Annotated in this window: 52 protein-coding genes, 1 tRNA gene and 1 riboswitch (2 of these 54 cut by a window edge); of the genes, 28 read left to right on the top strand and 25 right to left on the bottom strand. The window is 73.0% G+C overall.

Annotated elements, in window-relative coordinates; genetic code table 11:
- Nucleotides 1-175: the 5' portion of a hypothetical protein gene (locus tag GSY65_RS15195; protein ID WP_159768527.1), read on the bottom strand. The gene continues 2 nt to the left of window position 1, outside the view; 175 of the gene's 177 nt are visible here — the first part of the coding sequence; it begins with the start codon at nucleotides 173-175; only part of the stop codon is in view: it crosses the left edge, with 1 base visible at nucleotide 1.
- A gap of 211 nt (nucleotides 176-386) precedes the next feature.
- Between GSY65_RS15195 and GSY65_RS15190 the strand changes: the two genes are divergently transcribed.
- From GSY65_RS15190 to GSY65_RS15125, 14 genes are all read left to right on the top strand, one after another.
- The gene (locus GSY65_RS15190) at nucleotides 387-2,414 is read left to right on the top strand and encodes an N-6 DNA methylase (protein ID WP_159768524.1); all 2,028 of its coding nucleotides are present in this window, start codon (nucleotides 387-389) and stop codon (nucleotides 2,412-2,414) included.
- Nucleotides 2,415-2,640: 226 nt separating this feature from the next.
- Nucleotides 2,641-3,252 carry a hypothetical protein gene (locus GSY65_RS15185; protein WP_159768521.1) on the top strand — a complete coding sequence of 204 codons (612 nt, stop codon included), beginning with the start codon at nucleotides 2,641-2,643 and terminating at the stop codon, nucleotides 3,250-3,252.
- A gap of 38 nt (nucleotides 3,253-3,290) precedes the next feature.
- Nucleotides 3,291-4,784, top strand: coding sequence for a serine/threonine-protein kinase (locus GSY65_RS15180; RefSeq protein WP_268978256.1), 1,494 nt, complete (start codon nucleotides 3,291-3,293; stop codon nucleotides 4,782-4,784).
- A 132-nt stretch (nucleotides 4,785-4,916) separates the two neighbouring features.
- Nucleotides 4,917-5,783, top strand: coding sequence for a glycoside hydrolase domain-containing protein (locus GSY65_RS15175; protein ID WP_159768515.1), 867 nt, complete (start codon nucleotides 4,917-4,919; stop codon nucleotides 5,781-5,783).
- Between the two features lie 213 nt (nucleotides 5,784-5,996).
- Entirely contained in the window at nucleotides 5,997-6,662 is a 666-nt protein-coding gene (locus GSY65_RS15170; protein WP_159768512.1) for a SurA N-terminal domain-containing protein, read from the top strand.
- A 182-nt stretch (nucleotides 6,663-6,844) separates the two neighbouring features.
- Complete coding sequence (locus tag GSY65_RS15165) at nucleotides 6,845-7,843, top strand: nucleoside triphosphate pyrophosphohydrolase (RefSeq protein WP_159768509.1); 999 nt, start codon at nucleotides 6,845-6,847, stop codon at nucleotides 7,841-7,843.
- Between the two features lie 42 nt (nucleotides 7,844-7,885).
- A complete protein-coding gene (locus tag GSY65_RS15160) occupies nucleotides 7,886-9,997 on the top strand; it encodes a tetratricopeptide repeat protein (RefSeq protein ID WP_159768506.1) in 2,112 nt (703 codons plus the stop codon).
- A gap of 101 nt (nucleotides 9,998-10,098) precedes the next feature.
- On the top strand, nucleotides 10,099-11,334 hold the full coding sequence (locus GSY65_RS15155) for a cytochrome P450 family protein (protein WP_201452796.1): 1,236 nt from the start codon (nucleotides 10,099-10,101) through the stop codon (nucleotides 11,332-11,334).
- Between the two features lie 186 nt (nucleotides 11,335-11,520).
- Nucleotides 11,521-12,540: a LysM peptidoglycan-binding domain-containing protein gene (locus GSY65_RS15150; protein WP_159768500.1), complete on the top strand. Its 1,020-nt coding sequence runs from the start codon at nucleotides 11,521-11,523 to the stop codon at nucleotides 12,538-12,540.
- A 182-nt stretch (nucleotides 12,541-12,722) separates the two neighbouring features.
- A riboswitch (cyclic di-AMP (ydaO/yuaA leader) is annotated at nucleotides 12,723-12,922 on the top strand.
- A gap of 4 nt (nucleotides 12,923-12,926) precedes the next feature.
- A complete protein-coding gene (locus tag GSY65_RS15145) occupies nucleotides 12,927-13,658 on the top strand; it encodes a LysM peptidoglycan-binding domain-containing protein (protein ID WP_159768497.1) in 732 nt (243 codons plus the stop codon).
- A gap of 451 nt (nucleotides 13,659-14,109) precedes the next feature.
- On the top strand, nucleotides 14,110-15,390 hold the full coding sequence (gene eno / locus GSY65_RS15140; protein ID WP_159768494.1) for a phosphopyruvate hydratase: 1,281 nt from the start codon (nucleotides 14,110-14,112) through the stop codon (nucleotides 15,388-15,390).
- Nucleotides 15,391-15,590: 200 nt separating this feature from the next.
- Nucleotides 15,591-16,067 (top strand): FtsB family cell division protein, encoded by a 477-nt coding sequence (locus GSY65_RS15135; protein WP_159768491.1) that lies wholly within the window; start codon nucleotides 15,591-15,593, stop codon nucleotides 16,065-16,067.
- A 33-nt stretch (nucleotides 16,068-16,100) separates the two neighbouring features.
- The gene (locus GSY65_RS15130) at nucleotides 16,101-16,706 is read left to right on the top strand and encodes a DUF501 domain-containing protein (RefSeq protein WP_159768488.1); all 606 of its coding nucleotides are present in this window, start codon (nucleotides 16,101-16,103) and stop codon (nucleotides 16,704-16,706) included.
- The gene (locus GSY65_RS15125; RefSeq protein WP_159768485.1) at nucleotides 16,703-17,644 is read left to right on the top strand and encodes a Ppx/GppA phosphatase family protein; all 942 of its coding nucleotides are present in this window, start codon (nucleotides 16,703-16,705) and stop codon (nucleotides 17,642-17,644) included. Before GSY65_RS15130 ends, GSY65_RS15125 begins: the two co-directional genes overlap by 4 nt.
- A 4-nt stretch (nucleotides 17,645-17,648) precedes the next feature.
- Here the strand turns inward: GSY65_RS15125 and GSY65_RS15120 are convergent, their stop codons facing one another.
- Together GSY65_RS15120 and GSY65_RS15115 are read right to left on the bottom strand one after the other, a co-directional pair.
- The gene (locus GSY65_RS15120; RefSeq protein ID WP_159768482.1) at nucleotides 17,649-17,918 is read right to left on the bottom strand and encodes a type II toxin-antitoxin system RelE family toxin; all 270 of its coding nucleotides are present in this window, start codon (nucleotides 17,916-17,918) and stop codon (nucleotides 17,649-17,651) included.
- Nucleotides 17,915-18,187: a type II toxin-antitoxin system Phd/YefM family antitoxin gene (locus tag GSY65_RS15115; RefSeq protein ID WP_159768479.1), complete on the bottom strand. Its 273-nt coding sequence runs from the start codon at nucleotides 18,185-18,187 to the stop codon at nucleotides 17,915-17,917. The genes GSY65_RS15120 and GSY65_RS15115 overlap by 4 nt, the downstream gene beginning before the upstream one ends.
- Before the next feature lie 597 nt (nucleotides 18,188-18,784).
- Between GSY65_RS15115 and GSY65_RS15110 the strand changes: the two genes are divergently transcribed.
- Nucleotides 18,785-20,176: an NAD(P)/FAD-dependent oxidoreductase gene (locus tag GSY65_RS15110; protein ID WP_159768476.1), complete on the top strand. Its 1,392-nt coding sequence runs from the start codon at nucleotides 18,785-18,787 to the stop codon at nucleotides 20,174-20,176.
- 393 nt (nucleotides 20,177-20,569) lie between these two features.
- A complete protein-coding gene (locus GSY65_RS15105) occupies nucleotides 20,570-21,874 on the top strand; it encodes an SAM-dependent methyltransferase (RefSeq protein WP_159768473.1) in 1,305 nt (434 codons plus the stop codon).
- A 72-nt stretch (nucleotides 21,875-21,946) separates the two neighbouring features.
- Here the strand turns inward: GSY65_RS15105 and GSY65_RS15100 are convergent, their stop codons facing one another.
- Both GSY65_RS15100 and GSY65_RS15095 read right to left on the bottom strand, forming a co-directional pair.
- The gene (locus GSY65_RS15100; protein ID WP_159768470.1) at nucleotides 21,947-24,484 is read right to left on the bottom strand and encodes an ABC transporter permease; all 2,538 of its coding nucleotides are present in this window, start codon (nucleotides 24,482-24,484) and stop codon (nucleotides 21,947-21,949) included.
- 131 nt (nucleotides 24,485-24,615) lie between these two features.
- Nucleotides 24,616-25,386, bottom strand: coding sequence for an ABC transporter ATP-binding protein (locus GSY65_RS15095; RefSeq protein ID WP_159768467.1), 771 nt, complete (start codon nucleotides 25,384-25,386; stop codon nucleotides 24,616-24,618).
- Nucleotides 25,387-25,964: 578 nt separating this feature from the next.
- On the opposite strand from GSY65_RS15095, the gene GSY65_RS15090 reads away from it, so the two are divergent.
- A tRNA-Leu gene (locus GSY65_RS15090) sits at nucleotides 25,965-26,047 on the top strand.
- A gap of 161 nt (nucleotides 26,048-26,208) precedes the next feature.
- On the opposite strand, the gene GSY65_RS15085 is transcribed toward GSY65_RS15090, so the two are convergent.
- The 15 genes from GSY65_RS15085 to GSY65_RS15015 form a co-directional block, all read right to left on the bottom strand.
- Nucleotides 26,209-26,904 (bottom strand): DsbA family oxidoreductase, encoded by a 696-nt coding sequence (locus GSY65_RS15085; protein ID WP_159768464.1) that lies wholly within the window; start codon nucleotides 26,902-26,904, stop codon nucleotides 26,209-26,211.
- 16 nt (nucleotides 26,905-26,920) lie between these two features.
- Nucleotides 26,921-27,391, bottom strand: coding sequence for a flavin reductase family protein (locus tag GSY65_RS15080; RefSeq protein ID WP_268978203.1), 471 nt, complete (start codon nucleotides 27,389-27,391; stop codon nucleotides 26,921-26,923).
- Nucleotides 27,392-27,504: 113 nt separating this feature from the next.
- Entirely contained in the window at nucleotides 27,505-28,923 is a 1,419-nt protein-coding gene (locus tag GSY65_RS15075) for a dihydroorotase (protein ID WP_159768458.1), read from the bottom strand.
- A 92-nt stretch (nucleotides 28,924-29,015) separates the two neighbouring features.
- Entirely contained in the window at nucleotides 29,016-30,182 is a 1,167-nt protein-coding gene (locus GSY65_RS15070) for an acyl-CoA dehydrogenase family protein (RefSeq protein ID WP_159768455.1), read from the bottom strand.
- On the bottom strand, nucleotides 30,161-31,210 hold the full coding sequence (locus GSY65_RS15065; RefSeq protein WP_159768452.1) for a PrpF domain-containing protein: 1,050 nt from the start codon (nucleotides 31,208-31,210) through the stop codon (nucleotides 30,161-30,163). Before GSY65_RS15065 ends, GSY65_RS15070 begins: the two co-directional genes overlap by 22 nt.
- On the bottom strand, nucleotides 31,207-33,021 hold the full coding sequence (asnB, locus tag GSY65_RS15060) for an asparagine synthase (glutamine-hydrolyzing) (RefSeq protein WP_159768449.1): 1,815 nt from the start codon (nucleotides 33,019-33,021) through the stop codon (nucleotides 31,207-31,209). Before asnB ends, GSY65_RS15065 begins: the two co-directional genes overlap by 4 nt.
- A gap of 9 nt (nucleotides 33,022-33,030) precedes the next feature.
- Nucleotides 33,031-33,825: a cupin domain-containing protein gene (locus GSY65_RS15055; RefSeq protein ID WP_159768446.1), complete on the bottom strand. Its 795-nt coding sequence runs from the start codon at nucleotides 33,823-33,825 to the stop codon at nucleotides 33,031-33,033.
- Nucleotides 33,761-34,063, bottom strand: a complete 303-nt coding sequence (locus GSY65_RS34710; RefSeq protein WP_443043292.1) for an EamA family transporter — start codon at nucleotides 34,061-34,063, stop codon at nucleotides 33,761-33,763. Before GSY65_RS34710 ends, GSY65_RS15055 begins: the two co-directional genes overlap by 65 nt.
- A gap of 20 nt (nucleotides 34,064-34,083) precedes the next feature.
- Nucleotides 34,084-34,260, bottom strand: a complete 177-nt coding sequence (locus GSY65_RS15045) for a hypothetical protein (RefSeq protein ID WP_159768443.1) — start codon at nucleotides 34,258-34,260, stop codon at nucleotides 34,084-34,086.
- 256 nt (nucleotides 34,261-34,516) lie between these two features.
- Nucleotides 34,517-34,780 carry an acyl carrier protein gene (locus tag GSY65_RS15040; RefSeq protein ID WP_159768440.1) on the bottom strand — a complete coding sequence of 88 codons (264 nt, stop codon included), beginning with the start codon at nucleotides 34,778-34,780 and terminating at the stop codon, nucleotides 34,517-34,519.
- Between the two features lie 78 nt (nucleotides 34,781-34,858).
- On the bottom strand, nucleotides 34,859-36,127 hold the full coding sequence (locus GSY65_RS15035; protein ID WP_159768437.1) for a ketosynthase chain-length factor: 1,269 nt from the start codon (nucleotides 36,125-36,127) through the stop codon (nucleotides 34,859-34,861).
- Complete coding sequence (locus GSY65_RS15030) at nucleotides 36,124-37,395, bottom strand: beta-ketoacyl-[acyl-carrier-protein] synthase family protein (RefSeq protein ID WP_159768434.1); 1,272 nt, start codon at nucleotides 37,393-37,395, stop codon at nucleotides 36,124-36,126. Before GSY65_RS15030 ends, GSY65_RS15035 begins: the two co-directional genes overlap by 4 nt.
- 40 nt (nucleotides 37,396-37,435) lie before the next feature.
- Nucleotides 37,436-38,179: a thioesterase II family protein gene (locus GSY65_RS15025; RefSeq protein ID WP_159768431.1), complete on the bottom strand. Its 744-nt coding sequence runs from the start codon at nucleotides 38,177-38,179 to the stop codon at nucleotides 37,436-37,438.
- Nucleotides 38,176-39,165, bottom strand: coding sequence for a dTDP-glucose 4,6-dehydratase (rfbB, locus tag GSY65_RS15020; protein ID WP_159768428.1), 990 nt, complete (start codon nucleotides 39,163-39,165; stop codon nucleotides 38,176-38,178). Before rfbB ends, GSY65_RS15025 begins: the two co-directional genes overlap by 4 nt.
- Entirely contained in the window at nucleotides 39,162-40,319 is a 1,158-nt protein-coding gene (locus GSY65_RS15015) for a DegT/DnrJ/EryC1/StrS family aminotransferase (protein WP_159768425.1), read from the bottom strand. Before GSY65_RS15015 ends, rfbB begins: the two co-directional genes overlap by 4 nt.
- 184 nt (nucleotides 40,320-40,503) lie before the next feature.
- On the opposite strand from GSY65_RS15015, the gene fabG reads away from it, so the two are divergent.
- The 6 genes from fabG to GSY65_RS14985 all read left to right on the top strand — a co-directional run bounded on the left by fabG (nucleotide 40,504) and on the right by GSY65_RS14985 (nucleotide 47,147).
- Nucleotides 40,504-41,289, top strand: a complete 786-nt coding sequence (fabG, locus tag GSY65_RS15010) for a 3-oxoacyl-ACP reductase FabG (protein WP_159768422.1) — start codon at nucleotides 40,504-40,506, stop codon at nucleotides 41,287-41,289.
- A gap of 25 nt (nucleotides 41,290-41,314) precedes the next feature.
- Nucleotides 41,315-42,265, top strand: a complete 951-nt coding sequence (locus GSY65_RS15005) for an aromatase/cyclase (protein ID WP_159768419.1) — start codon at nucleotides 41,315-41,317, stop codon at nucleotides 42,263-42,265.
- Complete coding sequence (locus GSY65_RS15000; RefSeq protein ID WP_159768416.1) at nucleotides 42,262-43,122, top strand: oxidoreductase; 861 nt, start codon at nucleotides 42,262-42,264, stop codon at nucleotides 43,120-43,122. Before GSY65_RS15005 ends, GSY65_RS15000 begins: the two co-directional genes overlap by 4 nt.
- Nucleotides 43,119-44,126: a hypothetical protein gene (locus GSY65_RS14995; RefSeq protein ID WP_159768413.1), complete on the top strand. Its 1,008-nt coding sequence runs from the start codon at nucleotides 43,119-43,121 to the stop codon at nucleotides 44,124-44,126. The genes GSY65_RS15000 and GSY65_RS14995 overlap by 4 nt, the downstream gene beginning before the upstream one ends.
- Nucleotides 44,120-45,559 (top strand): multicopper oxidase family protein, encoded by a 1,440-nt coding sequence (locus GSY65_RS14990; RefSeq protein ID WP_159768410.1) that lies wholly within the window; start codon nucleotides 44,120-44,122, stop codon nucleotides 45,557-45,559. The genes GSY65_RS14995 and GSY65_RS14990 overlap by 7 nt, the downstream gene beginning before the upstream one ends.
- 133 nt (nucleotides 45,560-45,692) lie before the next feature.
- The gene (locus GSY65_RS14985; protein ID WP_159768407.1) at nucleotides 45,693-47,147 is read left to right on the top strand and encodes an MDR family MFS transporter; all 1,455 of its coding nucleotides are present in this window, start codon (nucleotides 45,693-45,695) and stop codon (nucleotides 47,145-47,147) included.
- Between the two features lie 84 nt (nucleotides 47,148-47,231).
- Here GSY65_RS14985 and rfbA read toward each other — a convergent pair whose 3' ends face one another.
- The 5 genes from rfbA to GSY65_RS14960 all read right to left on the bottom strand — a co-directional run bounded on the left by rfbA (nucleotide 47,232) and on the right by GSY65_RS14960 (nucleotide 52,629).
- Nucleotides 47,232-48,155, bottom strand: coding sequence for a glucose-1-phosphate thymidylyltransferase RfbA (gene rfbA, locus GSY65_RS14980; RefSeq protein ID WP_159768404.1), 924 nt, complete (start codon nucleotides 48,153-48,155; stop codon nucleotides 47,232-47,234).
- A 183-nt stretch (nucleotides 48,156-48,338) separates the two neighbouring features.
- Nucleotides 48,339-49,256, bottom strand: coding sequence for an NADP-dependent oxidoreductase (locus GSY65_RS14975; protein WP_201452546.1), 918 nt, complete (start codon nucleotides 49,254-49,256; stop codon nucleotides 48,339-48,341).
- The gene (locus GSY65_RS14970; protein WP_159768401.1) at nucleotides 49,253-50,254 is read right to left on the bottom strand and encodes an aromatase/cyclase; all 1,002 of its coding nucleotides are present in this window, start codon (nucleotides 50,252-50,254) and stop codon (nucleotides 49,253-49,255) included. Before GSY65_RS14970 ends, GSY65_RS14975 begins: the two co-directional genes overlap by 4 nt.
- Nucleotides 50,255-50,280: 26 nt before the next feature.
- Nucleotides 50,281-51,336, bottom strand: coding sequence for a hypothetical protein (locus GSY65_RS14965; RefSeq protein WP_159768398.1), 1,056 nt, complete (start codon nucleotides 51,334-51,336; stop codon nucleotides 50,281-50,283).
- 135 nt (nucleotides 51,337-51,471) lie between these two features.
- A complete protein-coding gene (locus GSY65_RS14960) occupies nucleotides 51,472-52,629 on the bottom strand; it encodes a nucleotide disphospho-sugar-binding domain-containing protein (protein ID WP_159768395.1) in 1,158 nt (385 codons plus the stop codon).
- A 141-nt stretch (nucleotides 52,630-52,770) separates the two neighbouring features.
- On the opposite strand from GSY65_RS14960, the gene GSY65_RS14955 reads away from it, so the two are divergent.
- The 5 genes from GSY65_RS14955 to GSY65_RS14935 all read left to right on the top strand — a co-directional run.
- The gene (locus tag GSY65_RS14955; protein WP_159768392.1) at nucleotides 52,771-53,232 is read left to right on the top strand and encodes a nuclear transport factor 2 family protein; all 462 of its coding nucleotides are present in this window, start codon (nucleotides 52,771-52,773) and stop codon (nucleotides 53,230-53,232) included.
- Nucleotides 53,233-53,728: 496 nt separating this feature from the next.
- A complete protein-coding gene (locus tag GSY65_RS14950; protein ID WP_159768389.1) occupies nucleotides 53,729-54,850 on the top strand; it encodes an acyl-CoA dehydrogenase family protein in 1,122 nt (373 codons plus the stop codon).
- 60 nt (nucleotides 54,851-54,910) lie between these two features.
- On the top strand, nucleotides 54,911-55,375 hold the full coding sequence (locus GSY65_RS14945; protein WP_159768386.1) for a nuclear transport factor 2 family protein: 465 nt from the start codon (nucleotides 54,911-54,913) through the stop codon (nucleotides 55,373-55,375).
- 10 nt (nucleotides 55,376-55,385) lie between these two features.
- The gene (locus tag GSY65_RS14940; protein ID WP_159768383.1) at nucleotides 55,386-56,453 is read left to right on the top strand and encodes an LLM class flavin-dependent oxidoreductase; all 1,068 of its coding nucleotides are present in this window, start codon (nucleotides 55,386-55,388) and stop codon (nucleotides 56,451-56,453) included.
- A gap of 37 nt (nucleotides 56,454-56,490) precedes the next feature.
- Nucleotides 56,491-56,748: the start of a 3-hydroxyacyl-CoA dehydrogenase NAD-binding domain-containing protein gene (locus tag GSY65_RS14935; protein ID WP_159768380.1), read on the top strand. 693 nt of this gene lie beyond the right edge of the window; only the first 258 of its 951 coding nucleotides appear in the window; it begins with the start codon at nucleotides 56,491-56,493; its stop codon lies beyond the right edge, outside the window.

Here is a 56,748-nt window from a genome sequence, read left to right as displayed (position 1 = left end):
AGCGGGCGCGGGTGGCGAGGTGCCGGCCCGCCGGGTCGTCGACCGTGGCCCGGCCCCGCTCGTCGTGCGGTAAGCCGTGGCGGGCACTGTCGGCGCTGTCGGCGTTCGCCGGGACCACACCGACGGCGAGGAGACCGACCGTCGCATGCGGTGCGATCCGGGGCGTGGTGCCCATGGTCGTGCCTCCTCCCCTGGTGGATGACCGCACGACGAGGTGTGACCACCCGAGGCGGGCGGCCCGTCGTTCGATGGGTCAATCACAGCAGAGCTTGTGAACCGAGTCAACACGGTTCACGGTAACGAGTTCGTACACGGCGTGAAGGGGTAGATCTTGCGCACGTCGGTATGCTCGACGCCACACACCACGGTCGAGGGGAGCTGGGCGCGTGCAGGACAACGGGACAGAGGTCACCGCCGCGGAGATCGCGCGGCTCGCCGGCGTCGGCCGCGCCGCCGTCAGCAACTGGCGCCGCCGCCATGCCGACTTCCCCAGGCCGGTCGGCGGCACGGAGACCAGCCCGTCCTTCGCGCTGACCGACGTGGAGGACTGGCTGCGCAAGCAGGGCAAACTCGCCGAGGTCCCGCTCAAGGAGCGGGTCTGGCAGCAGGTCACCGGCCACCCGGACGGCCCCGTCACCGCCCTGGTCCATGCCGGCTGCGCCCTGCTGCACCTCCACGACCGGCCCCTGGCCTGGCTGGAGTTGAGCGCCGTCCCCGACGACGCGCACCTGGCCGCCGGCCTGGCCGACCAGCTCGCGCAGCTTCTCGCCGGGCGCTTCGGCCCCGACGGCGAGCCCGCCGTGCACACCCCCACGGCCGCCGCGCTGCTGCCCTCGATCCCGCTGCTGCGGGGCGCCACCGAACTCGCCGCGGACCTGGGCGCGCGGCAGACCTTCGAGTTCCTGCTGGCCCGCCATCTCGACGCCAACCCCCGGCAGTACACGCTCACTCCGGGAGAGCTGGCCGAGCTGATGGCCGAACTCGCCGGCCCCGCCCGCTCGGTGCTCGACCCGGCCTGCGGCACCGGCGCCCTCCTGCGCGCCGTCGCCCCCCACACCGGGCGGCAGCTCCACGGCCAGGACAGCGCCCCCGAACTGGCCGCGCTCACCGCCCTGCGACTCGCCCTGCGCACCGAGAGCGCCATCCGCACCGCCGCCGGGGACAGCCTCCGCGCGGACGCCCACGAACACCTCAGGGCCGAGGCGGTGCTCTGCCACCCGCCGTTCAACGAGCGCAACTGGGGCCACGACGAACTCGCCTACGACCCGCGCTGGGAGTACGGCTTCCCGGCCCGCACCGAATCCGAACTCGCGTGGGTGCAGCACGCGCTGGCCCGGCTGGAGGACGGCGGCACCGCCGTCCTGCTGATGCCGCCGGCCGTCGCGAGCCGCCGCTCCGGGCGCCGCATCCGCGCCGACCTGCTGCGCCGCGGCGCCCTGCGCGCCGTGATCGCCCTGCCGGTCGGCGCGGCGCCCCCGTACAACATCCCGCTGCACCTGTGGGTGCTGCGGCGCCCCGGCAGGACCCCGGCGCCGCCGCAACTGCTGCTCGTGGACACCGGGCGGCTCGGCGCCGAGGGGCGGGGCGGCGTCGACTGGGCGGCCGTGCGGGCCGCCGTGCTGGAGGCGTGGAAGCCGTTCGACCGCACCGGCGAGACCGTGGACCGCCCCGGGCAGAGCCGCTCCATGCCGGTCATCGAACTGCTCGACGACGACGTGGACCTGGCCCCGGCCCGGCATCTGCCGCCACCGGCCGCGGGCGGCGGAGCCGCGGAACTCGGCGCCGTCCGCGAACGCCTCGGCGCGACCCTGCGGCTGACCGCCGACCTCACCCCCCCGCTCGCCGACGAGACACGGCCCCCGCGCTGGCCCCTCACCACCGTCGGGGAACTCGCGCGGGGCGGAGCGCTGTTGCTGCGCACCGGCGGCAACGGCCCGCACACGCGCGTGCTCACCGACCACGACGTCCTCGCGGGCACGGCGCCGTCGGGGACCCTCACCGAGACCGGGGAGGAGCCGGTCCTGCTGGAGCGGGGCGACATCGTCGTCCCCGTCCTCGGCGGCGGCGGGATCGCCCGCGTCGTCGACGAGGACACCGCCGGAGCCGCCCTCGGCCGCAACCTCACCCTGCTGCGCCCCGACCCGGTGGCGCTCGACACGTGGTTCGTCGCCGGGTTCCTGCGCGGCACCGCCAACAGCCGCCAGGCCAGCAGTTACGCCTCCACCGCCAGCCGCCTCGACGTGCGCCGCCTCCAGCTGCCCCGGCTCCCCCTGGACCAGCAGCGCCGCTACGGCGAGCGGTTCCGGGCCCTCGCCGCCTTCGAGGACGCGCTCCGCGAGGCGGGCCGTCTGGGCACCCGGCTCGTGCGCGGCATGTACGACGGACTGACGGACGGAACGGTCTCCCCGGACTGAAGACGACGAACTGCCCTTACGATCAGGTGGGTCGGCCGAACGCACGCGTGGACCCGCCGGAACGGCCGACACGGCCCCACCGGACGGAACCACTCCGCACCGGACGGCGTGACCAGGAGTGCAACGGTTGTCCACAACCCTGGACCGCTTGTCCTGGTCGACCTATACGCTCGGAACGACATCGCAGTCCACCGCTTCCACTTCCACCAGGCCCTCAGGAGCAGCCATGCACGGCCACGGCTACGCGCCGCAACAGCCCCCCGGCCCCTCGCAAGGGGCGCCGGTCACGCTGCGTGTGATCTTCGTGGTGGTCACCGTCATGAGCTGCGGCCTCCTCGGCTGGGCCAGCCTGCTGCGACTGGCGTCCGTCACCCGCAAACCCCGCGACTGGTTCCTGTTCGTCCTGGCGGTCGTGCACATCGTCGCGACCCTGTACATCCTCGGCACCGACCCGGGCAAGGACGAGTTCACCACCTGGCGCGGCGACGTCGGCATGTCGATGCTGCTCGGCGGACTCGTGGCCACCGTCGCGTACTACCTGTACGCGGACATACGCCACTTCAACCCGCCCCGCACGGCCCCGCCCGCGGCGTTCGCCCAGACCACGGGCTACTCCCGGCAGACGGGTTACAGCTACCCGCCGGTCCAGGCCCCGCAGCCCTACCCCCCGGCCCCGCAGCCCCACGTCCAGGCGCAGTCGACGCCGGTCCCCGGGCCGCCCGTCCAGCCGCAGCCCGCGCCGGAGCCGCAGCGGCCCGGCCCGGCCCGCATCGACCAGGTGCGCGCCGAACTCGACGAACTCAGTGACTATCTCCGCAGAAACGAAGGAGACCGGTGACCCAGGGGACCGGACGCCTGATCACCGGCCGTTACGAACTGTCCACCCTCATCGGGCAGGGCGGCATGGGCCAGGTGTGGACGGCGTACGACCAGCGCCTCGACCGGCGGGTGGCGGTCAAGCTGCTGCGCCCGGACAAGGTCGCCGGCCAGGAGGCCGACGAACTGCGCCGCCGCTTCGTGCGCGAGTGCCGGGTCACGGCCCAGGTCGACCACCCCGGGCTGGTCACCGTGCACGACGCGGGCAGCGAGGGCGAGGAACTGTTCCTCGTCATGCAGTACGTCGACGGGGCCGACCTCTCCGACCACCTCGCGGAGCACGACCCCTACCCGTGGCAGTGGACGGTCGCGGTCGCCGCCCAGCTGTGCGCGGTGCTGTCCGCCGTGCACGCGGTGCCGATCATCCACCGCGACCTCAAGCCGCGGAACGTGATGGTCAAGCAGGACGGCACGGTCACCGTCCTCGACCTCGGCGTCGCGTCCGTGATGGACACCGACACCACCCGCCTCACCCACACCGGCTCACCCATCGGCAGCCCCGCCTACATGGCCCCCGAACAGGCCATGGGCGGCGCGGTCGGCCCGTACACCGACCTGTACGCCCTCGGTGTGCTCATGCACGAACTGCTCAGCGGGAACGTGCCGTTCACGGGCTCCACGGCCCTCGGCGTGCTCCACCGCCACCTGTACGAGCCGCCCGTCCCGGTCCGCCGGATCCGCCCCGAGGTCCCCGAGGCGCTGGAGACGCTGGTGCTGCGGCTGCTCTCCAAGGACCCGCAGCACCGCCCGTCCTCCGCGCAGGAGACCTACGAGCAGCTCCTGCCGCTGCTCCCGGCGCGCGGCATGCCCACGGGCTCCCCGCTCGACCCCACCCGCCCCTTCCTGCGCCCGCACGCCCCCTGGCCGGACCGCGCCCGGATCCCCGCGCCGCAGCCCTCCGCCGCCCCGGCGGAGAACCCTCCGGTCGACAAGCCCGACGTCGCGGGCGCCGTCGACGAGGTCAAGCGGCTCCTCGGCGAGGGCCGCATCACCCAGGCCGTCGACATCCTCGGCGCGATCCTCCCGGCCGCCGCCGCCCAGCACGGAGAGCACTCACCCGTCGTGCGCACCCTGCGCAAGCAGTACGCGGCCACGCTCATGGACGACGGCCAGTACCGCCGCGCCCTGCCCGAACTGCGCCGCCTCGCCGACGAGCGCGCCGCCGAGGCGGGCCAGGCCGACCCGCAGTCCCTGCGCTTCCGCTACGACTCCGCCCAGTGCCTCGAACAGCTCGGCGAGCCCGCCGCGGCCCTCGCCGAGTACCGCTCGCTGCTGCCGTACTTCGAGAACCAGTACGTGGGCGGCGACCCCGAGCTGGCCCTCGACATCCGCCGCCGCATAGGCCACCTGCTCCTCGCCCTCGGCGACCGGGGCGCCGCCCACGAGACCCTGGGCCGCCTCCTGCTGGACGTGGAGCGCCTGCGCGGTCCCGGCCACCCGCTGGCGGGCGAGGTCCGGCGGACCCTGCAGTGGCTGGGGCAGGTACGCGGCTGACCGCACCGCTGAGCGCATGCTTTGCGCCACCTTGGCCGAGATTTGCCGCACCGTAGGGGCGGCGTTTCCCGAACACGGAACCGACACCGCTTAGCTGTGCACACACAGATCGACCAAGGGGTGGGGCCAACCATGTCCGACGAGACGACCAGCCGCAGACGGTCCGGAAAGCCGGGCCACCGGCAGTCCCGGAAACGCTGCTACACCGCCTGGGCCGCGGCCGGCGCCGCCGTGCTCGCCGGGGCCGGCGTCGCCGCCCAGGACTCCCTCGCCACGACCACCTCCTGGCCGTCCGCGAAGGTCTACACGGGCCGCGCCTTCGACACCTGCACGGCACCGTCGCTGTCCGCGATGAAGGCATGGCGGACCGGCTTCTACGGCGCGGCGGCCGTCTACGTCGGCGGCAGGAACCGCGGCTGCGCCCAGCCCAACCTCACCGCGTCCTGGGTGAAGTCCGTCACCACCCTCGGCTGGAAGCTCGTCCCCCTCTACGTGGGCGCCCAGCCGCCCTGCCAGAGCGGCTCCAGCCCCGAGGTGATCACCGCGTCGACGGCCGCCTCCCAGGGCGCCGCCGACGGCGCCGACGCCGTCGCCAGGGCCGCCGCCCTCGGCATGAAGCCCGGCAGCGCGCTCTACCTCGACATGGAGGCGTACGACATCACGAACACGGCGTGCAACGACGCCGTCCTCACCTACGTCCGGGCCTGGCACAAGGCGCTCGGCGCCAAGCAGTACCGCTCCGGCTTCTACGGCTTCAGCAGCTCCAGCGCCAAGGCGGTCGCCACCGCCACCGACCGCACGAACCTGCCGGGCAACCTCTGGTACGCCAAGTGGGACAAGGTCAACACGACGACCAGCGACTGGCCGTACGCCTCGACGCTGTACGCCGGGCACCACCGCGCCCATCAGTACATGGTCAACAGCAAGGAGAGCCGCGGCGGCTACACGATCACCGTGGACCGTGACGCGTGGGACGCACCGGTGGCGATCGTCGGATAATCGGACGGCGTCCGGCGTCCGGCGTCCGGCGTCCGGCGTACGACGCGGCGTCCGGCGGGAGGCGCGGGCCGGTAGCGGCGGCCTCGCGGTGCGGCGGTGCCGGAAGTCGGTGTGAATCGTTGGTCGAATGGCTGGCCGAGAGCCGGGCCACTGCCTACCATCGATCACCGCAAGACCTTGTGCACCGTCGCACAATCTCCTCGGGAGGCCAACTTGCACCGCCGTCGTCGCACCGCGCTCGTCCTCTCCGCCGCGATCGCCGCGGCGGCTCCCCTTCTGACCGCCTGCGGGAGCGACGCGCATCCCGGCGCCGCGGCCGTCGTGGGCAGCGAGCGGATCACGGTCGCGCAACTGGAGAACCGGGTGAACGACGTGCGCACCGCCCAGCGCGCCGCGAGCGGGGACGACGCCCAGTACCAGCGCCTCGTCGCCCAGACCGGCACCCTCACCCGCAACACGCTGAACGGCATGGTCCTGGAGAAGGTCCTCGACCGGGCCCTTCAGGACGCCGGCGTGACGGTCACCCGCAAGGAGGTCCAGAAGTACCGTTCGGACCTGGAGCGCCAGGCGGGCGGCTCCCAGGCGCTGGAGGCTGCCTGGCTCCAGCAGTACAGCGTCGCCCCCGAGCACCTGGAGGAGAGCCTCCGCAGCGACGTCGAGGTCCAGAAGCTCGCCACCGCGCTCGGCGCCGACATGAACAGCCCCGAGGGCGGCACCGTCTTCTGGAAGGCCATGGCCGCCGCGTCCGACGAACTCGGCGTCGACCTCAACCCGCGCTACGGCTCCTGGGGCGTCGCCCAGGACGGCCGGCTCGGCCTGGCGGACATCAAGACGCCGTGGGTCAGGGAGGTCACGAAGGCGGCCCAGCAGCCGGCCTGAGCCGGGCCCGGCGAGGGCCCGGCCCACCGGCCGTCACCACACCGCGGCCCGCGGCCTCCCGCCCGTCGGTGTCCCGCTCGTCGGGGTGCCATTCGTCGGGGTGCCTGCCGTCGGGGTGCCGCGCCCGCCCGTGCCTGTGGACAACTTCGGGGGGTGTCGGTGGCGTGGGTTACGTTCGTGGGGTGAACGCACACCGCTCCGACGACGCCCCCGCCACCACGGCCCCCGGCCCCGGCCGGGTCGTCCTGCTCACCACCAGCCACCGCGTCGCACCCGGTCTGCTCTCCTGGCCCGCCTGGCAGGCCCTGCGCGACGCCGACCGCGTCCTCTGCGCCGACGAGGCCCACCCGCAGCTGCCCTATCTGCGCGAGGCCGGCATCACGGTCGAGCAGGCCGCCCCGACCGCCGAGGACCTGGTCGACGCCTGCGCCGGGGACCGCACCGTGGTCGTCGTGGCGACCGCCGAGGGGGAACCCCGCCTCACCGACGGCCTCGCCCGCCTCGCCGGCTCCGGCCGCCCGAGCATGCCGTCACTGGAGCTCCTCCCCGCCTCCTACGACCTCCCCGGCGCCCGCCTCCTCGACCTGATCCAGGTCATGGACCGTATCCGCGAGGAATGCCCCTGGTCCTCCCGCCAGACCCACCAGGGCCTCGCCAAGTACGGCATCGAGGAGGCCTACGAACTGGTGGAGGCGATCGAGGACGGCGACCGGGACGAACTCCGCGAGGAACTGGGCGACGTCCTCCTCCAGGTCGTCTTCCACTCCCGGATCGCCGAGGAGGACCCCGAGGCGCCCTTCTCCATCGACGACGTGGCCGCCACCATCGTCACCAAGCTCATCCACCGCCACCCCCATGTCTTCGGCGACGCCACCGCCACCACCCCGGAGGAGGTCAAGGAGCACTGGCTGCGCACCAAGGCCGTCGAGAAGCGGCGTGAGTCGGTGACCGACGGCATACCCCTCGGCCAGCCCGGCCTGGCGCTCGCCTCGAAGCTCGCCTCCCGCGTCCGCACGGCGGGCCTGGACGTCCCGCTCCCCGCGGGCGACGGCATCGGGTACGACCTGCTGGCCATGGCCGCACGGGCCGAGGCCGAGGGCGTCGACCCGGAGGCGGCGCTCCGGGCGGCCGCCCGCTCGTACCGTGACGCCGTAAGGGCCGCCGAAGGGCTGAACGCTTAGTACCGTTGTCCACACGGGTGGTCGCGGCGCATGGGGGCTTGAGTGGGTCGGGAGTCGGACGACGAGACCGGGGGCGAGCGGTCGGTGCGGGCCACCGGCAGCAACTCCATCGCCGCCGGGGGCGACATCGGCAACGCCTTCACCGGCACCGTCAGCAACGGCTTCGTCATCCAGGGCCGCCACATCGGCCACGCCCCGTACGGGCCCTCGGCCGACGAGCACCGCGCCGCGGCCCCCGGGGACCGCGCCGCCGCCGAGCACGACCGCCACGGCAGCGCGCTCGACCCGGCCGCGTGGCGGCCGGTCGGCGAGGTGCAGCCCCTGGAGTTCGGCGTCGGCCCGACCCGGCACATACCGGGCCAGGCCGACGTGCCGCCGTACGTGCCGCGCGACTGCGACGATGACCTGCGCGCCAAACTCGCCCACAGCGGGCTGGTGCTGGTCCTCGGCGAGCGGTTCGTGGGCAAGTCGTACACCGCCTGGCACGGGGTGCGCTCGCTGGAGGGGTACCGGCTGTACGCCCCCGACCCGGGGGAGGACCTGCGGGAGGTGCTCGCCGCGCTGAAGGGCGAGCCCGGCAAGTACGTCGTCTGGCTGGACGAGTTGACCGACCACCTCGGCGAGGACGGCCTGGACCGGCGGCTGTTGGGGCGGCTCGCCGGCCTCGGCGCGGTCCTGCTCGGCACCATGCGCTCCGAGGAGTACTACCAGCGCCGGATGAAGAGCGACCCCATCGGCTTCGCCCTGGCCAAGGCCCGCACGGTCGAGGTGCCGCGGGAGTGGAGCGACGCCGAGCTGGACCGCCTCAAGGACCTCGACGACCCGCGTGCGTACCCGGCGTACATGTGGAGCGGCAAGGAGGGCGCCGCGTCCTACTTCGCGATCGGGCACACCATGTACGACGAGTGGCGGCGGCCGGGGACCAAGGTGGAGCACCCGCGCGGACAGCTGCTGGTCCGGGCCGCCGTCGACCTGGCGCGCTGCGGAGTGAAGGACGCCGTACCGACGGATCTGCTCCGCCAGGTGCAGGAGCAGTACGGCACGGAGGAGCGCGAGTCCTTCGAGGACGCCCTCGCCTGGGCCACCACCCGCATGTTCGGGGTCTCGGGCCTGCTCGTGGCCGGTGAGGAGTACCGCACCTGGCGGGCGTACGGGGCGCTGGTCGCGGAGGCGGAGGCCCTGCGTGCGGAGGATCTGCGCGCGGAGGACCTGGAGCCGGTGCCGGACACGGTGTGGTGGCTGCTGCTGGACGCGGCGGAGAGCGGCGTGCGGATCGACCGCGAGGCCGTGCTCGACGCCGCCCGCGCGGCGCTGCGCCCGCGGATCGAGGCCGGCGACACGGACCTGATGGTCGCGCTCGCCGCGCGGGTGGACGGCGAGGAACGCGAGGGCCTGATCCGCAGGGCCGCCGAGGCCGGGCACCGGGAGGCCGCCGAGGAGTGGGCGGCGCACCTGGTGGACGCCGGGGACGAGGTGGCCGCGATCCGGTACCTGGAGATCGCCGCGCGGGGCGGAAGCGTCCAGGCGGCGCGCGAGGCGGGGCGGTTGCACCGCGAACGGGCGGAGGCGCTGCTGCGGACCGCGGCCGAGGCGGGGGACGGGGCGGCGGCGCACGAGCTGGGCGATCTGCTGCTGGGGTCCGGACAGGCCGACGCGTTGCGCTGGCTGGTCAGGGCGGTCCAGGCCGGCCACGAGGAGGCGTCCACGAGCCTGGGGCGGGCCCTGTACTACCGGAGGAGCAGCGACGCGGAGGACTGGCTCCGCCGCGCTGCCGCGCGTGGCGACGCCCACGCCGTGCACGTGCTCGCCGCGTACCTGCACAGCCTCGGTGACCACGACGAGGAGGCGGAGCGGCTCTTCCGCGAGGCCAAGGAGGCGGGCCACCCTGCCGCGTCCCGCCATCTCGGCGCCCTTCTCCTCCGCAGGGGCCACACCCCCTCCGACGAGGTGAGGGACCTGCTCCACGAGGACGCCGCACAGGGCAGCGGTGACGCCGCCTACTGGCTGTCGCTTTACCACCGCCGGCGCAGGGACACCGAGGGAGCCGACAAGTGGCTCCACAAGGCCGCCGAACTGGACCAGTACCACGCCCTGCGCGACCTGGGCCTGCTGCCCGTACCCCCCGCCGACCGGCCCGATACCGTCGACGAGTGACCAACGAGCCCCACCCGCCCCACTCCCAGCCGCAGCCCCACTCCCAGCCGCAGCCGGCCCCCGCCTCGGCCCCCGATCGGGACCCGGCCCCGGCGCCCGACCTGTTCACCTGGGAGTTCGCCACCGACCCCTACCCCGCCTACGCGTGGCTGCGCGAGCACGCCCCCGTGCACCGTACGAAGCTGCCCAGCGGTGTGGAGGCGTGGCTGGTCACCCGGTACGCCGACGCCAAGCAGGCCCTCGCCGACCAGCGCCTGTCCAAGAACCCGGCGCACCACGCCGAACCCGCGCACGCCAAGGGCAAGACCGGTATCCCCGGTGAGCGCAAGGCCGAGTTGATGACGCATCTGCTGAACATCGACCCGCCGGACCACACCCGGCTGCGCCGCCTCGTCTCCAAGGCGTTCACGCCGCGCCGGGTCGCCGAGTTCGCCCCCAGGGTCCAGGAGCTGACGGACGATTTCATCGACCGGTTCGCGCAGAAGGGAGAAGCCGACCTCATCCACGAGTTCGCCTTCCCGTTGCCCATCCACGCGATCTGCGACCTGCTCGGCGTCCCCCGTGAGGACCAGGACGACTTCCGGGACTGGGCGGGCATGATGATCCGGCACGGCGGCGGACCGCGCGGCGGGGTCGCGAGGTCGGTGAAGAAGATGCGCGGCTACCTCGCGGACCTCATCCACCGCAAGCGGGAGGCGCTGCCCGCCGAACCGACCCCCGGCGAGGACCTCATCTCCGGTCTGATCCGCGCCTCGGACCACGGTGAGCACCTCACCGAGAACGAGGCCGCCGCCATGGCGTTCATCCTCCTGTTCGCGGGGTTCGAGACCACCGTCAACCTCATCGGCAACGGCACCTACGCCCTCCTCACCCACCCCGAACAGCGCGCCCGCCTCCAGACCTCCCTCGCCGCGGGCGAGACCGCCCTGCTGGAGACCGGCGTCGAGGAACTCCTGCGCTACGACGGTCCCGTGGAGCTGGCCACCTGGCGGTTCGCCACGCAGCCGCTCACCGTCGGCGGACAGGACATCGCGCCCGGAGACCCGGTGCTGGTCGTCCTCGCCGCGGCCGACCGCGACCCGGCCCGTTTCGCCGACCCCGACACCCTCGACCTGTCCCGCCGCGACAACCAGCACCTGGGCTACGGCCACGGCATCCACTACTGCCTGGGCGCGCCCCTCGCCCGACTGGAGGGGCAGACCGCGCTCGCGACGCTCCTCACCCGCCTGCCCGACCTGCGGCTCGCGGCGGACCCCGCCGACCTGCGCTGGCGCGGCGGGCTCATCATGCGCGGACTGCGCACCCTGCCCGTCGAGTTCACACCGCGTCAGGGCTGATCAACGGCCCGTACCCCTATCAGGAACAGCGGCAGAAGGTGACACACCCTCAAGTTCGTGATCTTCACGTGATCTCCGCTGCATTAACTTGTGACACCTGATCGTCTACGGATACGTTCACACGTCAGTGCGAGAGGTCGTCACATCCTCCGCACAGGTCTCTGCTGTCGTGTGAAAGGCAACCGCATGCTCTCCGGGAACGGTCGTCACCGTCGCCCCCGTCAGGCTCCGGCGCTCCTGGTCGCGGCCGGAGTGACCGGCTCCGCCATCGCCATCCCGTTCCTCGGCGCCGCAGGCGCCAGCGCGGCCAGTGGAACCACCTGGGACCAGGTGGCGGAGTGCGAGAGCGGCGGCTCCTGGAGCGCGGACACCGGGAACGGGCGCTACGGCGGCCTCCAGATCTCCCAGGCCGACTGGGAGAACCACGGTGGCCTCGCCTACGCGACCAGCCCCGACCAGGCCAGCCGTTCGCAGCAAATCGCGGTCGCCGAGAGAATCCTCGACGACCAGGGAGTCGGCGCCTGGTCGACCTGCGGACTCCTGCACAACCTCGACGGCGACTCGGCCCCGGCCGACGTGAACACCGGCGTGGCGGGCGATTCATCCAGTTCGGGTGATGTGACCGACTCCTCCGTTTCATCCGGCAACTCGACCAAGTCCAGCGGCTCGTCCATTTCCTCCGACTCGGGCGATTCGTCCGGTTCTTCGGACTCGTCCTCCCGTGTCGCCGAGGGCTCCAACCGGGCCGACGCGGGCACGGGCGGCTCCTCCGCGTCCTCGGACTCCGACCGCGCCGGCGGTTCGCGGGAGTCCGGCGGCTCGGCCGATGCCGATACCCAGGGCGACGGCTCGGACAGCTCCGCGTCGGACGACACCGCTTCCAGCAGTGGCGATGCCGACGCCGGCACCGGTCGCCACCGTGGCGCCAGCGCCGAGGAGGGCGTCCACACCGACGCGGCAGACTCCCGCGACGACGCCTCCAGCGGCCGTCACGCCTCCCGTGGCGGCGACGGCTCCCGTGAGGCCGTCGACGGCTCGTACACGGTCCGCCCCGGCGACAGTCTGACGGCCATCGCCGACTCCCTTGAGGTGGGCGGCGGGTGGCGGGAGCTGTACGCCGAGAACGAGGGCACGGTCGGAACCGACCCGGACCTCATCCTTCCCGGTCAGACCCTGGAAGTCGATGCCGAAACGGGCGAAAAGTAGCGGCAGTTCGGGTCATGGTTCGACCCTGAATGCCCGTTTTGATCTCGGTGGGAGATGAATCACAGACCCCCTGATCGTCTTTGAAATTCGGCGATTCACGTGTTTACGGTCGTGACCGCTCGCCACAGCGGGCCCCTGCGGTCGTCACGCCGAATCCTGCCGACGGCCGCTCGGAACAGTCGTCGCGTCAAGCGCCGTAGGCAGGAGCGGGGGACCCAAGGTTTGCGCCGGGTCCGGCGGTTGACGCCCTTCGGGGCCACACCGCCGGTACCGGCTCGGGGTGAAGCCGCGTCACGTGAGCCGGAAGGCGAGCGGACGCGGCCGGGCAACTCAACCGGCCCGAACCCGACAGCTCACCTCGTAGGCGTCGGTGAGGGGATCACTCCATGCTGTTTTCCAGCAAGGCCAAGCACCGCCGTCCGTCCGCTTTCCACCGGTCTGCCCGTGCCATCGCCGTCGCCGGTGTCACCGGTGCCGCCGCGATAGCCGCCCCGCTCGTGGCCGCCGGCAGCGCCTCCGCCGCCACCGAGTCCGAGTGGGACGCCGTCGCCCAGTGCGAGTCCGGCGGCAACTGGTCCATCAACACCGGCAACGGCTACTACGGCGGTCTGCAGTTCTCCGCCTCCACCTGGGCCGCGTACGGCGGCACGCAGTACGCCTCCACCGCCGACCAGGCCAGCAAGGCCCAGCAGATCGCCGTCGCCGAGAAGGTCCTCGCGGGCCAGGGCAAGGGTGCCTGGCCGGTCTGCGGCACGGGCCTGTCCAGCGCCTCGTACGACGGTGCCGCCGCCTCCTCCGGCGACTCCGGCTCGGACTCCTCGTCCTCGTCCTCGTCCTCGTCGTCCTCCTCTTCCTCCTCCGCGCCCTCCTCCGCGCCGCAGGACACCCAGGAGACCCGCGCCTCGCGTTCCTCCGAGCGCGCCACCGTCGAGACCCCGACCGGCAAGAAGGTCAAGAAGGGCGACGGCGAGTACAAGGTCGTCAAGGGCGACACCCTCAGCGGCATCGCCGCGAAGAAGAACGTCGAGGGTGGCTGGGAGAAGCTCTTCGAGCTGAACAAGGACATCATCGAGGACGCCGACTTCATCTACCCCGGCCAGCAGCTCCACCTGAGCTGACGGCCTGACCCCGACGGTCCGCCGCGGCCGGATCCCGGTCCGCCGCGGCCGGGGCGGCACCGTGGTTCGGCCAGGTCGGGACCGTGGTTCGGCCGGGCCGAAAAAAGGCCGCTCCCCGGCTGAACCAGGGTCCCCTCGCAGCCGTGGGCTCCTGAGTGAAGACCTCGTGAGGCCGTCCCCCCGACCCCACGGGCTCCCCGCCCCGGTGCGCATTCCCCCGTACGCACCGGGGCGGGGTTTTTCCGTCTCCGGGCCCGCCGCGCCCCCTCCGTCCACTCCCTCTGTTCACTTTCCCGCCCACCCCCCTTTGTTCCGGGCTGGAACAATGGGTACGGTCTGTCTGTCCACGGGACGGTCGGTCGGCTGCCGACGGCCCCGGGGCGGTTAGGCTCTAGTCGCATGGCCCCCGCGGCCCCGCACCAACGCGTCACATCCCAAGAAGGAGATGCTCGTGCCGTCCATCGACGTCGTCGTAGCCCGGGAAATCCTGGACTCCCGAGGCAACCCCACGGTCGAGGTCGAGGTCGGCCTCGACGACGGCAGCACCGGTCGTGCCGCCGTCCCGTCCGGCGCCTCCACGGGCGCCTTCGAGGCCATCGAGCTCCGTGACGGCGACCCCAACCGCTACCTCGGCAAGGGCGTCGAGAAGGCCGTCCTCGCCGTGATCGAGCAGATCGGCCCGGAGCTGGTCGGCTACGACGCCACCGAGCAGCGCCTGATCGACCAGGCCATGTTCGACCTGGACGCCACCGACAACAAGGGCTCCCTCGGCGCCAACGCCATCCTCGGCGTCTCCCTCGCCGTCGCCCACGCCGCCTCCGAGGCCAGCGACCTGCCGCTGTTCCGCTACCTGGGCGGCCCGAACGCGCACCTGCTGCCCGTTCCGATGATGAACATCCTGAACGGCGGCTCGCACGCCGACACCAACGTGGACATCCAGGAGTTCATGATCGCCCCGATCGGCGCGGAGTCCTTCTCCGAGGCCCTGCGCTGGGGCGCCGAGGTCTACCACACCCTCAAGAAGGTCCTGAAGCGCAAGGGCCTGAACACCGGCCTCGGCGACGAGGGCGGCTTCGCCCCGAACCTGGACTCCAACCGCGCGGCCCTCGACCTCATCCTCGAGGCCGTCAAGGAGGCCGGCTACACCCCCGGCGAGCAGATCGCCCTGGCCCTCGACGTCGCCGCCTCCGAGTTCTACAAGGACGGCGTGTACGTCTTCGAGGGCAAGGAGCGCACCGCCGCCGAGATGACGGACTACTACGCGGAGCTGGTCGACGCGTACCCGCTCGTCTCCATCGAGGACCCGCTGTTCGAGGACGACTGGGACGGCTGGAAGACCATCACCGAGCGCCTCGGCGACAAGGTGCAGCTCGTCGGCGACGACCTGTTCGTCACCAACCCCGAGCGCCTCGCCCGCGGCATCGAGGAGGGCGCGGCCAACGCGCTGCTGGTCAAGGTCAACCAGATCGGCTCGCTCACCGAGACCCTGGACGCCGTCGAGCTGGCCCAGCGCAACGGCTTCAAGTGCATGATGTCCCACCGCTCCGGCGAGACCGAGGACGTCACCATCGCCGACCTCGCCGTCGCCGTGAACTGCGGTCAGATCAAGACCGGCGCCCCGGCCCGCTCGGACCGCGTCGCCAAGTACAACCAGCTGCTGCGCATCGAGGAGATCCTCGACGACGCCGCGGTGTACGCCGGCCGCAGCGCCTTCCCGCGCTTCAAGGGCTGACCGGTCCCGGCCTGCCCGGCCTTCCCGCCGTCCGCTTCGCGGACCACGGGCACAGCAAGGGCTGACCGGTCCCGGCCTGCCCGGCCGGCTGCCCCCCGTAGGGCGGCAGTAGGAAGCGTCGCACGTACGTCCCCGTACGCGGTCCCGTACCGTGTGCGGGGACGTACGCACGTAGGGCCCGTAGGAAGGGGAAGTGGGGCATGCCCGTGAAGGACCGGGACCGTTTCTCCACCGCGACCCGGCTGAAGCTGCTCGGCGAGCAGACGGCGGCCCGGGTCTACCGCTCCCAGACCCGGCGCCAGGCCCGCCGCTCCCGGCTCACCGGCCGGGCCGCGCTGCTCGCCCTCGTCCTCTGCTCGATGATCGTGGCCCTCGCCTATCCCATAAGGCAGTACGTCTCCCAGCGCGCCGAGATCGCCGACATGCGGCGGGAGCGCCAGGAGGCGCGCGAGCGCGTCGAGGAGCTGCGCGACCTCAAGGCGCGCTGGCAGGACGACGCGTACGCCGAGCAGCGCATCCGGGAGCGGCTGCACTACGTCATGCCCGGCGAGACCGGCTACATCATGATCGACCCGGACGCGGCGAAGCAGTCCCGCACGACGCAGGGGGCGGCCCACCTCCCCTGGTACACCAACGTCTGGGACGGGGTCGACAAGGCCGACGCCGCCGCCCAGTAACCGACCAGAGCTCCAGAGGACTTACGTACAGGTATGGACACGCCCCCGCCCTCCACTGCGCGCACCGAGCCCACCGACGCGGACGTCGAGGCCTTCCAGCAGCAGCTCGGGCGCCCGCCGCGCGGACTGCGCGCGATCGCGCACCGCTGCCCGTGCGGGCAGCCGGACGTCGTCGAGACGGCGCCGCGCCTGCCGGACGGGACGCCGTTCCCGACGACGTACTACCTGACGTGCCCGCGGGCCGCCTCCGCGATCGGCACGCTGGAGGCGAACGGCGTGATGAAGGAGATGACGGAGCGGCTGGCGACCGACCCCGAACTGGCCGCCGCCTACCGGGCCGCGCACGACGACTACATCGCCCGCCGCGACGAGATCGAGGTCCTGGAGGGCTTTCCGAGCGCGGGCGGCATGCCGGACCGGGTGAAGTGCCTGCACGTCCTCGTGGCGCACTCGCTGGCCGCCGGGCCCGGGGTGAACCCGCTCGGCGACGAGGCGCTCGCGATGCTGCCGGAGTGGTGGGCGAAGGGGCCGTGCGTGATTCCCGCGACGCCGCCGACGCGTGAGGGCGCGGCGGTGGACGCCGGCGAGTCCGGCTACTCCGCGTTCAGGCCCGTCGCCCCGGAGGAGGACGCCCAGTGACCCGTGTCGCTGCCATCGACTGCGGTACCAACTCCATCCGGCTGCTGGTCGCCGACGCCGACCCCGCGACGGGTGAACTCGTCGACCTGGAGCGCCGGATGACGATCGTCCGGCTCGGCCAGGGCGTCGACCGCACGGGCCGGCTGGCGCCCGAGGCGCTGCAGCGGACGTTCGCCGCGTGCCGGGAGTACGCGGCCGTCATCAAGGAACTGGGCGCCGAGCGGCTGCGGTTCGTCGCGACGTCCGCCTCGCGGGACGCGGAGAACCGGGACGAATTCGTCCGGGGCGTCCTGGACATCCTCGGCGTGGAGCCCGAGGTGATCTCCGGTGACCAGGAGGCCGAGTTCTCCTTCACCGGCGCCACCAGGGAGCTGCTCGGCCGGGACGACCTGACCAAGCCGTTCCTGGTGGTGGACATCGGCGGCGGCTCCACGGAGTTCGTCGTCGGCGACGACCACGTGCGCGCCGCGCGCTCCGTGGACATCGGCTGTGTGCGGATGACGGAGCGCCACCTCGTCCGCGACGGCGCCGTCGTCGATCCCCCCGCCCCCGAGCAGATCGCGGCCGTGCGCGCCGACATCGAGGCCGCCCTGGACCTCGCGGAGCGCACCGTGCCGCTGGGGGAGGCCCACACGCTGGTGGGGCTGGCCGGGTCCGTCACGACGCTGTCCGCGATCGCCCAGGACCTCCCCGCGTACGACTCGGCGGCCATCCACCACTCCCGGATCCCCTACGAGCGGGTCCGGGAGATCACCGAGGGGCTGTTGCGCTCCACGCACGCCGAGCGGGCCGCGATCCCCTCGATGCATCCCGGCCGGGTGGACGTGATCGGGGCGGGCGCGCTCGTCCTGCTCGCGATCATGGAGCGGATCGGGGCCGCGGAGGTCGTGGTGAGCGAGCACGACATCCTGGACGGCATCGGCTGGTCCCTGGCCTGACCGCCTACAGGTTGCGGTAGACGTCCCGGCGGTCGCCCACCTTGACGACGAGAACGACGAGTTCACCATCGTTGACCTGGTAGGCGACCCGGTAGCTTCCGACCCGGAGCCGGTAGAGCCCGGACGGGCCGGTGAGCTTCTTGACGTCGACGTCCTGGCGATACGGGTCCTCACCGAGTGCGGTCAGCGCGGCCAGGATGCGCATGGCGTCGGGCCGGGTGACGGACCGGAGCTGCCGCTGCGCCGCCGCGGTGAACCGGAATGCGTACTTCACGCCGTTTCGCCGTCGTGCTCGGTGAACAGATCCGCGAGCAGTTCCGCCATCGTCACGGTGGGACCGCCCTCGGCCAGGACCGCTTCGGCTTCGCGCGCCAACATCACGTCTGCCGCTTCCTCCAGCGCCTCGAAGTCCGCGATCGGAACCACGGCCGCGACCGGAGCGCCGTTGCGCGTGATGACGGTCGGAACGCCTTCCTCGGCCCGGTTGATGTGGTCGGCGAGGTGCGCGCGGGCTTCCCGTACGGTCACGGTGTTCTCAGTCACGAGATCAGTGTACGCGTGAGCGTGTACACCTGGCTCGGTTCGGGAGTAGTGCCCGTGCGCGATCCTCGGCGGAATCGCCTGGTCCGTCGCGTATTCGCGCGGCCGGTTCCCGGGTGTCCCTCCCGGGGTGCCGGGGTGCCGGGGTGCTCGTGAGGGCCTCTTTACTACCCGTCGGTAGCCTCTGTTGAGCTGTTCGGATAACGTATGAGCGCCTTCGAGGGGTGTTCGGACTCCCCTCGTTGACGCCTCGCCGGAAAACTTCGTGAAGTTCTTCACAAGAGAATCGGCCCTGTTGGGCGACGTTTTGAGGCTGTGCAGAGCCTCCGGGGCCCCCGAGAGGTCGGGAGGGTGTCCCGGAAGGGCTTCCGGAGGGTGCTCGTGCGGGTGGGGAGTGGGGTCCCATCGGGGTGTCCGCGAAGGGTCCGCGGAGCCGGAAGGGCAGTTCACGCGGCATTGACAACGGTCGGTCGTGCGGTGGGGTTCCCTCGTCGGGTGATGATCTGGATCTCGAGGGCCGCGCAGTGTAGCAGAGGGCCTGGGGAAGCTTGTGAAGGGGCGCACGAGCACCCCCCGGATGGCGGGTACATACTCGATGGCATGAGCACCACGGAGCGTCCCAGGATCCTCGTAGTAGGCGGTGGGTACGTAGGCCTGTACGCAGCTCGGCGCATTCTCAAGAAGATGCGCTACGGAGAGGCGACCGTCACGGTCGTCGACCCCCGGTCGTACATGACCTACCAGCCCTTCCTCCCCGAAGCCGCCGCCGGCAGCATCTCCCCGCGGCATGTCGTCGTCCCGCTGCGACGCGTGCTTCCCAAGGCGGAGGTCCTCACCGGCCGGGTCACCACCATCGACCAGGACCGCAAGGTCGCCACCGTCGCGCCGCTGGTCGGCGAGGCGTACGAGCTGCCCTTCGACTACCTGGTCGTCGCGCTCGGCGCCGTCTCCCGCACCTTCCCGATCCCCGGCCTCGCCGAGCAGGGCATCGGCATGAAGGGCATCGAGGAGGCCATCGGCCTGCGCAACCACGTGCTGGAGCAGCTCGACAAGGCCGACTCCACGACCGACGAGGACGTCCGGCGCAAGGCGCTCACCTTCGTCTTCGTGGGCGGTGGCTTCGCCGGCGCGGAGACCATCGGCGAGGTCGAGGACATGGCCCGCGACGCCGCCAAGTACTACAAGAGCGTGTCCCGCGAGGACATGCGGTTCGTGCTCGTCGACGCCGCGGACAAGATCCTCCCCGAGGTCGGCCCGAAGCTCGGCGCGTACGGCAAGGAGCACCTGGAGGGCCGTGGGGTCGAGGTCTACCTCAACACCTCCATGGAGTCCTGCGTCGACGGCCACGTCGTGCTGAAGAACGGCCTGGAGGTCGACTCCAACACGATCGTCTGGACCGCCGGCGTCAAGCCCAACCCGGTCCTCTCCCGCTACGGTCTGCCGCTCGGCCCCCGCGGCCACGTCGACACCGCCCCGACCCTCCAGGTCCAGGGCACCGACTACATCTGGGCCGCCGGCGACAACGCGCAGGTCCCGGACGTCGCCGCCCGCAAGGCCGGCGTCGAGAACGCCTGGTGCCCGCCGAACGCGCAGCACGCGCTGCGTCAGGCGAAGGTCCTCGGCGACAACGTGGTCTCCGGCATGCGGGGCTTCCCGCAGAAGGAGTACGCGCACTCCAACAAGGGCGCGGTGGCGGGTCTCGGCCTGCACAAGGGCGTCGCGATGATCGTCATGGGCAAGATGAAGATCAAGCTCAAGGGTCGTCTCGCCTGGTACATGCACCGTGGCTACCACGGTCTGGCCATGCCGACCTGGAACCGCAAGATCCGCGTCTTCGCGGACTGGACGCTCGCGATGTTCCTCAAGCGCGAGGTCGTCTCGCTCGGCGCCATCGAGTCTCCCCGCGAGGAGTTCTACGAGGCGGCCAAGCCGGCGCCGGTCCCCGCGGCTGCGGCCGCCGCCAAGACCGAGGAGAAGGCCAAGGCCTCCTGACCTTCGTCGGTCACCTCTTCGTTCGGCCCGAAGGACCTTCCGCCATCCGTGGTGCGGGGGGTCCTTCGGCGTTTCCGGGCGGTCTGGGGGGCCTGGTGGCTCGGGGGTGCGCGTTCGCCGGCGGGTGCCGGTGCGTCGTGGTTTCTCGCGCGGTTCCCCGCGCCCCCGAGAAGCGCCGGGGCTGCGCCCCGTGCTACTCGATGAAGACCGGGCCGCGGGGCCATGCCTTCAGGGGCGCGGGGCGGTCGCTCATACGGCTCCGCCGCGTGGGCGCGAGCGGCCCCCGCTCACCCGCAGCCGAAACACACCCCCTACCGGGACTACGGCGAGGCCCCGCCCGTGTTTACCGTGGCGTTGGACATTCCGGGATCTGCTGTCACGGAGGTGTGCGCCATGCAGGACGCCGCGTCGCGGCTGAGGACCCTGTTCGAGCAGGTGCTCGGGAGCCCGCTCCCGGTCCGGCTTCGGGCGTGGGACGGTTCGGAGGCCGGCCCCCCTCAGGCCCCCGCGCTGGTGGTACGGAACCGCAGGGCCCTGCGCCGGCTGCTGTGGAAGCCGGGTGAACTGGGCCTGGCCCGCGGCTGGGTCGCCGGTGACCTGGGCGTCGAGGGGGACCTGTACGCCGTGCTGGACCTGATGGCCGGGCATGTGTGGGAGCGGGACGACGACGCCCCGGGCATCGTCGACGCCCTGCGTGACCCTCAGGCCCGCGCGGCCGTCCGTGGGCTGCTGAAACTGGCCGGACCCGCCGTGCTGGTGCCGCCCGAGCCGCCCCGCGAGGAGGTGCGCAGAACCCGCCACCTGCACACCAGACGCACCGACAAACGGGCCGTCAGCCACCACTACGACGTCGGCAACGACTTCTACGAACTCGTCCTCGGCCCGTCCATGGTGTACTCCTGCGCCTCCTGGGAGACCGGCGACGGCACCACCACCCTCGAAGCCGCCCAGCGCGCCAAGCTCGACCTCGTCTGCCGCAAGCTCGCCCTCGCACGGGGGCAGCGCCTCCTCGACGTCGGCTGCGGCTGGGGCTCCATGGCCGTGCACGCCGCCCGTGAGTACGGCGTCCACGTCGTCGGCGTCACCCTCTCCCAGGAACAGGCCGCGTACGCCCGCAAACGCGTCGCGGACGAAGGGCTGACCGACCGGATCGAGATCCGCGTCCAGGACTACCGGGACGTCACCGACGGGCCCTACGACGCCATCTCCTCCATCGGCATGGCCGAACACGTCGGAGCCGACAAGTACCTGGAGTACGCGCAGGACCTGTACGCCCTGCTCCGGCCCGGCGGACGGCTCCTGAACCACCAGATCTCACGGCGGCCCCGGTCCGACGAGAGCACGTACTCCATCGACGGGTTCATCGACGCCTACGTCTTCCCCGACGGTGAACTCGCCCCCATCGGCACCACCGTGACCCAGCTCGAACGCGCCGGGTTCGAGGTCCGCGACGTGGAGTCCCTGCGCGAGCACTACGGCCTCACGCTGCGCGCCTGGGTCGCGAACCTCGAAGCGCACTGGTCCCGGGCCGTCACCCTCGCCGGACCCGGCCGGGCCCGCGTGTGGCGCCTGTACATGGCCGCCTCCGCCCTCGGCTTCGAACGCAACCGACTCGGCGTCAACCAGGTCCTCGCCGTGCGGACACCGGAAGGGGGCGACTCGGGGCTGCCGCTCAGGACCCGCACCTGGAGCGGCTGACCGCCCGGACGCCCGAGGGGCCCGTTCCTCGCGGGAACGGGCCCCTCGGGCCGTCGTGACGTGGCGGCGCCCCTACTCCGCCTTGATCGCGGCCAGCATGTTCAGCTTCGCCGCGCGCCGGGCCGGCCACATCGCGGCCAGGACGCCGACCGTTCCGGCCAGCAGCAGGAAGACTCCCATCCGGGCCCACGGCAGGACCAGTTCGTACGTCGGCATCCGGGAGGCGACCAGTTCACCGGCCGCCCAGCCGAAGAAGACACCGAGACCGATGCCGAGGACACCGCCGAACAGGGAGATGACGAGGGACTCCAGGCGCACCATCCGCTTGATGTTGCGGCGGTCGAGGCCGATCGCGCGGAGCATCCCGATCTCCTGGGACCGCTCGAAGACCGACATGGCGAGCGTGTTGATGACCCCGAGCACCGCGACGATCACGGCCATCGCCAGCAGGCCGTACAGCAGGTTCAGCATCAGCGTGAACATCTGCGCGATGTCCGCGGACAGGTCGTCGCCGTCCTGGATCTTGATCGCGGGGTTGTCGCCGAGGGCCTTCGCCAGCCGGTCCTTGGCGGCGTCCGAGGCACCGGACGACGTCTTCACCATCACCATCATGTCGGCCGGGAGGGTGTCGGCGGGCAGCCGCCGCTCCAGCGTCCCGTTGTCCATGAGGATGCCGCGGATCAGCTCGTTGGCCTCGTAGACCCCGGCCACGGTCAGCTTCTGCCGCTCGCCGCCCTCGAAGCCGGCCGTGAACGACGTCCCGGCCTTCCAGCCGTTCCGCCGCGCGGTCTCCGTGTCCACCACGACCTCGGGGCCGCCGACCCGGAACGCCCCCTCGTCGACCGCGAACTTCGTCAGCTCGCCGATGGCGCCGCCGTTGACCCCGGTGACGTACTCCGTCTGCCCCTCGATGCGGGACGCGGCGTTGCGCAGCGGCGAGACCGCCGTGACGCCCTCGGTGCCGGCGAGCTTCTTCTCCACGTCGGGGGAGAGGTAGTTGCCGTTGGCCATCGAGACGACGTAGTCCGCCGTGATGGAGTCGGCGGCCATCTTGCCGATGGCGGTCTGCAGGCTGCCCGCCATCACCGTCATGCCCGTGATCAGGGTCAGACCGATCATCAGGGCCGAGGCGGTGGCGGCGGTGCGGCGCGGGTTGCGCACCGAGTTCTGCCGGGCGAGCTTGCCGGAGACCCCGAAGACGCGCAGCACCGGGGCGGCGGCCGCGATCAGCGGGCGGGACAGCAGCGGCGTCAGCACGAACACCCCGATGATCAGCAGCACCGCGCCGATCCCCATCGGGACCTGGCCGTCGGAGCCCTCCAGGGTCGTGGCGTACAGGACGGTCGCGATGCCCGCGCCGGAGAACAGCGCGCCGATCGTGTTCCGCACGACGAGGGACCGGGTCGTGGCCTGCGCGTGCACGCTGCTCATCGCCGCCACCGGCGGGATCTTCGCCGCGCGGCGCCCCGGCAGCCAGGCCGCCAGCATGGTGATCAGGACGCCGACCAGCAGGGCCGTGGCGACCGTGCCGGGGGAGACCACCAGCGGGCCGTCGGGCACCGTGTCGCCGAGCGTGCCGATCAGCGACCGCATCCCGGCGCCGATGCCGACACCGACGGCCAGACCGGCGACCGCGGCGACCGTGCCCACCACGAACGCCTCGATCAGCACCGAACGGGTCACCTGGCGGCGGGAGGCGCCCACCGCCCGCAGCAGGGCCAGCTCCTTGGTGCGCTGGGCGACCAGCATCGTGAAGGTGTTGGCGATGATGAACGTGCCCACGAACAGGGCGATGCCGGCGAAGACCAGCAGGCCGTTCTTCAGGCCGCTCATGGACGCGGCGATCTGTGTGGCCTGCCGGTCGGCGAGCTGCTCACCGGTGACCGTGGTGGCGACGTCCTCGGGGACCACCGCGTCGACGGCCGACCGGAGCCGGTCCTGGCCGGTGCCGGGGGCCGCGGTCACGGTGATCTCGTCGTACTCGCCCTCGCTGTGGAAGAGCTTCTGTGCGGTCTCCGTGTCGAAGAGGGTGAGGCTGCCGCCGGCGGCCACGTTGCCGTCGTCCGTCGTGAAGATCCCGCTGACCTTCGGCGTGAGGACCGGGCCGTCGACGGACAGCCGGACGGTGTCGCCGACCCCGTACCCGGCGCGCTCGGCGGTCTTCGCGTCGATGGCGATCTCGTCCGGGCCGCGGGGCGCACGGCCCTTGGTGATCGGGTACCGGGGGTCGTCCTCGCCCCAGTAGTTGCCGCCCTGGGTCTGGAAGCCGCCGCCGACGAGCTTGCCGTCCTGGTCGGCGAGGGCGGTGAAGCCGGTGACGACCCCGGTCGCGGACTTCGCGCCGGGCACCCGCTCGACCTTCGCCAGCAGCGCGGGCGTCAGCTTCGGCTGCTCGGCGATGCGGTCGCCCTCGTCCGGGCGGTACGTCTGCTGGATCGCGACGTCCACCTGGTCGAAGCCCTTCGCGGAACTCTTCTGGTAGGCCTCCGAGATCGTGTTCGTGAAGACCAGCGTCCCCGACACGAAGGCGACGCCCAGCATCACGGCGAGCACGGTCATCAGGAGTCTGGCCTTGTGCGCGAGCACGTTGCGCAGGGCGGTACGGAACATGAAAGGGGTCCCTGTTCGGGGTCGGGTGGTGAGGTGGACGGGGCGGCGGGCGCTGCGGCCGACCGGGGCGGGCGAACGCCGCCGCTTGAGGACCTGGTGCCGCGACGGGGCGAACGTTGCCCGTCGCGGCACTAGCTGGTGCGGCCCTTGGCGTCGAACCGCTTCATGCGGTCCAGGACGGAGTCCGCCGTCGGCTCGTACAGCTCGTCGACGATCCGTCCGTCGGCGAGAAAGACGACGCGGTCCGCGTACGCCGCGGCCACCGGGTCGTGCGTCACCATGACCACCGTCTGCCCCAGTTCCCGTACGGAGTTGCGCAGGAAGCCCAGCACCTCGGCGCCGGAGCGGGAGTCGAGGTTCCCGGTGGGTTCGTCGCCGAAGATGATGTCCGGCCGGGAGGCGAGGGCCCGCGCGACCGCGACGCGCTGCTGCTGGCCGCCGGAGAGCTGGGAGGGCCGGTGGCTCAGCCGGTCGGCGAGACCGATCATCCCGATCACGGTGTCCAGCCACTGCTTGTCCGGCTTGCGGCCCGCGATGTCCATCGGGAGGGTGATGTTCTCCAGCGCGGTCAGCGTCGGCAGCAGGTTGAACGCCTGGAAGATGAAGCCGATCTTGTCGCGGCGGAGCTTGGTGAGCTGCTTGTCCTTCAGGGAGCCCAGCTCGGTGTCGCCGATGCGCACGGAACCGGAGGAGAAGCTGTCCAGGCCCGCCACGCAGTGCATCAGCGTGGACTTGCCGGAACCAGAGGGACCCATGATCGCGGTGAACTGGGCCTGACGGAAGTCGACGGTCACCCGGTCCAGGGCGACGACCCGGGTCTCGCCCTGCCCGTAGACCTTCGACAGGTCCGTGGCGCGGGCGGCCACGGCGGTGGCCCGGTCGGCGAGGGGAGTGGTGGTCACGGGTGGGAACTCCTGTCGGGGCGACGGCGTTTGGACGGTTCGAGGGAGGTGCGCCGGGGGCGGGCCGGGTCCGGCGTTCCAGCGCTGTCTCCATCGTGCCGACGCGGGGCCGCCGTGTAGTCAGCCGCTGTTCCGGTTCCGGGGGCAGACTTCCGGCGGACACAGGGGCGTCCCGTCATACCTGGGTATGACCGAGGCCCCCGAGGCGGGGAGGACGGCGGCCCTCTGGACAGGGACGACGGCGGAGCCCGCAGCGGTCAGCAGGACGGGTCCCGGGGTGGGTGCGGACGGCAGACCGGAGGGGCCGGGGAGCGGCGGTATTCGGACGGTTTGGCCTACACGAGTCAGCCGTCACCGTGCGGGTCATCCGGCGGTCGCTCGTTCGGGCGGTGAAATTCCGTCATTCCGCATACGCCGGGTCGCACCGTCCGAAAGGCTATTGGCAAGTGCGGATGGCGTGTTCCACGGGCTGATGCACCCTCAGACGTCAATAAAATAAGACAACATCGGTCCGCTGTTCCGCTGTTCGGGGGAAGCGTCCCGATAGGCTCGGAACCGCAGCGCGGAGCCCATGGCCTGCCCGGATGGTGGAATGCAGACACGGCGAGCTTAAACCTCGCTGCCCCTCGCGGGCGTACCGGTTCAAGTCCGGTTCCGGGCACCTTCCCTCACAGGGCGTGAGTGCGTGGCAACCCGTTGTCGACCGCAACGGCGCGCTGCTGGTGTGCTGTGAAGGCTGTAGCGGCCCCCGGAACGGTGCGTTCCGGGGGCCGCGCCGCATATCGGCCGGACACGGGCCGGCGGCCCGCCCCGCAGCCGGTGTCAGTCGGGCGGGGAGACCGCCGGGGCCCGGCCGGCCAGGGTGCGGACCAGGGACGTCCAGAACGCCGGGGTGTACTCCGTGATCACCGGCCGGGGTGTGCCCTTGGGCCAGCTGAAGGCGATGCCCGGATTGTGCAGGCCGGTGCCGTCGGGGAGGAAGAAGTGCGGGCTGCCCCGCACCTCCGGCGCCCGCGCCTCCTCCCACTGGTCGAAGACGGCCGCACGGCAGGTGCCGCCGCGCAGCGCCCCGTCGAGGTACGCGGTGTCCACCAGCGGGCAGCCGTCGGCGACCGCGAGGATCTCGGAGTGGACGCTGACACAGCGGGACTCGGCGTAGAAGGCGTGCCGCAGGGCCGCGTCGAGCTGGTCGGAGGCGGCCAGGCCCGCCTCCCGGGTGCCGGGCTGGGTCTTGGCCGCCTGCACCGCCTCCAGGGCGGGCAGCATCGTCACCGGATAGCCGGACTCCGGGCCCCGCCAGTCCGTCCACCCGAGGGCGGGCTCCCGCTCCGCCACGGCGGCGATCTCCGGGTCGAGGATCCACTTGGGCGTGGGCCGGGAGTTGAACAGCTCCAGGGGGAACGCCCGGTGGTCGACGGCGAGCGCGACGCCCTCCTCGGCGGCCGCCCGCCGCAGGTGGAACAGCCCCAGCGAGGCCCAGGGGCAGCCGATGTCGGAGTACACGGTCACGATGTTCATCACGGGCGTTCCGTCCTCAGCGGGCCGCGGCCAGGGCGGGGCTGGCCGCCTCCGGGCGGGTGAAGGTGCGGTTGTGGTAGACGAGCGGCTCCTGGTCGCCGACGTACACGGCCTCGACCCGGCCCACGAGGATGCTGTGGTCGCCGCCGTCGAGCACCGCGTGCGCGGCGCAGGCCAGCCGGGCCGTGGCACCGGGCAGACCGGGCAGGTCCAGCTCGCAGGGGACCATGTCGCCGGTGGTGAACTTGTCGTGGCCGGAGCGGGCGAAGTGTCTTGCGATACCGGCCTGTTCGGCGGACAGAATGTTGACCATGAAGTGCTCGGCGGCCACGAACGTGTCGTGCGAGCCGGCCGACTTGGCGGGGCAGACCAGCACCAGCGGCGGGTCCAGGGAGAGCGAGCTGAACGCGCTCGCGGTGAATCCCCAGCGCCGGCCGCTGCCGTCCGTGGTGGTCACGATCGTGACGGGGCTCGGCACTTGGGCCATGGCGCGGGTGAAATCCGATGGAGTGACGGCGGACATCGGTCCTCCAGGGGCCGGGAAGCGGATGAGGGCGGTGGGGAGGGGCCCGCGGCCCCTCCCCCTGCGGTCCGTGCGGATCAGGCGCTGGTCTCGCGCTGCGCGGAGAACCCGCCGGGCACCGCCGGTTCGGCGTCGAGCCAGATACCGGACGGGGTGCCGAAGCGCGGCTGCTCCGGGTCCCGGCCGTCCCAGATGGTCTCGCCGCGGCGGACGGTGAGGTCCGGGCGGCCGGTGAAGGTCCAGCCCTCGTAGGCCGACCAGCCCACCTTGGCGTAGGTGTGCTTCGCGGACATGATCCAGGTGACGTCCGGGTCGAACAGCGTGAAGTCGGCGTCGAGGCCGACCGCGATCCGGCCCTTGCGGCCACCCAGCCCGAACAGGTCGGCCGGTCCCTCGGCGGTGAGCCGGGCGACGTGCCGCACGGCCTCGTCGGTGGACATGCCGGGGTAGCGGCGCCGCATCCCCGTGTACAGGGCGATGATCAGCTCCTGCACACCGGGCAGCCCGGGCGGGGCGTCCGCGACGGCCAGCAGCTTCTCCTCGACGGTGTGCGGGGCGTGGTCGCTGCCGAGGCTGGCGACGCTGCCCTCCATCACCGCGTCCCACAGCCGCCCCTTGTCCTTCTCGCAGCGGATCGCGGGACGCAACCGGATCCGGGCGCCGAGGCGTTGCGTGTCGGGCGCGGAGAACGACAGGTGGTGTGCGGTCACCTCGTAGGTGACCGGCAGGCCCGCCCTCGCGGCGGCCTGCAGCAGGTCCGACTCCTCGGAGGAGGAGACGTGCAGGATGTGCGCGGCGGTGCCGTGCTTGCGGACCAGCTCGATGACGCGCGACGAGGCGACGATGCCGCCCGTGCGCGGGTGCGCCGACTCGTAGGCGTCGTAGCCGGTCGGCGGGGGCTGGGTCTCGTCCAGCAGCGAGAAGACGCTGTCGTCCTCCGCGTGCAGGACCAGCCGGATACCGCGCTCGGCGGCGATCTGGAAGATCCGGTCTAGGACCACCGGGTCGCGGATGATGTTGGGCGCGGTGTGGTGACCGGTCATGAAGACCTTCACCGAGGTCGCCTGGCGGGGCTGGAGGCGGTGGAGGTTCTCCACGCTGTCGACGGTGACGCCCATGTGGAAGCGGAAGTCGACCAGGGAGTCGCCGGAGACGGTGGACGCCTTCTCCGCGGCCAGCTCCGGCTCGATCAGCGGCGGCTGGGTGTTGGGCATGTCGATGACGGTGGTGACACCGCCGGCGGCCGCCGCCCGGCTGCCGTGCGCCCAGTCCTCCTTGTGCGTGAGGCCCGGCGTACGGAAGTGGACGTGCGGGTCGATGCCGCCGGGCAGCAGATAGCGGCCGCCGGCGTCGATGGTCTCCTTGGCGGGCGGCCGTTCGCCGTCCGCGAGGATCGCCGATATTCGCTCACCGGAGACGGCGAGGCCTCCGGACCTGACCCCGTCTGGGGTGACTACGCGCGCGTTGGTGACGACGAGGTCGTAGGACTGCGTCACAGGTCCTCCGGGTCGTTGGGTGGGCGGGACGGTGGACGAGGTGGTGCCGCGGCGGCGCTCAGGCTGCGCCCAGGCGGCGGTCCAGGGGGCGCTCAGGCGGCGGTCCAGGGTGCGCTGACCAGCTCCCGGGCCAGGTCGTTCGTCGGGCCCATCAGCCCGACCGCGCGGGCGTCGCGGGCCAGCTTGTTCAGCGGGTGGTCGTGCAGATAGCCGGCGCTCCCCAGCAGGCGCAGCGCCTCCTGCACGACCTCCTCCGAGATCCGCGAGCAGAGGATCTTGCTGTAGAGGGTGGTGTTGCCCGGTTCCGCCGAGTCCCGGCGGGCCGACGCGTCGACCAGGGAACGGGCGGCCTCGACCTGCGCGGCGAGGTCCACCAGCCGGTGGCGCACCGCCTGCTGGTCCTTCAGGCCGCGGCGCCGCGCGTGGGTGAACGCCGTCCGGTACGCGGCGGCGGCGATCCCCGCCGAGACGGCGCCCAGCGTGGCACCGGACTCCCGGACCCCGGCGATGATCCGGACCGCCGCACCCACCGGGCCGAGCACCGCCGAGTCGTCGGCCGCGCAGGCCGTCAGCTCGACGAAACCGGTCGCGGAGGAGCGCATGCCGACCAGGTCCATGCCGGTGTTGGCGAACAGGCCCGGGTTGCCCGCCTCGATGAGGAAGAACGTCTGGCCGTCGCTGCCGTAGGTGCTGGCGACGCCGTCGGTCGGCGCCGACGTCTGGGCCAGCACCAGGTACACGTCGGCCAGGCCCGCTCCCGTGGTGAACGCCTTGGCGCCCTCCAGCAGCCAGCCGCCGCCCTGGGTGCGCCGCGCCTTCGTGGCGAGGTTGCGCTTGTCGGCGCCCGAACCGGACTCGCTCCACGCGGAGGCGGCGATCCACTCGCCGCTCGCCAGCCGCGGCAGGTAGCGCTCCTTCTGGGCCTCGCTGCCCCACTCGCTGATGCGGGAGCTGACGGCGTAGTGCTGGAACAGGATGATCGCGACCGACGGGTCCGCGGCGGCGGTCAGTTCGATCAGCCGGTTGGTGAGCAGCGAGTCGCCGCCCTGGCCGCCGTACTCGACGGCGACGGCCGCGCCGAGGATCCCCGAGGCGCGCAGGGCGGCGAAGACCTCCTCGGGGAGTGCGGCGGCCGTGTCCGCGCTCTGCGCGTGCCGGTGCAGCACCTCGGTGAGGTGCGCGTACCGTTCGGCGAGTTCGGCGCGGGTCGCGGCCCCGGTGCCCGCCTGAGTGAGGGTCAGACCGCCAGCGGGAGCCATGCCGGTTCCTCCTTGTAGTCGTAGTTCTTGAGCGAGGCGATGCACGCCGGCTCGTCGAGCTGGGCGAGCTTGCGGCTGACGCTGACCCAGTGCAGGGTGTCGGCGCCGTCGCCGCGTCCCGCCACCGACGCCGCGGCGGCCGTGCTGCCGCCCGGGGTGTCGATCTCGATGACCCCGCGCGCCAGCCCGGCCCGGCGGGCCAGCTGCTCGGGGACGGTGCCCGGGATGCTGGAGGCGGCGGCCAGGCAGGTGGTGCCGGTCAGCGCGATGCTGGGGTGCCACTTGGGCACCGAGATGGCCCGCACGGCCAGCCGGCCCTCGGTGTACTGGCCGACGGCCGCGATCTTCGGGAAGACCCCGTCGGTGGGCCACTTGAGCAGCTCGCAGGCGGCCCTGCGGATCTCCAGCATCCGCGCGTACACGTCGTCGCCCGCCCCGAACAGCTCGTCCACGCTGTTCAGGCCCAGCTCCTCGGCGTCCACGAACACATACGGGTTGCCCATGGAGACCAGGGACGCCTCCTGCACACCCGTCCCGGTGATCAGCTGGTCCACCGGGCTGCCCGTCAGCAGCAGTTCGTCGAGGCGGGCCCCGGCGTCCTGGAGGAAGTGCACGGTGAAGCTGCCGCTGCGGCGGCGCGCCTCGTCCACCTCGCACACCACGTGGTCGCCGTTGTTGACGACCCGGACCCGGACCCGGCCGCCGGGGGCGAGCTTGGGCAGCCACGCCTGGCCGTCGGCGGCGACCACCGAGGCGAGGATGGAGTGCCCGCAACTGCCCTTGAAGTCGAACCGGTCGACGCCCCCGGTCAGCCCCTGCACGAACCGGTAGTCCAGGTCGAACATGGGGTGTGCGGACGGCTCGACGAGCGCGAACTTGAGGATGTCGCCGCGGCCGTTGGCCTCCAGCCACTCCCGGATGCGGGTGAGCACCGGGGTGAGCCGCTCCTCGTCCCGCGGCAGCTGGCGGTGGTCCAGCACCAGGGTCGGGGTCGGGGCGCCGACGGCCCGTGCGATGTAGCCGATCACACCGTCACCCCCGGGAGGCTCCCGGCGACCGTGCCGGCGGGCGAGCAGAACTGGTCCAGCCACAGCTCGTGCACCATCAGCGACCAGATCGCCAGCGAGGCCCGGTCGTTCGGGGACTCCGCCTGGACGCGGAACAACTCCTCCACCGTGCGCGGGTTCAGCTTGCCGCCGCGGCGCAGCCGGTCCTCGGCCAGCAGGTCGCGGGCGTGGTCGAACAGCGCCTGGCCGGGCTGGAGCATGGCCGTGATGGGCAGGGTGAACGGCTGCTTCGGACGGTTGAGGACCGACTCCGGCAGCAGACCGTCGGCGGCCGCGTACAGGACCTTCTTGCGGCGGGTGCCGTCGATCTTGAGGTCGGCCTTCAGCGAGCGGGCGTAGCGGACGACGCTCGGCTGGCAGAACGGCAGCCGCACCTCGACCGAGGCCGACATCGACAGGTGGTCGACGCGGCGCAGGTGGTAGGCGGGCAGCCGCTCGCCGATCTCGAACTCGGTGAGCGTGGTCATCCGGTCGGCGGTGGAGGCGCGCAGCCGCTCGGTGATCTCCTCGGCGGCGGAGCCGTTGGCTGTGACGAAGCCCAGGTACTCCGAGGAGTACAGGCTCTCCCGGAGGTTCCTCGGGACGGCGGCGAGGGCCTCCACGTAGTCCGGCACCCAGTCCGTGCCGAACGGGGCGTCCATGGCCTTCTTCAGCCGGTCGTAGCCGCCGAACAGCTCGTCGGCCGCGTCACCGGTGATGGCCACCTTGAACCCGGCGTCGCGGACGGCGCCGAACAGGGCGTACGTGGACAGGGTGATCGGGTCGGCGTTGGGCTGCCCGAGGTGCCAGACGACGTCGGCCAGCAGCGAGGGGAACGTGGCCGGGTCGATCTCCACCTGGTGGTGGGTCGTACCGGCCCGCTCGGCGACCTCCCGGGCGAACGCCCGCTCGTCCGACGGCCAGGTGCCGGTGTACGCGATGTTGAAGGAGTGCAGGTCGCGCACCTTCTCCGCGGCCAGCACCGTGACGAGGCTGGAGTCCAGGCCGCCGCTGGTGATCGCGGAGACGGGTACGTCGGCCTCGGTGAGCCGGTGCACCTCGGTGCGCAGCAGCGACCGCACGTGCGCGGCGGCCTCCGCCTCGGCGCAGTGCGGGGCGCGGGCACCGTTGGTGGGGCGGACGGTGACGTGCATGCCGCCGGCGCGGGTGACCCGGACGGTCGCGGCCGGCGGGAGCACCTTGACGCCCTCGAACATGGTCTTCTCGCCGAACGGCGTCTTCGTCGCCAGGTAGGCGTCGAGGCCGGCCTCCGCCGGGGGGGCCCCCACGTTGCGGAAGGACAGCAGGGCGGGCAGCTCGGACGCGAAGTACAGGTGCCGCCGGGCCGCGTCCCAGTGGTAGTACAGCGGCTTCATGCCGACCTCGTCGGTGGCGAGGTAGAGCGTCGGCTCACCGCGCAGGTCGACGACGGCCACCGAGTACATGCCGTCGAGGTACTCGGGGAAGGCCGCCCCGTACTCCGCGTACAGGGCCGGGATGACCGAACCGTCGCAGGTGTCCCTGAAGGTGTGGCCCCGGGCGGAGAGCTTCTGCCGCAGCTCGTCGTGGTTGTAGATCTCGCCGTTGAAGACGACGACGATGTCCTCGCCGAGGGTGTACGGCTGGTCGCCGCCGTCGAGATCCATGATCGCGAGCCGGTTGTTGCCCAGCGCCCAGCCCGCGCCGTACGCGTGGGTCTGCGCGTCGGGGCCGCCGTGCCGCTGGGCCGCCGCCACGGACCGCAGCTCGTGCGGTGTGGCCAGGGCGTCGAAGTGGCCGAATATCCTGCACATGTCTGAAGATCACCGGACCTTTGTCGGGACGCCGGCGCGCTGGTAGAGCACCGGATCGAACGGAGTGGGGCCACCGCACGTGGCGAAGCGCGGAGCGGCGGGGTCCTCGTCGGGGTGCCGGGTGCCGTGCGGCACACCGGGGGGCGCGTAGAGCACGTCGCCGGGCTCGGCGTCGTACCACTGGCCGTCGAGGTGGAGCTGACCCCGGCCCTCGAAGGCGATGAACGCCTCCTCGCTCTCGGGGTGGACGTGGACGTTGAAGTACTCGCCGGGCTGCATGAAGCCGCAGTGCAGGCACAGCTGCGGGGAGCCGGTGCCCGGCCAGAAGAGGAAGTTCATGGTGGCGGTCCGGGCGGAGGCCTCCGCCCGGCCGGTGCCGGTGAAGCCCTTCAGCTGGGTCTCCTCGTTCCACAGCCGGGAGAAGCGGCGGGGCTCGGTGCCGGGGGCGCGGTCCGGGCGCAGCGTGGTGTTCCACACGTAGGCCGTGAGGTCCATGCCGGCGTCGGCGCTCAGCTCGTACAGGTCGCCGGTCGGCGTGTACACCGTGTCGGCGCGGCTGACGCGCCTGCGGGCGGCGCCGGAGGCGGCGGAACCGGAGCCCGCGAAGACGACCACGACGTTCTCCTCGTGCGCCGAGGACTGCGGCCGCCACACGGCACCGCTGGGCACCCGGACCACGTCGAGCCGCACGATCCGCGCCCCGAGGTGCGGACCGACCGCTGTCGCGACCCGGCAGCCGTCAAGCTGACGGAACTCCAGTTCGCCGGACCTGATGACGGCGCCCTGGACGGTTGCGGTGCTCATGGCTTTCCTTTCGCTGGGGTCGTGCGGGACGGGGGGCGGGGAGCCGGGCGAGGACGATCCCGGCCGGGACGGCGGCGGCTCCGGCGAGCTGCGGCGGGGTGAGGCCCTGACCGAGCACCACCGGGCCGAGCAGCGTGGCGACGACCGGGCTGAACAGGCCCAGCACGGACGTGACCACGGCGGGCAGCCGCTCCACACCGCGGAACCGCACGGCGTGGGCGAACACCGCGCCCACCAGGCACAGATAGCCGCAGGCCGTTAGATTCGCGGTCGTGACCCGCTGGGGGAGCCCCTCGAACAGCTCGGTGGGCGGCGGCGGGAGCGGCGCGACGCCGCCGTGCCGAGCGGACGGGCCGCCAGGTCCCGGCCCCGCGCCCGCTCGCCGAGCAGCGGGACGGCGGGGCCGAGGACCCGGACGGCCTTCGTCGCGGACACGGGGTCCCTCCTCTCCTCAGGGGTGGGTCTGTGCCGAGCCTGTCCGGTTGCGGTCCCGCATCCCTCCCGGTGTGATTCCTTCCGGTTCTCGCGCATAGGGTGGGTTTTCTGTCATTTAGCCGGGAAAGCGCACGTCGGGCCCGTGCCCGGCGCTCGGCCGGGCACGGGCCCGAAAAGGGGTGCGGAACGGTTGCGGAACGGGTGCGGCAGGCGAAGGGACGGCTCCCCGGGAGCTGTCCCGGGGGCCGCCCGCGGATCAGGCGGCGCTCTTGACGGAGATCGCCTCGTTGACCAGCTCCAGGTACTGGCGGGGCGTCTCGGCGTCCGTGACGGCGTCCTCGTCCAGGGTCACGTCGTAGTCGCGCTCGATGCGGCCCGTGGTCTGCAGGACGGCCAGCGAGTCGTAGCCGAGGACCTCGAACGGGACGTCCAGCACGTCGCCGTCGAGGTTCACCGCCTCGGCCTCACCGGCGCACTCGCGCAGCAGGTCGGTCAGCTCGGTGATGGTGAGTGCGGGCATGGGGAACTTCCTCTCGGTCTCTTGCGGTTCCAGGGATCTGCGGAGGACAACAGGGGAGTGAGGGGTACGGGGGACGGGTCAGCCGGCGGCGCGCACCACCATCGCCGCGTTGAAGCCGCCCCGGCCGCGCGCCAGCACCAGTGCGGTGCGCAGCGCCGCCGGGCGGGCCTCGCCGGTGACCAGGTCCACGGGGCAGTCGTCGGCGGGCTCCGCCACGTTGACCGTCGGCGGGATCACCTGGTCCCGCAGCGCCAGCAGCGCCGCCGCCAGGTCCAGCGAGGCACCGCCCGCCGCCAGCCGCCCCGTCATGGTCTTCGGGGCGGTCACCGGCACGCCCCGCCCGCCGAACAGCGCGGCCAGGGCCTCGGCCTCGGCCCGGTCGGCGTCCCGGCGGCCCGCCGCGTCCGCGAACACCACGTCCACGTCGGCGGCGGCCAGCCCCGCGTCGGCCAGGGCCAGTTCGGCGGCCGCGTCCAGCCGCGGGGCGCCCTTGCCGCGCGGCGGGTCGAAGGTCGCCGCGTACCCGGCGACCGTGCCGTACCCGGTGGCACCGCGCGCGCGGGCCGCGGCCGCGTCCTCCAGGACCAGCAGCGCGCCGCCCTCACCGGCGACATGGCCGCACGCGTCGGCGGAGAACGGCAGGTACGCGCGGGCCGCGTCCTCGACGGTGCTCAGCTCGCCGCCCGCCAGGTGCGCCGCCCACCCCCACGGGCACAGCGAGGAGTCCACACCGCCGGTGAGCAGTACCGGAACGCCCTTGCGCAGCTGCCTGCGGGCCTGGGCGACGGCGTCGAGGCCGCCCGCCTGCTCGGTGACCAGTACCCCGCTGGGGCCGCGCAGCCCGTGCCGGATGGAGATCTGGCCGGTGTTGACGGCGTAGAACCAGGCGAACGACTGGTAGGCGCTGACGTGGTGGCCGCCCTTGCTCCACAGGGCCTGCAGCTCCCGCTGCCCGAACTCGAAGCCGCCCGCCGAGGCTGCGGTGACGACACCCGCGGAGAAGTCGGGCAGCTCCGCGGCGTCGATACCGGCGTCGGCGAGGGCCTCCGCGGCGGCGGCGAGCGCCAGCCGCGTCATGTGGTCGGTCTGCGGGAGCAGCCGGCTGGAGACGTGCTCCGCCGGGTCGAAGCCGGGCACCTCACCGGCCAGCTTCGCCGGGTACTGGCCGGCGTCGAAGCGGGTGACGGGCCGGATGCCGCTCTCGCCGCGCAGGGTCGCGGCCCACCAGGACTCGGTGCCCAGGCCGTTGGGCGCGGTCACACCGAGGCCGGTGACCACGGGGGTGACCGGGGAGGGGCCGTCCGTGGCGGTGGCGGTGGCGGAGCGGTCGAGGGTCTGGGTGGTCATGCTGCCTCTCCCGTGCGCGGGCGGGTCAGGATCATCGCGCTCTGGAAGCCGCCGAAACCGCTGCCCACGCTGAGCACGGTGTCGGTGCGCTGCTCGCGGGCGGTCAGCGGGGTGTAGTCCAGGTCGCAGGCGGGGTCGGGGGTGTGCAGGTTGGCGGTGGGCGGCACCGTGTTGTGCTCGATCGCCAGGGCGCTCGCGGCGACCTCCAGGGAGCCGATGGCGCCCAGGGAGTGCCCGACCATCGACTTGATGGAGCTGACCGGCACCTCGTAGGCGTGGCTGCCGAGGCTGCGCTTGAACGCCGCCGTCTCGTGGCGGTCGTTCTGCTTGGTGCCGGAGCCGTGCGCGTTGACGTAGTCGACGGCCGTGGGGTCGAGGCGGGCCTCGTCGAGGGCCACCCGGATCGCCTCGGCCATCTCCGTGCCGTCCTTGGTCAGGCCGGTCATGTGATACGCGTTGCAGCGGGTGGCGAAGCCCGCGATCTGGGCGTAGACGTGGGCGCCGCGGCGGCGGGCGGCCTCGAACTCCTCCAGGATCAGCACCGCCGAGCCCTCGCCGAGCACGAAGCCGTTGCGGGAGGCGTCGAACGGGCGCGAGGCGGTGCCGGGGTCGTCGTTGCGGGGCGAGGTGGCCTTGATGGCGTCGAAGCAGGCCACCGTGATCGGGGAGATCGGTGCCTCCGTCGCGCCGGCGATCATCACGTCGGCGCTGCCCTCGCGGATCAGCTCGACGGCGTGCCCGATGGAGTCCAGGCCCGAGGTGCAGCCGGTGGAGACCATGGAGACCGGGCCCTGCGCGCCGGTCCGCCAGGCGACCTCCGCCGCCATGGAGCTGGGCACGAAGTAGTCGAACAGGTGCGGTACGGCGAGGGTGTGGTCCACCTGCCAGGTGGAGCCGCCCCGGCTGACGGTGTTGTACTCGCGGTCCAGGCCCATCGTGCAGCCGACGGCGCTGCCCAGCGTCACACCCGTGCGCAGCGGGTCGAGGCCGTCGGGTTCGAGGCCGCTGTCGCGCAGTGCCTCGTCGGCGCTGACGAGGGCGAACTGGGCGGCCCGGTCGAGGCGTTCGGCCTCCTCGGGGGTGAAGCCGTGCAGCAGCGGGTCGAAGTCGGCCTCGGCGGCGATCCGGGACCGGAACGACGAGGCGTCGAACAGGGTGATGCCTCGGGTGGCGGTCCGTCCGGCGGTCAGCAGCGACCAGAACTCCTTGGTGCCCACGCCGCCGGGGGCGACCACCCCGATACCGGTGATGACGACACGTCGGTTCATTGGCTGTCCTTCACGGGAGAGTCCTCCTGCTGTGGCGTGGTCAGGCGGTCGGGCGGGTACGGGCGGCCCCGGCGGACTCCGGGGCGCCGGCCCGGCGCTGCACGACCCGGCACGCCCGGTCCAGCAGCCGCGGCAGCTCCGGTCCGCGGAGGAAGAAGTGGTCGCCGGGCAGGGTGCGTTCGGCGAACGGGCCGGTGGTCCACTCCCGCCAGCCGGCCATCACCTCCCGCCCGGCGAGCGGGTCGAGGTCCCCGGACACGGCGAGCAGCGGCACCAGGAGCGGGCCGTCGGCGGCCTCCCGCAGGGACTGCGCGAGCCGCAGGTCGTCCCGGATCACCTTCAGGGCCGAGCGCTGCCACACCCCGCCCCGCGGGGTGTCCGGCGGTACGGCGCCCGCCTCCCGCAGCGTCTCCATCAGTTGGCAGTCCGGCAGGTCGGCGGCCTGGACGAGCCGGACCTGGGCGTCCGGCGGCGGGCAGGCGCCCACGACCACCAGCGCGGGGGCCGGGCGCCCCGCCTGCTGCAGGGCGCGGGCCACGGAGTAGGCGATCATGCCGCCGAGGCTGTGGCCGTACAGGACGTAGGGGGAGCTGGGCACGGGCTTGTGGTGGCGCAGCAGGTCGGCGAAGAGGGCGCGGCGGCCGGTGACGCGGGTCTCGCGGCGGCGGGCGTCCCGGCCCGGCAGCAGCACCGGCACGGCCTCCACCTTCGGGCCGAGCTGCTCGGGCCAGCGGGCGAACGCGGAGGTGCCGGCGCCGGCGTGCGGGAAGCAGTACAGCCTCATGCCGCACCCCCCCGGGACGCGGTGTCGGCCTGCGGCTTCCACCAGTCGGGGCGGTCCCGGTACCAGGCGACGACCTCGCGCAGCCCCTCGTCCAGCGTGCGGCGGGGCGCGTAGCCGAGCTCGGCGCGGATCTTGCCGTCGTCGATGGCGTACCGCAGGTCGTGGCCCTTGCGGTCCTCGACGTACGCGACGGACGAGAAGTCGGCGCCGCACAGGTCGAGCAGCCGCTCGGTCATCTCCAGGTTGGTCAGCGCGGTGGCCCCGCCGATGTTGTAGACCTCCCCGGCCCGTCCGCCGGTGAGGACCAGCTGGACCGCCCGGCAGTGGTCGTCGACGTGCAGCCATTCGCGGACGTTGGAGCCGTCGCCGTAGAGGGGGACGGTCAGGCCGCGCAGCAGCCGGGTCACGAAGTTCGGGATGAGCTTCTCGACGTGCTGGTGGGTGCCGTAGTTGTTGGTGCAGCGGGTGACGCGGACGTCGAGGCCGTGGGTGCGGTGGTAGGCGCGGGCCAGCAGGTCGGCGGCTGCCTTCGACGCGGAGTACGGCGAGTTCGGCAGCAGCGGCTCCTCCTCGGTCCACGCGCCGCTGTCGATCGAGCCGTACACCTCGTCGGTGGAGACCTGGACGACCGGCCCGACGCCGAGCCGCAGACAGGCGTCGAGCAGGCTCTGGGTGCCGAGCACGTTGGTGGTGACGAAGGCGGCGGCGCCGGCCACCGACCGGTCGACGTGCGACTCGGCCGCGAAGTGCACCACCGCGTCGTGCCCCGGCAGCAGATGGTCCAGCAGTTCGCTGTTGAGGATGTCGCCGCGCACGAAGTCCAGCCGGGTGTGGTCCATCGGCAGGTTGGCGGTGTTCCCGGCGTAGGACAGTTTGTCGAGGACGGTGACGCGGGCGTCCTCGAAGCCGGGGTAGCCGCCGGCCAGCAGGGTGCGCACGTAGTGGGAGCCGATGAATCCGGCGCCGCCGGTGACGAGGATCCTCATGCCGTCACCTCCGCGGTGCGCCCGGCGACGGACTTGCGCAGCGCCGCGACGACGGTGAGCACGTCGGCGTCGGACAGACCCGGGTGCAGCGGCAGGCACAGGGTGCGGTCGGCCGCCCGGTCGGAGCCCGGCAGACCGTGCTCGGGCGCGCCGTGCGCGTACGCCGGCACCTTGTGCAGCGGCGCGTAGCGGAAGGTGGTGTAGATGTCGGCGGCCAGCAGGTCGCTCGCCACGGTGTCCCGGATCCGCGGGTCCATCTGCACCCAGTAGAAGTAGTACGTCGACTCGTGGCCCTCCGGCAGCGGGGGCGGCAGCAGCAGCCCGTCGACGCCCGCGAGTTCCCGGTCGTAGAGGGCGACGATCTCCCGGCGGCGGCCGACCAGTTCGGGCAGCCGGCGCAGCTGCACGGCACCGATGGCCGCGGTCATGTCGTTGCCGATGACCCGCCGGCCCGGCTCGGGGACGTCGAGTTCCCACCAGCGGGCCGACACCTTGGCGTAGCCGAAGCCGCTGGGCTGGACCAGCCCGTGGTAGGCCAGGCGCCGGACCCGGGCGGCCCGTTCGGCGTCCTTGGCGTAGATCATGCCGCCGTCGCCGGTGATGAGGACCTTCATGGCGTCGAAGCTCCACATGGCGAGGTCGCCGAAGGTGCCCACGGCCCGGCCGTCCACCCGGGAGGCCACCGAGCAGGCGGCGTCCTCGACCAGGGCGATGCCCCGCTGACGGCACAGCTCCGCGATCCGCGCGACCTCGCCCGGGTAGCCGCCGTAGTGCAGTACGACCACCGCGCGGGTGCGGTCGGTCAGGGCGCGTTCGACGTCCTCGGCGGTGGGGTTGAGGGTGCGGGCGTCGACGTCGCAGAAGACCGGCGTCGCCCCGGTGGTCATGATCGCGTTGGCCGCCGCCACGAAGCTGAGCGAGGGCAGCACGACCTCGTCGCCCTGCGCCAGGTCCAGCGACTCCAGCGCCAGGAACAGTCCGGCCGTCCCGGAGTTGAGGAAGACGACGTGGTCGGCGTCCACCCCGAGGTGCGCGGCGAACGCCGCCTCGAAGGCCTTGGTGCGGGGGCCGTGTCCGAGCCATCTGTCCTCGAACACATCGGCGATCGCGTTCAGTTCCTCAGCGCCCACCTGGGGCTGGAAGAGATTGATCATAGCCGCCTCTCAGGTCCTCGTGTCGGGGCCGACTCTGATCGGATCCGCTCGACACGGGATCGAGCCGTGATGGTCGGCGCGGTGGCGGACGGGTCGCCGCCGACGGTCCCGAGAGGTGTTCGAGCGCCGCTCCAGCACCGGACGCGAACCTCCTGCCGCCAGGACGGACTATCCAGGAGGGCTCATGTCGGAACAGGAGCGACGGGTCGCCGTCGTCACGGGCGCGACCAGCGGAATCGGCCTCGCGGTGGCCCGGCTGCTGGCGCAGCAGGGCCACCGGGTGTTCCTCTGCGCGCGCGGCGAGGACGCCGTGCGCGCCACGGTCAAGGAACTCGGCGAGGAGGGCCTGGAGGTGGACGGCGTCGCCTGCGACGTGCGCTCCGCCGACGACGTCAAGGCGTTCGTGCGGGCCGCGGTGGACCGCTTCGGCACCGTCGACGTGCTGGTGAACAACGCCGGCCGCAGCGGTGGCGGTGTGACCGCCGACCTCACCGACGAGCTGTGGGACGACGTCATCGACACCAACCTGAGCAGCGTCTTCCGGATGACCCGCGAGGTCCTCACCACCGGCGGCATGCGCCACAAGGACCGCGGCCGGATCATCAACATCGCCTCCACCGCCGGCAAGCAGGGCGTGGTGCTCGGCGCCCCCTACTCGGCCTCCAAGCACGGCGTCGTCGGCTTCACCAAGGCCCTCGGCAACGAGCTCGCCCCCACCGGCATCACCGTCAACGCCGTGTGCCCCGGCTACGTCGAGACGCCCATGGCGCAGCGCGTGCGGCAGGGCTACGCCGACGCGTACGACACCACCGAGGACAAGATCCTGGAGAAGTTCCAGGCCAAGATCCCGCTCGGCCGCTACTCCACCCCCGAGGAGGTCGCCGGCCTCGTCGGCTACCTGGCCTCCGACACCGCCGCCTCCATCACCTCGCAGGCCCTGAACGTCTGCGGCGGCCTCGGCAACTTCTGACCAGCCCGACGAAAAGGACAAGGACATGACGACCCGTGAGGTCGAGCACGAGATCACCGTCGCCGCCCCGGCCGCCGAGCTGTACCGGCTGATCGCCGAGGTGGAGAACTGGCCCCGGATCTTCCCGCCGTCCGTGTACGTCGACCACGTCGAGAAGGGCGAGCGCGAGGAGCGCATCCGGATCTGGGCCACCGCCAACGGCGAGCCGAAGAACTGGACGTCGCGCCGCGTCCTGCACCCCGAGGAACTGCGCATCGAGTTCCGCCAGGAGGTCCCCGCCCCGCCGGTGGCCGCGATGGGCGGCACCTGGATCATCGAACCGGTCGGCGACGGCGAGTCCCGGGTGCGGCTCCTGCACGACTACTCCGCGATCGACGACGACCCCGAGCGGCTCGCCTGGATCGACGCGGCCGTGGACCGCAACAGCCGCGCCGAACTGGAGTCCCTGAAGACCAACGCCGAACTCGCCGTACGGGCCGTCGGGCTGACCCTCTCCTTCGAGGACAGCGTCCGTGTCGACGGCTCCGCGAAGGACGTCTACGACTTCATCAACGAGGCCGACCGCTGGCGCGAGCGCCTCCCGCACGTCGCCGAGGTCTCGCTGCGCGAGGACACCCCGGGCCTTCAGGTGCTGCGCATGGACACCCTCACCAAGGACGGCTCCCAGCACACCACCGAGTCGGTCCGCGTCTGCTTCCCGCACCACCGCATCGCCTACAAGCAGACCACCCTGCCCGCGCTGATGGCCCTGCACACCGGCTACTGGCAGCTCGACGAGGACGAGGACGGCGTCACCACCGCCACCTCCCAGCACACCGTCGTCCTCAACGCCGACCACATCACGAAGATCCTCGGCCCGGACGCCGGGGTGCCCGAGGCCCGCGAGTTCATCCGCGGCGCCCTCGGCTCCAACAGCCGCGCCACGCTCGGCCACGCCAAGGAGTACGCCGAGAAGCGCAGGGCGGCCGCGCGATGAGCGACCGCACCCCGCGCACCTGGCTGGTCACCGGTGCCTCCCGGGGCCTGGGCCGGGCCATCACCGAGGTCGCGCTGGAGGCGGGCGACACCGTCGTCGCCACCGCCCGCAAGCCCGGGACCCTCGACGACCTGGTCGAGCGGTACGGCGACCGGGTCGTCCCGCTCGCCCTCGACGTCACCGACCGCGCCGCCGTCCTCGCCACCGTCGCCGAGGCCGCCGAGCGGGCGGGCCGGATCGACGTCCTGCTCAACAACGCGGGCTACGGCCTCGCCGGCGGCGTCGAGGAGGTCGGCGAACGGCAGGTCCGCGACCAGTTCGACGTCAACTTCTTCGGCGCGCTGTGGGTCACCCAGGCCGTGCTGCCGGTGATGCGCCGCCAGGGGACGGGCCACATCCTCCAGATGTCCAGCATCGCCGGTGTCACGACCTATCCGAACCTCGGCATGTACTGCGCCGGCAAGTGGGCCCTGGAGGCCATGAGCGAGACCCTGGCGCGGGAGGTCGCGGGCTTCGGCATCCGCGTCACCGTCGTCGAACCCGGCGAGTTCCGCACCGAGTGGAGCGCCGGCAGCATGGTCCGCGCCATCCCCATGCCCGAGTACGACGAGGTGCTCGGGGGGCGGCGGCACGGACTGTCCGGGGCGTACGCCCACCTCCAGCCCGGCGACCCGCGCAAGGCGGGCGAGGCCCTGCTGAAGCTGCTCGACGCGGAACGGCCGCCGCTTCGCGTCCTGCTCGGCAACAGCGCCGCCGACCTCGCCCCCCGCGTCCTGCGCGAACGCCTCGCGGAGTGGGAGGAGTGGGACGCGCTGGCCCGCACGACGGACCACGACACAGCGGACAGCCTGCCGTGAGCCCGACCGCGCGCCCGGCGCCGACCCGAGCCCCGCACCCGGCCGCCCCCGGCACACCGGGCGAGCCGCCCGCCGGGCACGGCGGCGCGAGCGTCCCCGGTGCCGCCTCGGCCGTGGCTGCTCGTGGCGCGGCCCGCTCCGCCGGGCCGGGCGCGGAGGCGCGGGCTCCCTCCGGCGGGCCGCGCGGTGCCCGGCCCGCCGGGGCGCGGTCCGTCCCGCCGGGTACGGCGGTCAGCCTGCCCGCCGGGCCACGGCCCGACGCTCCCGGATCGCCGGGCGACACACCCGCCGGGGTGCGGGCTGCCTCGGCCGGCCCGCGGGGTGTCCCGTCCGCCGGGGCGCGGGCAGCCTCGGGGGCGGCGGCCGTGCCCGGTGCCGCCTCGGGTGTGGCCGCTCGTGGCGCGGTGCGCCCCGGTGGGCCGGAGCGGCCTGCCCGTGGTGCCGGGCTGTGGGCCCGGCGGATCGCCTGGCGCGCGGTCCGGTCCCTGCGGCCGGGCGCGCTGGGCGTCTGCGCCTTCGCGCAGGCCGCCCTCGTCGCCTGGGTCGCGTACCGGCGGACCCGTCCGCCCGCCCCGCAGCCCGGCGACCACGCCTGGTGGCACGGCGGCGGCCCGCAGGCCGCCGGCCACACCGCGCACGGCGACGCGAGCGGGCCCGTGCTGTACCTCGCGCTCGCCACGGCCGCCCTGTACCTGCTGCTCCCCCTGTTCGCCCTCGCCGCGCACACCGTGCGGCACCTGGGCGGCGGGGCGTGGACCTTCGCCGCCGTCAGCGGCGCGGTCGGCGCGGCCGTCGCCGTGCCCGTGACCGCGCTCGCGATCGCCCTGACCCCCGGCGCGCCCGCCGCGTCGTGGGCCGCGGCGGGCGGCCACGCCCTGACCGCGCTGCGCATCTGCGCCCCGGCCGGTCTGCTGCTCGCCGTCGCCGTCGGGGTGCCGTCACGCGCACGGCACCGCGCGGACCGTCCGCCGAGACCCGTGGAGAAGAGAACCCGATCATGCTGAACCGACGCCATGTGCTCAAGGCCGCCGTCGTGGGCGGAGCCGCCGCCCTGTTCCCCTGGAAGGGGCTGAGCGGCAGCGGATCCGCCGCCGCGGCCGGCGACCTCGCCCAGACCGTGCCCTTCGCGCACGCCCTGCCGGTGCCGAGGACCCTCGCCCCGCTCACCCGCGGCGCCACCACCGACGTCTACGAGATGCGGATGCGGGAGGCCGACGTCGAGATCGTCAAGGGGCTGGCCTCCCGGGTCCGCACCTTCGACGGCACGTTCCCCGGCCCCACCATCAAGGCGTGCCACGGGCGCGCGGTGGAGGTGCGCCAGTACAACGACCTGACCGTGAACGCCGCCGTCCACCTGCACGGCGGCGAGGTCCACTCCGAGCACGACGGCCTCCCCATGGACGTCATCGCGCCCGGCGGCAACCGGACGTACCACTACCCGAACAAGCAGCGGGCGGCCTCCCTCTGGTACCACGACCACGCCCACCACCTGGAGGCGGAGAACGTCTACAAGGGCCTGCACGGGCTCTACCTGATCAGCGACTCCGAGGAGAGGAGACTGCCGCTGCCCCGCGGCGCCTTCGACGTGCCGCTGGTCATCCGGGACGCCCGCGTGGAGTCCGACGGCACGCTGCGCTACACCCGCCCCTCCGACTGCCCGCACATGCTGGTCAACGGCAAGGAGCGGCCGTACTTCAAGGTCGCGGCCCGCAAGTACCGGCTGCGGCTGTACAACGCCTGCGTCAACCGCTACATCAGGCTGCGGCTCGCCGACGGCACCCCGTTCACCCAGATCGCCTCCGACGGCGGCCTGCTGGAACGCCCGGTGCAGCGCGACGAGTTGCTGATGCTGGGCGGTGAACGCGTCGAGGTCGTCGTGGACTTCTCCCGCTACGCCGTCGGCCAGTCGGTGGTGCTGGAGAACACCGGCGCCCTGCCCACCGAACGCCCCGAGGTGCTCCGCTTCGACATCGACCGCAGGAGCACCGACAACAGCCAGGTGCCGGCCCGGCTGTCCACCCTGCCGCCGGTGCCGACGGGCACCGTGGAACGGGACTTCGAGCTGCGCACGTTCCCCGAGATGACCATCAACGGCGTCAGTTACGACCCGGACCGGGTCGACGTCGCGACCACCGTCGGCAGCAGCGAGATCTGGACGATCCGCAACGTGGAGGCGCCCGTCGCCGCGCCGCCGGACTTCCACCTGTACCACAGCTTCCACACGCACCTGACGTACTTCCGGGTCCTCGAACGCAACGGCGGACCGGCCGGTGTCCGGGACGCGGGGCTCAAGGACACCGTCTGCCTCGGCCCCGGCGAGACCGTGAAGATCGCCATGACCTGGGGCCCCTACACCGGCCAGTACCTGTACCACTGCCACCAGCTCGGCCATTCCTCCGGCGGCCAGATGGGACGCATCGACGTCAACCCCGCCTGAACGACGCCACGCCCTCCCCGGCGCTGCCGGACCGTCCGCCCCGACGGCCCGGCAGCACCGCCGTACCGCGCACATGGCCGGATCTCGAGCAGGATTCGAGGAGGTCGGGATCAGGGGCTCTTAGGTTGCCCCCATGCAGACTTCGCCCCCCGAACGACTGGACCGCAAGCTCCTCGTCCTCGCGGGCACCCTCCTCATCGGTGCCATCGCGTCCCTCCTGGACTCGACCATCGTCAGTGTCGCCCTGAACGACATCGGTGAGGAACTGGACGCCTCCGAGACCGCGCTGTCCTGGGTCAACACCTCCTACCTGCTGACCCTGGCCCTGGTCACCCCGCTCGTCGGCTGGGCCGTGGACCGCTTCGGCGACAAGCGGATGTGGATGTTCGCCCTGGTGGTGTTCCTGGCCGGCTCGGTGCTGTGCGGACTCGCCTGGTCCGTGGAGAGCCTGATCGCCTTCCGGGTGGTCAAGGGCATCGGCGGCGGCATGGTGCTGCCGATGGTGCAGGCGATCCTCGCGGAGGCGGCCGGACCGAAGCGCTTCGGCCGGGTGATGAGCCTGGTCGGCATCCCCGGCCAACTCGCCCCCATCATGGGCCCGGTGGCCGGCGGCCTGATCATCGACGCGGCGGGCTGGCGGTGGATCTTCTTCGTCAACGTGCCCGTCATCCTGATCGCCCTCGCCCTCGCCTGGAAGGTGCTGCCCCCCTCGGGCGAGCGGCGCGCCACCCGCGTCGACCGCGTCGGCATGCTGCTCCTGCCGCCCGGCATGGTCGCCCTCGTCTACGGCTTCTCCCGGGTCCGCGACGTGTCCCAGCTGACCGACCCGCTCACCCTCGGGGTGCTGCTGGCCGGCCTCGCCCTGGTCGCCGGGTTCTGTGTGCACTCCGCGCGCTCCACGGACCCGCTGCTGGACGTACGGCTGTTCCGCTCCCGGGTGTTCTCCACCTCCTCGGCGCTGATCCTGCTGCACGGCGTGGCCATCTACGGCACCCTCTTCGTGCTGCCGCTGTACTACACGCGGGTGCTCGGCCACGACAGCTCCACCACGGGCTGGCTGCTCGCCCCGCAGGGCCTCGGCATGCTGATCGGCATCTCGCTGGCCGGCGCGCTCACCGACCGGTACGACCCGCGCACCCTCATCCTCGGCAGCACCGTGGTCGCCGTCCTCGGCACCGTCGCCTTCACCCAGCTCGCCGAGCGGCCCGGCGACCTGCTGCTCGGCCTGTCCCTGTGCGTGCGGGGCCTCGGCCTCGGCGTCATCGGCGTCGCGGTCATCACCACGGCCTACCGCGACGTGCCCGCCGACCGCATCGCGCGGGGCACCGTGCTCATCGCGGTCGGACAGCGGGTCGGCGCGTCCTTCGGCACGGCCGTCGTCGCCCTGCTGCTGTCCGTCGGCCTCACCGCCGCGCCCGGCGGGGCGGGCGCGGGGGACGCGGCGGCGTACGGCGACACGTTCTGGTGGGTGCTCGGTCTGGTCGCGCTGATGCTGCTGCCGGCGCTTCTCATGCCGCGCAAGCCGCGCGAACCGGAGCCGGACGCGCCGCGGGAGGAGGGGCAGCCCGCGGAGTCCGGACACCACTGACCCGCCGGCGGCGACAAGGGACCGCCCGGCCGTCCCCGCGGACGACCGGGCGGTCCCTTCGGTCGCGCTCCCGTCGCGCACCGGTCACGCCACCCGCCGGATGCCCCGCGGCTTTGCCGTGCCGTCGGCCCGCGCGGCGCGGGCGGCCTCGGCGACCCCCATCACGTACTCCCCGTACCCGGAGCTGCCCAGCTCCTCGCCCAGCCGGTGGCACTGGTCGGCGTCGATGAACCCCATCCGCAGCGCCACCTCCTCCACGCACGCGATCCTGAGACCCTGGCGCCGCTCCAGCGTCTGCACGTACAGGGAGGCGTCGAGCAGCGAGTCGTGCGTGCCGGTGTCCAGCCACGCGAAGCCGCGCCCCAGGTCCACCAGCCGCGCCCGGCCGCGGGCCAGGTACTCCTTGTTGACGTCCGTGATCTCCAGCTCGCCGCGCGCCGACGGCTTCAGGTTCCGGGCGATGCGGACCACGTCGTTGTCGTAGAAGTACAGCCCTGTGATGGCCCGGTTGGACCGCGGCCGCTTCGGCTTCTCCTCCACCGACAGCAGACGGCCCTCCGCGTCGGCCTCGCCCACGCCGTACCGCTCCGGGTCGCGCACCGGGTAGCCGAACAGCAACGCGCCCTCCCGGTGCGGGAGATGGCTGCGCAGCACCTGGGAGAAGCCGGGGCCGTGGAACACGTTGTCGCCGAGGACCAGCGCGACCGGACCCTCGCCGATGTGGTCCGCCCCGATCACGAACGCCTCGGCCAGGCCCCGCGGTTCGGGCTGCTCGGCGTACGACAGGCGCAGCCCGAGCCGGCTGCCGTCGCCGAGGACCCGGCGGAACTGCGGCAGGTCCTTCGGGGAGGAGATGACGAGGATGTCCCGGATGCCGGCCAGCATCAGCACCGAGAGCGGGTAGTAGACCATGGGCTTGTCGTAGACCGGGAGCAGCTGCTTGGAGACCCCGAGGGTGATGGGGTGGAGCCGGGTGCCGTTCCCGCCGGCCAGGATGATTCCCTTCATGTCTAGCTCACCTCTGTAGTCGGCTTGTCGTCGTCGGCTCGTGCCGTCGTCGGGACGAGCGTGCGCCCACCCGTTCGAAGCCCCGGTCGTGGGCACCTCGAAGCCGTGAGGGGGCGGGCCCCTGCCGGGCCCGCCCCCTCACCGGACCGGCGTGCGGTGCGCGACCGGTCGCCCGCCGCGCGCTCAGTCGACGGTCAGCACGACCTTGCCCCGGCCGTGCCCGCTCTCCACGTCCCGGTGCGCGTCGGCGGCGCGGGCCAGCGGATGGGTGGCGCGCAGATGGATCGTCACCTTGCCCGCGATGTACAGGTCCACCAGCTCCGCGAGCCGCTCGGCCGACCGGGCACCGGCCACGTCCCGCAGCCCGAGGCGCTCGGCCTCCTCCGTGGCGATCATCGTGACCACCCGGTCGCGGTTCTTCGCGACCGCCACCGACGCCCGCAGCGCCTCGGGACCGGCCGCGTCGACGGCCGCGTCCACGCCGTCCGGCGCGATGGCCCGCACCCGTTCCTCCAGCCCCTCGCCGTAGGTGACCGGCACGGCGCCCAGGGCCCGCAGATGGTCGTGGTTGCGTTCGCTGGCCGTGCCGATGACCGTGCCCGCGCCCCAGGCCAGGGCGAGCTGCACGGCGAACGTGCCGAAGCCGCCGGCGGCCGCGTTGATGAGGACGGTGTCACCCGGCTCCACCCCGACGGTCGACAGCGCCATGTGCGCGCCCTGCCCGTTGCCCGGGAAACCGGCGGCGATCTCCCACGGCATGTCCGCCGGCTTGCGGACGATCTGGTCGGCGGGCACGGTCAGGTACTCCGCGTAGGCGCCGAGCACGCTGTAGCCGAGGACCTCGTCGCCGGGCGCGAACGCCGTCACGCCCTCACCCGCCTGGTCGACGACCCCGGCGAACTCGTTGCCGAGCACCATCGGGAACTCGCGCTTGATGAACGGCGGGGTCCACCCGCCACGCACCCGCACGTCGAACGGCAGCACCCCGGCCGCCCTCACCCGCAGCCGGACCTCGCCCGGCCCGGCCTGCGGTTCCTTCAGCGTCGTCTCTTCCAGCACCTCGGGGGGCCCGAACGAGGACAACGTCGCCGCTCGCATCATGCGTCCTTTCCACTGCGCTCGCCTTGATCGTGCTGCCGTTTGTACTCGACGCGCTCCTTCACGGCGTCCAGAATCAGCCGCACCTTGGAACTCAGCTCGGCCCGCACGAACGTACGCGCCGCCTCCAGCCCGGTGCCCTCCCCGAGGACGGCCGCGATGCCGGACTCCCTGATCACCACGGTCTGCCGCGACGTCACCGTCGTCGAACCGTGCGGACCGGCCCCGATCCGCCAGCGCACGTGGTGCGAACTGCCCAGCGGCGGCAGCAGCAGCTGCTTGTACGCGATCGCGTGGTGCGGCAGGCCCACCCGCGCGGTGCGCGTGGTGAACCGGCCGCCGCGCCGCTCCAGCGTCTCCATCTCCAGGACGTGCGCCCCGGGACCGCTCTCGCGCACATCGGCCCGGACCACGTGCGCCATCACCGAGGGCCACCCGCCCGCGTCGAAGAGCAGGTCGTAGACCTCCTCGGGCGACCCGTCGATCTCCACCGCGTCCTCGACCGTCATCAGCAGCTCGGGGAAGCGGCAGGCGATCTCGGCGGCCGTCTGCACCGCGGCCAGCTCGCTGTGGGCGATCTCCTCGGTGGTGCGCCGCACCGCCTGAGCGGCCCGCGGGTCGTCGTCCGTCAGCCGGTACCCGTGCTCCAGCCGCACCACGCAGCGGTCGTCGCCGGCCGCCTCCACGGACCAGGTGCGGCACAGCGACTCCAGCGGCGGCTCGACGCGCTCCGGCCGGAACTCGACGCGCAGCGCGTCCTCGTCGGTACGGCGCAGCGCCACCCAGTGCTCGATCCGGCCCCCGGCCGGCTCACCCGCCCCGGACAGCGCCCACATGCCGACCCGCTCGTAGCCGTCCGCCGCACCGAGCCGCTCCAGGTGCACGAAGGGCGGGAAGATCCGCGGCCAGGCGTCGAGATCCGCCAGCAGCCGGTAGACGTCGCCGGCCGCCGCCTTCACCGTGACCTCGTGCCGTTCGCTCACCGCTTGAGGCGATGCCATGTGCTCCTCCTCGCGTCGGGGGCCGCTCAGCCGCTCCAGCGGGCCGCGCGGACCACGCCCTGATCGGTGGTCAGATAGCCGACGGTGACGCCCTCGTTGTTCAGCAGGTACGCCTCGCTCGGTCCCGCCACGGCCGCGCCGATGTCGGTGACCTGGCCGCCGGGCGACCATCGCACGGCGTGGAACACCCCGCCCGGCGTGTATGAGAACCCGACCGCGACACCGGCGTCGTTGATGCCGTACACCGCGGAGCCCGTGTCACCGGGCAGCGGGCTCAGCGGGACCGCCGTGCCCGAGCGCGACCACTTGACCGCGTGGAAGGGGCCGTCGTACCCCTTGCCCGCCCGGTAGGAGTTGCCCACCATGACGCCGCGGTTGTTGATCCAGCTGGCCTGGCTGGAGTCGTCACCGGGCAGGACGCCGCCGAGGGACACCGGGGTGCCGTCGGCGTTCCAGCGCACCGCGTGCTGCTTGCCGTCCGAGGTGCCGGAGAAGCCGACGGCCGCCCCGCTGTCGTTGATCTTCGCGGCGGCGCTGGACACGTCGCCCGGCAGCGGCGGCAGATGCGTGGCCTTGCCGTCCACGTCCCAGCGCTGCGCCTTGTACACCAGCTCCGGCGTGGCCGAGAAGCCCACGGCGATCCCGCGCGCGTTCACGCCGTAGGCCCTGCTGCGGGTCGAGCCGGGGAGTCCCGCCAGCTGGGCCGTGCGTCCGTCGGGGGTCCAGCGGACCGCGTGTTCGGCCTTGTCGGCGCCGACCGAGCGTCCCACGACCACACCCGCGCGGTTGATGTTGTACGCCGTGCCGGACACGTCGCCCGGCAGCGTCCCCAGGTCGGATATCAGCCCGTCGGCGCTCCAGCGGACCGGTCGGCTGACGCCGTCGGCGTTCGTCGCGGAGCCGACGACGGTGCCCGCGTCGTTCACGGCGTACGCCAGGCTGGTCGTGCCGCCGGGCAGCGTGCCCAGGTCGGTGACGGCCGTCCTCGCTCCCGCCGGGAACGCGGTCGCGGCCGTCAGGGCGACGGTGCCCAGGGCGACACCGAGGCCGCGCGCGGCCGTGGGCGACAGTTGGGTTCTCACGGTTGTGCCTGCCTTTCCTGTTCAGATGCGGCCGATGCTCTCGGCGCCCCCTCCACCGCCGGTCGAGTGCCGGTCGCGTGCAGGTCGAGTGCCGGTCGTGGGGCGCCGGGGATCCGCGGCCGGACGTACGGGGGTTCAGAGCCGGCCGGCGGCCAGTTCGACGAGGCGCTCCACCATCCGGTCCGGGCCGGGCTCCAGGGCCAGTTCCTCGGCCAGCGCGGCGGCGTTCTTGCGGACCGGTCCGTCCTCGACCAGGGCGCGCAGCACGGCCCCGTCGACCTGTTCCGGCTGCCGGTCGAAGCCGATGCCCTCGCTCTCGATGATCGAGGCGTTGATCCAGTTGTCGGCCCCGTACGGCATGGCCAGCTGCGGCACGCCGGCCTGCGCGGCGGCGAGCATGGTGCCGCACCCGCCGTGGTGGACGACGCCGTCGAGGGTCGGCATCAGCGAGCTGAGCGGGGTCCAGCCGACCGGCCGGACGTTCTCCGGGAGGGTGCCGAGCGGCGCCAGGTCGACGTGGTCGCCGAGCGCGAGGACCAGCTCGGCGTCCAGGCCCGCGGAGGCGTCCAGCACACTGCGCAGGCTGCCCGAACCGGCCACACCCGGCACGATGGTGCCGAGGGTCACCACGATCCGCGCCCGCTCCTTCGGCGCCGCCAGCCAGTCCGGCAGCACACCGCCGCCCTGGAACGGCATCGACCGCATCGACCAGCCCTCGCCCTCGCCGCGCATCAGCTTCTGCGGCGCGAAGTACACGGGCTGCACGAACGGCAGCTCCACCGGCACCCCGAGCCGCTCGAACGTCGGAGCGAGGTGCGGGAGCATCCGGGACGGCAGGTCGCCCTCGCGCAGGAAGCTGAAGCCGTTCTCCACCGCCGGGACGCCGAGGTCGCGGGCGGCGAGCAGCGCGGTGCCCTGCAGCCGGGAGTACACGACCAGGTCGGGGCGCCAGCTACGGGCGAACTCCAGCGTCCCGTCGGCCATCATGTCGTTGATCAGGCCGAACTTCTCCAGGATGATCTCGGGCGTCCGCTGCGACCTGGTGATCTCGGCGCCGCGTTCCCGCATCGTCCGGACCCGCTCCTCGGGCGTGCCCTTCTTCGGGAACACCGAGCTGAAGTCGGCGTCCGGGGCGACGTCCCGCACGGTCAGGCCCGCCCGGGCCGCGGCGTCGACGGAGACGCCCGCGGTCGCCACGGCCACGTCGTGGCCGGCCGTACGGAACGCCCAGGCCAGGCCCAGGGCCGGGTACAGGTGGTCGAGGCCGGGTGAGACGTTGAACAGCACGCGCATGGCGGTTACCTCGTTTCCGTGGACATCGGGTCTTCGGTGGACTCCGCTGCCGTGACGGTGCCGGGGGCGGCTCAACCCGTGCTCGAGAGCCGGCTCCGACACTCGCCGCCCAGGCCACCGCCCGAGGAAAGGCACTCACCGATGTCCACGGACCAGCTCCCGACACCTGCCGGCGGTTGCGCGCCGGCCTCGCTCCACGCCGAGATCCAGCAGTTCTACGCCCGGCAGATGCACCTCATCGAGGGCGCGGGCGCCGACCCGGAGGCCTGGGCGGAGACGTTCACCGAGGACGCGGTCATCGAGCTGGCCGGGGACACCCCCGACGTCGGCCGTGAGGCCATCCGCGCCTCGGTGGCCGCCGGGGTCGCCCACATCGCCGCCCAGGGCTGGGACTTCCGCCACTGGTTCGGCATGCTCGACGTCCGGCCGCGGCGGGACGGCTCCGTGCGCACCCGGTACTACGCCCTGGCCATGGCCACGCCCCGCGGCGGCGCCCTCGACATCCGCGGCTCCCTGGTGTGCCACGACGAGCTGGTCCGCGACGGCTCCGGCTGGCTGGTCCGCCACCGCCGCCTCGTCCCCGACGGCCGGCCCGGGAGCTGAGCCCCCGGACGGCGCCCCAGGCCCGCCGAGCCCCGCCGGGCTTCGCCGGCCCCCGGCCCGGCGAGCCCCGCCGCCCTCGCCGAGCCCCTTCGGCCCCTGGCCTGTGGGTCCGTCGGCCCTTGGCCCTTGGCCCTTGGCCCTCGGCCTGTGGGTCCGTCGGCCCTTCGGCCCTCGGCCCTCGGCCCTCGGCCTGTGGGTCCGTCGGCCCTTCGGCCCTTGGCCCCTGGCCCCCGGCCTGTGGGTCCGTCGGCCCCCCGGCCCCCGTTCGAGCGCGCCTCAAGACGTCCTGGACCGGCCCCCGATCCCCGGCGGCCACCGTGGGCCGTCCAGCCGCGCCAGGGGCGGCCGACCGCGCCACGGGCGGCCGACCGCGCCACGGGCCGGCCGCCCCGTCGAGCACGGTTCGAGACCGGTTCCAGCGAGCCCGCGCACGGTGGGCGGCGTGCGGCGGTGCCGGACGTGTTCCAGCAGATCACCGGGTGAGGAAGTGGGTTCTATGCCGAGCCAGTCGACAACCAGCCGAACCGGTCTGCCGGAGCGGGCCGGTGACCTCGCCGCGACCGCGGCGCGGTACGCCGCCGACGCGGACACCGACCGGGAACTGGCACCGGCGGTCACGGACGGCATCGTCCGCGCCGGCTTCGCCCGGCACTTCGTGCCCGCGCGGTTCGGCGGCGCCGAGGGCGGCGCCCGGGAACTGCTGGACGCGGTCGCCGCGCTGGCGGAGGGCTGCACCTCGGCCGCCTGGTGCGCGTCGGTCACCGCGGGCGCCGCCCGCATGGGCGCCTACCTGCCCGAGCGGGGCCAGCGGGACCTGTGGGAGCACGGACCCGACACCGTGGTCGTCGGCGCGCTCATGCCGAGGGGCGCGGTCACGGAGGTCGCGGACGGCTGGCGGGTCACCGGCGAGTGGGAGTTCACCAGCGCGGTCGGCTTCTCCGACTGGGCGCTGGTGTGCGCGCTGGTGCCGCAGGACGACCGGCACGTGCCCTGGTTCTTCGCGCTGCCCCGCGCCGACTACCAGGTCAGCGACACCTGGTCGGCGATCGGTATGCGCGGCACCGGCAGCCACACCCTCGCCGCCGACAACGTCTTCGTCCCCCGGCACCGCGGTTTCCCCCGGGACACCATGCTCGCCGGGCGGGCCGTCGCCTCCACCGCCCGCTGCCACACCGTCCCGCTGCGGCTGGTCAGCGGCCTGCTGTTCGCCGCCCCGGCGCTCGGCGCGGCCCGCGCCGCGCTGCGGGTGTGGTCCGAGCACACGGCGATGGACACCGACGACCACAACACCGGCCCCCGGACCGCCCTCGCCCGCGCCGCCGTCACCGTCGACGCGGCCCAGCTGCTGCTGGAACGCGCGGCCCGCGTCGCCGACGCCCCCGCGGCGACCCCCCTGGAGCAGGTGCGCAACCCCGCCGACTGCGCCCACGCCGTGGACCAGCTCGTCGACGTCGTCGGCCGGCTGTTCCGCACCGTCGGCAGCACCGGCCAGCTCGCCGCCCACCCCCTCCAGCGGATCTGGCGCGACGTGCACTGCCTGGCCAGCCATGTCGCCCTGCGCTTCGACACCGCGGGCGCGGCCTACGGCGCCCGGCTGCTGGAGCCGGCGGCCGGCTGACGCCCGACGCCGCCCCGTCCTCGTACCGACCTGTCACACGACCTACGGAAGGCAGTTGGCATGAGCCACCCCACCACCCAGGACCGGGCGACAGAGCCGTTCGCCCCGGCCGACCTGTACGCGGAGATCCAGCAGTTCTACGCCCGCCAGATGGGCCTGCTCGACGACGGCAGGCCCGACGACTGGGCCGACACCTTCACCACCGACGCGGTCTTCGCCGAGGCCAGCCGGCTGGCCGAGCCGCTGCGCGGCCGCGAGACGATCCGCGCCTCGTCCCGGGCACGGCAGGAGCGGCTCGACGCCGACAAGATCGACTTCCGGCACTGGCTGGGCATGCTCGACGTCCGCCCCCAGGAGGACGGCTCGGTGCGCACCCGCGCGTACGCCCTCGCCATGCGCACCCCGCGCGGCGGGCAGCTGGAGATCTTCGCCAGCGTCGTCTGCCACGACCACCTCGTCCGGGTGAACGGCGCCTGGCAGGTGCGGCAGCGCGACCTGACCCACGACGGCTCGGCCCGGGACTGAGGAGCACACGATGAAGTTCGGCATCGTCTTCTTCCCCACCGTCGGCCCGGCCGACAAACCGGCCCCGCAGTACTTCGACGAGGCGCTGCGCCTGGTCGACCTCGCCGAGGAACTGGGCTTCGACCACGTGAAGATGGTCGAGCACTACTTCTTCGCCTACGGCGGCTACAGCCCCGACCCGGTGACGTTCCTGGCGGCCGCCGCGGGACGCACCCGCCGGGTACGGCTGGGCACCAGCGCCACCATCCCCGCCTTCCAGCACCCGGTGAAGCTCGCCGGCAAGCTGGCCATGCTCGACGCCCTGTCGGGCGGCCGGGTCGACGCCGCGTTCGGCCGGGCCTTCCTGCCCGACGAGTTCAAGGCGTTCGGCATCCCCATCGACGAGTCCAAGGACCGCTTCACCGAGGGAGTCGAGGCCGTCAAACGGCTGTGGGCCGAGGAGGACGTGGTCGTCGAGGGCCGCTTCCACCGCTTCGGCCCGGTCACCCTGCTGCCCCGGCCGGTGCAGGACCCGCACCCGCCGGTGTTCGTCACCACCGCCCGCAGCGCCGAGTCGTGCGCCGAGGCGGGCCGCGCCGGGCACCACCTGCAGACGGTGCCCAACGTGATGTCCACCGAGGAGCTCCAGAGCCGGCTCGCCGTCTACCGCGCCGAGTGGGCCGCCTCCGGCCGCACCCCCGGCACCGAGCAGATCCACTTCAGCTACCCGTGCGTGGTGTCCGAGGACGGCGACTCCGCCCGGACGAAGGGCCGCCTCGACGACGACCGCAACACCGCGGCGATCCGCGCCGCCGTCGCCTCCTGGGAGACCACGCGCAGCTCCGCCTACCCCGGCTACGAGAAGCTCGTCGAGGCCACGAGGACCTCGCACTTCGAGGGGAAGCTCGCGCAGAACAAGCTCCTCATCGGCGCCCCGGACCAGGTTCGCGCCCAACTGGAGCAGATCGCCGAGTGGTTCGGCGACGACATCACCATCAGCCTCGGCGTCCACTCCGGCCACCTGTCCTTCGAGGACGCCGCCACCACCATGCGGTTGATGGCCGAGCAGGTCATCCCGAAGCTGTCCGCCGCCCGATGACCGCGGGCCCGTCGACACCGAAGCGAGGCACCCACCCATGACGCCCCCAGCACAGCCGCGGACGGTCACCGTCGTCGGCGCCGGCACCATCGGCCTCGGCTGGATCGCGCTGTTCCTCGGCCACGGACTGCGCGTCCGCGTCAACAGCCGCAGGCCCGAGGCGCCGCGCATCGTCCAGGACGCCCTCGACCTGTTCGCCCCGTTCCTCCCCGAGGGGACCGAGGACCCGGCCTCCTTCGCGGAGCGCCTGGAGTTCGAGCCCGACGTGGAGCGTGCCGTCGCGGACGCCGACGTC

It is taken from the genome of Streptomyces sp. HM190, assembly GCF_009857135.1.
Lineage (GTDB): Bacteria > Actinomycetota > Actinomycetes > Streptomycetales > Streptomycetaceae > Streptomyces > Streptomyces heilongjiangensis.
This window is presented reverse-complemented; position numbering and strand designations above follow the sequence as displayed.

Bases quoted from the DNA above. Each gene is read 5' to 3' on its own strand.
- GSY65_RS15185 (WP_159768521.1), top strand. From the start codon at position 2,641: ATGCACGGCCACGGCTACGCGCCGCAACAGCCCCCCGGCCCCTCGCAA.
- GSY65_RS15175 (WP_159768515.1), top strand. From the start codon at position 4,917: ATGTCCGACGAGACGACCAGCCGCAGACGGTCCGGAAAGCCGGGCCAC.
- GSY65_RS15150 (WP_159768500.1), top strand. From the start codon at position 11,521: ATGCTCTCCGGGAACGGTCGTCACCGTCGCCCCCGTCAGGCTCCGGCG.
- GSY65_RS15145 (WP_159768497.1), top strand. From the start codon at position 12,927: ATGCTGTTTTCCAGCAAGGCCAAGCACCGCCGTCCGTCCGCTTTCCAC.
- GSY65_RS15135 (WP_159768491.1), top strand. From the start codon at position 15,591: ATGCCCGTGAAGGACCGGGACCGTTTCTCCACCGCGACCCGGCTGAAG.
- GSY65_RS15130 (WP_159768488.1), top strand. From the start codon at position 16,101: ATGGACACGCCCCCGCCCTCCACTGCGCGCACCGAGCCCACCGACGCG.
- GSY65_RS15110 (WP_159768476.1), top strand. From the start codon at position 18,785: ATGAGCACCACGGAGCGTCCCAGGATCCTCGTAGTAGGCGGTGGGTAC.
- GSY65_RS15105 (WP_159768473.1), top strand. From the start codon at position 20,570: ATGCAGGACGCCGCGTCGCGGCTGAGGACCCTGTTCGAGCAGGTGCTC.
- GSY65_RS15100 (WP_159768470.1), bottom strand. From the start codon at position 24,484: ATGTTCCGTACCGCCCTGCGCAACGTGCTCGCGCACAAGGCCAGACTC.
- GSY65_RS15085 (WP_159768464.1), bottom strand. From the start codon at position 26,904: ATGAACATCGTGACCGTGTACTCCGACATCGGCTGCCCCTGGGCCTCG.
- GSY65_RS15080 (WP_268978203.1), bottom strand. From the start codon at position 27,391: ATGGCCCAAGTGCCGAGCCCCGTCACGATCGTGACCACCACGGACGGC.
- GSY65_RS15070 (WP_159768455.1), bottom strand. From the start codon at position 30,182: ATGGCTCCCGCTGGCGGTCTGACCCTCACTCAGGCGGGCACCGGGGCC.
- asnB (WP_159768449.1), bottom strand. From the start codon at position 33,021: ATGTGCAGGATATTCGGCCACTTCGACGCCCTGGCCACACCGCACGAG.
- GSY65_RS15055 (WP_159768446.1), bottom strand. From the start codon at position 33,825: ATGAGCACCGCAACCGTCCAGGGCGCCGTCATCAGGTCCGGCGAACTG.
- GSY65_RS15040 (WP_159768440.1), bottom strand. From the start codon at position 34,780: ATGCCCGCACTCACCATCACCGAGCTGACCGACCTGCTGCGCGAGTGC.
- GSY65_RS15035 (WP_159768437.1), bottom strand. From the start codon at position 36,127: ATGACCACCCAGACCCTCGACCGCTCCGCCACCGCCACCGCCACGGAC.
- GSY65_RS15030 (WP_159768434.1), bottom strand. From the start codon at position 37,395: ATGAACCGACGTGTCGTCATCACCGGTATCGGGGTGGTCGCCCCCGGC.
- GSY65_RS15025 (WP_159768431.1), bottom strand. From the start codon at position 38,179: ATGAGGCTGTACTGCTTCCCGCACGCCGGCGCCGGCACCTCCGCGTTC.
- rfbB (WP_159768428.1), bottom strand. From the start codon at position 39,165: ATGAGGATCCTCGTCACCGGCGGCGCCGGATTCATCGGCTCCCACTAC.
- GSY65_RS15015 (WP_159768425.1), bottom strand. From the start codon at position 40,319: ATGATCAATCTCTTCCAGCCCCAGGTGGGCGCTGAGGAACTGAACGCG.
- fabG (WP_159768422.1), top strand. From the start codon at position 40,504: ATGTCGGAACAGGAGCGACGGGTCGCCGTCGTCACGGGCGCGACCAGC.
- GSY65_RS15005 (WP_159768419.1), top strand. From the start codon at position 41,315: ATGACGACCCGTGAGGTCGAGCACGAGATCACCGTCGCCGCCCCGGCC.
- GSY65_RS15000 (WP_159768416.1), top strand. From the start codon at position 42,262: ATGAGCGACCGCACCCCGCGCACCTGGCTGGTCACCGGTGCCTCCCGG.
- GSY65_RS14990 (WP_159768410.1), top strand. From the start codon at position 44,120: ATGCTGAACCGACGCCATGTGCTCAAGGCCGCCGTCGTGGGCGGAGCC.
- GSY65_RS14985 (WP_159768407.1), top strand. From the start codon at position 45,693: ATGCAGACTTCGCCCCCCGAACGACTGGACCGCAAGCTCCTCGTCCTC.
- rfbA (WP_159768404.1), bottom strand. From the start codon at position 48,155: ATGAAGGGAATCATCCTGGCCGGCGGGAACGGCACCCGGCTCCACCCC.
- GSY65_RS14975 (WP_201452546.1), bottom strand. From the start codon at position 49,256: ATGATGCGAGCGGCGACGTTGTCCTCGTTCGGGCCCCCCGAGGTGCTG.
- GSY65_RS14970 (WP_159768401.1), bottom strand. From the start codon at position 50,254: ATGGCATCGCCTCAAGCGGTGAGCGAACGGCACGAGGTCACGGTGAAG.
- GSY65_RS14960 (WP_159768395.1), bottom strand. From the start codon at position 52,629: ATGCGCGTGCTGTTCAACGTCTCACCCGGCCTCGACCACCTGTACCCG.
- GSY65_RS14955 (WP_159768392.1), top strand. From the start codon at position 52,771: ATGTCCACGGACCAGCTCCCGACACCTGCCGGCGGTTGCGCGCCGGCC.
- GSY65_RS14950 (WP_159768389.1), top strand. From the start codon at position 53,729: ATGCCGAGCCAGTCGACAACCAGCCGAACCGGTCTGCCGGAGCGGGCC.
- GSY65_RS14945 (WP_159768386.1), top strand. From the start codon at position 54,911: ATGAGCCACCCCACCACCCAGGACCGGGCGACAGAGCCGTTCGCCCCG.
- GSY65_RS14940 (WP_159768383.1), top strand. From the start codon at position 55,386: ATGAAGTTCGGCATCGTCTTCTTCCCCACCGTCGGCCCGGCCGACAAA.